Below are 57,435 nucleotides of genomic sequence, written 5' to 3'. Positions count from 1 at the left end.
TGACCCATTTCGACCTGGCCAACAACTACGGCCCGCCGTACGGCTCGGCCGAGGCCAACTTCGGGCTCATCTTCGCCCAGGACTTCCGGCCGTACCGCGACGAGCTGATCATCTCGACCAAGGCCGGGTACGACATGTGGCCCGGCCCCTACGGCGAGTGGGGCTCGCGCAAGTACCTGCTGGCCAGCCTCGACCAGTCGCTCTCGCGCATGGGGCTGGACTACGTCGACATCTTCTACAGCCACCGGCCCGACCCCGACACCCCGCTCGAGGAGACGATGGGTGCGCTGGACACGGCCGTGCGCTCCGGGCGGGCCCTGTACGCGGGCATCTCCAATTACACGCCCGAGCAGACCAGGGAGGCGGCCCGCATCCTGCGCGAGATGGGCACCCCGCTGCTGATCCACCAGCCGCGCTACTCGATGCTCGACCGCTGGGTCGAGGACGGCCTGCTCGACACGCTGGAAGCCGAGGGCGTCGGGTGCATCCCGTTCTCGCCGCTGGCGCAGGGCGTGCTGACCGACCGCTACCTGGGCGGCGTCCCTGAGGGGTCGCGCGCCTCGCAGGAGCGGTTCCTGCGGCCGAGCCAGCTCACCGACGAGCTGCTCCAGCGGGTCCGGGCGCTGAACGACGTCGCCGCGGCCCGGGGTCAGTCGCTCGCCCAGATGGCACTGGCGTGGGCGCTGCGCGACCGGCGGATCACCTCGGTGCTGATCGGCGCGAGCAGCGTCCGCCAGCTGGAGGACAACATCGCCGCCGTCGACCGCCTCGACTTCTCCGCCGACGAGCTCGCGGCGATCGAGAAGGAGATCCCGCAGCCGGGAGAGCGCATCGTCTGACCCGCAGGACATCGGCGAGGCCCGGCCCGGGGACACCCGGGGCCGGGCCTTCGTGCGTCACAGCGCGTCGTGGCGCTGGAGCCAGGCGAAGGACGCCCATCCGGGGAGCACCGGCAGCCAGAAGGTCAGCAGCCGGTACAGCAGCACCGCGGACGTCGCGATGGTCGGCGGCAGGCCGGACAGGGTCAGGCCGACGTACAGGGCGCCCTCGACCGCCCCCAGCCCGCCCGGGGTGGGCGCGGCCGAGCCGATGGCCGTGCCGGCCAGCACGACGATGGCCACCGCCGCGAAGCTCAGCGAGCCGCCGAAGGCCTTGACGCAGGCGGCGAGGCACACGATGAAGGTCAGCGTGAGCAGCAGCGTGCCGCTCAGCCCTTCCACGATCTTGCGCGGCGACTGCAGGACGTCCAGCAGGCGCGGCATCACCCCGGAGAACAGCGACCGGATGCGCCCGGTGATCAGGCGCCGAAGCGGCGGCACGGCCAGGACGATCAGCACCAGCACGGCGCCGGACAGCAGGGCGATGACCAGGCCGCGCGACGGGCTGACCGACGGGGCGGCCTTGATGCCGGTGAGGTAGCCGAACAGCAGGAGCAGCGTGACGTGGGAGCCGAGCCCCACGAGTTGCGAGGCGCCCACGCTGGCCACGGCCAGGCCGGGTGAGATGCCGCGCTTCTGCAGGAACCGCGAGTTGATGGCCACCGCGCCGACGGCGGCTGGCGCGACGAGCTTGACGAACGAGGCCGCGAACTGCGCCAGCACCGTCTGCCCGAGGGGCAGCTTCTCGGGCACGAAGCCGCGCACCATGAGCGCGGCGGCGACGTAGCTCATGCCGGCCGCGGCGAGCGCGACCCCGCCCCACCCCCATTCGGCCTTGGTGACCACTTCGGTCAGGTTGACCCGGCTGAGCTGCGACAGCAGGAAGTAGGCGGCCAGCGCGCTCGCGATGATCGTCACCAGGGTGCGCGGCTGGAAGCGCTCCAGGCGCACCTCCTCGACCTCCATCTGGGGGGTGAGGGCCAGGATGTGCTCGCGCAGCGCCGGCAGCAGCCCCTTGTCCCTGCCGACCTCGGCGCGGGTGCCGCGCGTCAGCGCGATGCGCTGGAGCAGGGGCAGGGCGCCGGCGAGCGCGCGCTTGGGGATGACCTCGGCCGCGCACATGACCGAGCGTTCGGGACCGACGCGCAGCGCGAGGTAGGTGAGCAGCTGGGTGACGTCGAGGCGCAGGAGCAGGTCGCCGGCCGCGATCTCTCCGCTGCGGGCGTCGGTCAGCACCACCTCGCCGTCGACGTCGACGTGGATGCTCTCGCCGGTGAGGTGCCGGTGGGCCAGGCGCTGCGCCTGGAGCAGGTCGACCTGCTTCCAGATCTTGACGAGCAGCTCGTCGTCGAGCTCCTCGTCGGGGACGTCGTCCAGCGGGCGGGTCTCCAGGTGCTCGTAGGCGAGCAGCGCGGCGTCGGTGCCGATCTCGCTGGTGCCGACCAGGCAGGGGGTGTTCACGCCGGCGGCCTGGGCGGCGTAGGCCATCAGCGCCTCGCGCTCCAGCTCGGCGCGGAGCGAGCGGATGGCCCTGCGGCGGGTCTCGGAACTGAGCCGGATGCCGCGCCACAGGCGGTACAGGACGCCGGCGACCTGCCGGTCGCGGTCCAGGACCGTGACGTCGAAGCGGCGTCCGTCTGCCATGGTCACGGCGTAGCGGCGGCTGCCCTGGGAGTCGTCGGCCATGCGCCTGGCCTTGGCCGGGGCGAAGCCGAGCCGGCGCAGGGCGGCCATGACGGCGCTGCCGGGCGGCCGGGTGTTGGGACTGCCGACGACGTAGAGGGTGGCGTACCCGACGGCCAGGCCGACCAGGTAGGTGACGAAGACGCCGAGCGCGGTGGCTTCGGCGCTGGTGAACAGGGCGAACACGTCGAGGGCGATCGCCATCCACATCAGCGCCCGCCAGGTGGGGCGCCGGGAGATGCGCACGGCGGTGACGTAGGCGACGACCGAGGTGAGCAGGGTGTTCAGCGGTTCCACGTCGCGGCGCGCGGTGAGCAGGATGCGCAGGTCGCCGGGGCCGGCCACCGCCAGCCACTCGCCGAGGACGAAGGAGACGAGCATGCCGATGATCGCCGCGATCAGGCCCTCGGCCACGCGCAGCCCGTCGCGGTGGAAGACCCGCTCGACGGCGAAGGCGGCGGGCACGGCGAGGACCGCGGTGCCGGCCAGGAAGCTGGCGATGCCGATGAGCAGCTCGGGGGCCCGGCTGGTGCCGTCGGTGACGTCGGCCTCCAGGCCGTTGAGCGTCTGCTTGGCGACCAGGGCCAGCAGGACGGCCGCGGTGAGCGCGAGGAGGGTGACGAAGAAGCGCAGGGCGTCGGACGGCCTGCGGATGCGCTGGGGCAGCAGCGGCTCGACGACGGGCACGACCGGTTCGCCGGGGACGGAACGGGGGGCCTTCCCCCTGCCGGGGGCTGAGCGCCCTTCGTCCAGCCCGGTATCGGGAGCGGAGGCCGGCGACGGGCCGGCCGGAGCGGTGGAGACGTCTGAGGGGAGGTCAGAGGCGCCCGGGGCGTGCGTGGCCGTGGAGGAACCGGCCACGGAGATGCCGTCCTCCGCCGCCTCCTCTGCCTCGTCGCGCTCCCTGATGTCGGTCACCGCTGGCGTCTGCGCACGTCTCGGGGCATATGATCTTTCCCTAGGGTCTGTTCACCGGTGTGGCGGGAGCCCACCGGCGTTCGGGCGGCCCCGTCGGCTCACGCCTCGGCGGTCGTCGGCGAACTGGTGCACCCCGGCCATTCGCTGACACTCTACGGCGCGCTCGACCGTGAGGGATCAGTCAGACGGGTCGTCCTTAATGGTGACGCTGTACCGACCCTTGGCGCATCGCCCGTAAGTATGGGCTGATCGCACTACCTGGGGCGGATGCCGGGAATGGTCCGTCGGTGACACCACGGGCGCCCTAGGCCGCCTCATGACGCTTATGTACCGTTCTGTTCATGAGTCGTGAGCTGAATGTTCTTGGCGCCTGCCCCCTCGACTGCCCGGACACCTGCTCGTGGGTCGTGACCGTGAAGGACGGCGAGGCGGTGCGCCTGCGCGGCAACCACGACCAGCCCTACACGCGGGGCGCGCTGTGCGTGAAGGTCAACCGCTATCTGGAGCACACCAAGGCGCCCGACCGGATCCTGTACCCGATGCGCCGGGTCGGGCCGAAGGGGTCGGGGCGGTTCGAGCGCATCACCTGGGACGAGGCGCTGGACGAGATCGCCCGGCGGCTGACCGCCATCATCGGCGAGCACGGTGGCGAGGCGATCTGGCCGTACCAGGGCACCGGGACGCTCGGCTACATCCAGGGCGAGAGCGGCCAGGCCGGCCGGCGGCTGTGGAACGCGCTGGGGGCGTCCTACCACGACCTGAACATCTGCGCGCGGGCCGGCAACCGCGGGCTCACGCTGACGAACGGCACCCCGGGCGGCATGGACCCCGAGGCGTTCGCCCATTCCCGGCTGGTCCTGCTGTGGGGGACGAACACGCTGACCAGCGGGCACCATCTGTGGAAGTTCATCCAGCAGGCGCGGGCGGCCGGCGCGCACGTGGTGACCATCGACCCGATCAGGACGCGCACCGCGGACCAGGCCGACGAGCATCTGGCGATCCGGCCGGGCACGGACGCCGCGCTGGCGCTGTCGCTGATGCACGTGGTGCTCGACGAGGGCGCCGAGGACCGGGAGTTCCTGGAGAGCCACACGGACGGCTGGCCGGACTTCGAGCGAGAAATCCGGAAATACCCGCCAAGCGTGGCGGCCGAGATCACCGGGATCCCGGAGAAGGACATCCGCGCCCTCGGCGCCCGGCTGGCGCACACCCGCCCGACCGGCATCCGGGCCACGATGGGCATCCAGCGCCACCAGGGCGGCGGCACGGCCATGCGGACGATCGCCTGCATCCCCGCCGTGACCGGCGACTGGCGCCACCAGGGCGGCGGCGTCGCCTACTCCACCAGCGGGCACGTGCCCATCCAGGCCGACGTCCGCCCCGACCTGCTCCCCCATCCGGTCAGGACGCTGACGATGACCCGGCTCGCCGAGGGGCTGGCGGACACGGCCCGTCCGGTGAAGTGCCTGTGGGTCTACGCCGCCAACCCGATGGGCAGCACGTCCGACCAGAACCGCGTTCGCGCGGGTCTGATGCGCGAGGACCTGTTCACCGTGGTGATGGAGCAGTTCCCGACCGACACCGTCGACTACGCCGACATCGTCCTGCCCGCGACCATGCAGACCGAGCACGCCGACCTGCACGCCGGGTACGGGCACATGTACCTGATGTGGAACGAGCCCGCGGTGGCGCCGCCGGGCGAGTGCCTGTCCACCACCGAGACCTTCCGCCGGGTGGCCCGCCGCCTCGGGCTGACCGACCCCTCGCTCTACGATTCCGACCTGGAGATCGCCGAACAGCTGCTGTCCGGCGGCCACCCGGCGCTGGAGGGGATCACCGTCGAGCGGCTCCGCGAGGAAGGCTGGGCCCGCATGAACTACCCCGACCCGTTCCTGCCCTTCGCCGACGGCTTCCCGACCGCCTCGGGGAGGCTTTCGTTCCCGGCCGAGGGCGAGGGGTACGTGCCGCCCTTCTCCGCGACGCCCGACGGGCCGTACCCGCTGGCGTTGGTCACCCCGGCGGCGCACACCTTCCTCAACACGGTGTTCGGCAACAACCCCGAGCTGGCCCGCCGCGCCGGCACCCCGCAGATCCTGGTCAGCGAGAAGGACGCCGCCGAGCGCGGGCTGGGCGACGGACAACGCGTCCGGGTGTTCAACGGCAACGGCGAGATGACCCTCGAGCTGCGCGTCAGCGACCGCGTGGCCCAAGGGGTGGTGGCGACCACGAAGGGCAACTGGCCCAAGCTCAGCCCCGGCGGGGTCAACGTCAACGTCCTGGTCGACGAGCGGGACGCGGACATGGGCAGGGGCGCCGTCTACCACGACAACCTCGTGGAGATCGCGCCGCTCCCCTGAGGCCCTGGTGGCGGCCCCGCGTGTCAGAGGGCGAGCTTGAAGCCCACGTGGGAGTCGACGAAGCCGAGCGAGGTGTAGAAGCGGTGGGCGTCGGCGCGGGCCTTGTCGCTGGTGAGCTGGACCATCCGGCAGCCGCGGGCGCGGGCCCGGTCGACCGCCCACCGGATCATCGTGCCGCCGAGGCCCTGGCCCCGCATGGCGGCACTCACCCTGACGGCCTCGATCAGGGCCCGCTCCCCGCCCCTACGGGACAGCCCCGGGATGTAGGTGATCTGCATCGTGCCGGCGACCTGGCCGCCGGACTCGGCGACGATCAGCTCCTGCCGCGGATCGGCGTCGATGGCCGCGAAGGCGTCCAGGTAGACCTGGTCGGACGGATCGCCCTCCCGCGCCGCCGCGATCGGGTCGTCCGCGAGCATGGCCACGATCGACGGGACATCTTCCTGGCGTGCGGCACGAAAGGTCACAGACATTCGCACAGGGTACCGAGCCCGCGTGGGGCGTCCTCCGTCCGGCCACGGGGTCAGGGGCGGATCAGGGTTGCTCCCCGATGTGCCTAGGCCGTCACACCGGGCAATCTGTGAGACATGAACGAACTGACTCGACGCGACGAGATGTCGCTCGCCGGCGCGGCCCTGCGGGGCGCGCCGTGGAAGGCCGCGGCGATCACCGGTGGTGCGGGCGCGGCGATCAGCTATCTCATGGGGGTCATCTTCCCAGGTCCCGCCGATCTGACCTGGGCCCTGTGCCTGGGCGTCAGCCTGTTCAGCGTCGTGGCGGCCATCGGCGCGGTGAGCAAGCCGAACGTGGGCGACCGCGTGACGCGCCAGGCCCGGCTGTGGTCACTGGCGCACCCGTGGCGGTTCGCGCTCTACCCCGGCATCGCGGCGGCCGTGCTGATGTACCCGGTGCAGCTCGTCTTCGACCACGCGGGCGTGTTCGGCGCCGCCTGGGACGCGGCGTGGGGCGGCGCGCTGGTCTACCTGATCGCGGCGATCGGCACCCTGTCGCTCAAGGGACGGGCCCAGTCGGCCCGCTGACCCCTCCGCCCTATCCAGGGCGCCCCTCTCCCCCTTCCCAGGGCCGCGCTGCGCGTCCTGGGAAGGTTCCGGGCCGCGAAGGCCCGCCACAGCATCACGGGCCGTCACCCAGTGGCGGCCCGTTCGGCGTTGTCGCGGCGGACGCGGAACTACTCGTCGCCCTCCGGGTCCGGCAAGGCGACCAGCAGGAGCCGTCGTCCTGGCGGTGCTCCTCTCTCACCGCATTGGGGTGAAACGTCTGCCCGTAGCCGGACATGTGTGGTGACGAGTGGCTCCTCCGGCCAGGCCGAGAGGAGCAGTCCCCCATCGGAAGGACGGCGGCGTGGGACCACCGGACCCAAGGCAGCGCTTCGAGGAGATCTACATGGCGCACTACGCGGATCTGCTCGGGTACGTCCGCCGGCGCACCGAGTGCGCCGACGACGCCGCCGACGCCCTCTCGGAGACCTTCACCACCGCCTGGCGGCGCGTACGCGACATCCCCGAGGGGGAGCAGGCGCGGCTGTGGCTGTACGGCGTGGCCCGGCTCGTCCTGGCCAACCAGCGCCGGGGTCAGGCCCGGCGCGGCGCCCTCGCCGCCCGCCTGCGCGAGGAACTGGCCACCTGGGACCAGGGACAGCGGCCTCACCAGGACTCCCGGGCGATCCGCGAGGCGTTCCGGCGGCTCAGCCCGGACGACCGTGAGCTGTTGTCGCTGGTGAGCTGGGAGGGCCTGGACACCGCGCAGATCGCGACGGTGCTCGGCTGTTCGCGGGGCGCCGTCCGTCTGCGCCTGCACCGCGCCCGCAAACGGCTCGCACGCGAGTTGGACGCCGCCGACCTGGACCTGGTCGCCTACGGCCCCCGCGCGGTCGCGCTCCTGAAAGGACAATCATGAACGCGGACCTCGACCGCCTGCTCGCGTCCATCGCTCCCGATCCGGGGCCTGGCGTGACCCCCGGCGCCCGTGAGCTGCTCGAGGAGATCAGGACCGCGACAGCGGACGGTGCGGAGACACCACGGCGCATTCGGGACAGGGCGGTACGGCTCTGGTGGCGCCGGCACGGCGCACGGGGGCCCAGGCCGCGATCACGCTGGTCCCTGGCCCTACCCCTGGCGGCTCTGGCCGTCATGCTGAGCTGGATCGTGCCGGACACGCTCGGCATCGGCGCGCGACCGGCTTCGGCCACACTCGACATCAGGCAGACGGGAGACTTCTACGTCGTCACCGTCAAGGACCTGTACGCCGACCCGAAGCGCTACCAGCACGAACTGGCGTCTCGCGGCCTGAAGGTCACCATCAAGTTGATAGCGACCGACGATCTGCGGGCCGGCAGTCTGCTCTTCGTCACCGCCACTGACGACAATGCGCCAAAGGACCAGGGCACGCACGTCATCAAGGAGAGCGACGACATATTCGCGCTGAATGACGACACTTCGTGCGACCGTCGGTTCGAATGCACGATCGGCGTGAAGATCCGGGTCGGCTACACGGGGCCGGGAACCATCTTGCTCGGCCGCAGGGCCCGGCCCGGGGAGCTCTACCAGGCGCCGCCGTCGCTCATCTCACGTGGCCAGCCGCTTCACTGCATCGACTTCATCAACGACAGGGTCCCGCAGGTGCTGCGACTGCTGAAGGAACACGGCGTCGACAAGGTCGACTTCGCCACGTATCACGGCCCGCGGTCCTTCGTGCCCGACTCGTGGTACGTCCACGACGGCGTGATGAGCGCCGAGGGGCGCGCCCTGATCCTCGCCGACCCCGCTCCCCACCCCAGGCCCATGAACGTCAAGGAAGCCTGCCGCCGGTAGGTCCGCACGTCGCCGAGCTCCGGACGCGATGTCGACGGGGCTCAGCGTGAGCGTGCGCGTCAGGCGGTGCAGCACGCCGGGCCGCCCCGCACCTCGCTCACTTCACCCCTGTGCGGCAGCGGTTTCACGCGCCCATCGCCTGTCACCGCACGCGCACGGTTCATGACGCGAAGCCATCTACTGAGACTCCGGAGCCGCCATGCTCACCGAAACCCTCCACCCGTCCACAGCCCGGGCCGGCCGGGTGAAGCGAGCGATGCTCGGGCATCGGCTCTTCACCGTGGTCCTCTGCCTCGCGACGGCCGTGCGACTGGTCACGATGCTGGGGTATCGGCCGGGGCAGCTCTATTGGTACGACTCGTTCACTTATCTGGATGTGGCGTCGCATCCGCGGCCGTCGCTGGGGTTCCACCCGAGCGGGTATCCGCTGCTGTTGTGGCTGCTGCGGCCGTTCCACAGCGTGACGGTGGTGGTCGGCGTGCAGCACGCGATGGGGCTCGGCATCGGGGCGATGATCTACGCGGTGCTGCGCCGGCGGGGGCTGCCTGCCTGGGGCGCGTCCCTGGCGGCCCTGCCGGGGCTCTTCGACGCCTCGTTCCTGCGCCTGGAGCACGGCGTGCTGTCGGACACGATGTTCATCCTGCTGATCGTCGCCGCGCTGACGGTCCTCACATGGTCGCCGAGGCCGACGGCGCGCGCCTGTGCGGTCGCGGGGACGCTGCTCGCCCTGGCCACGCTGACGCGGACGATCGCGTTACCCCTGCTCGTGCTCGTCCTGCTCTGGTCGGCCGTGCGGCGGGTGGGGACTCGCGGCCTGGTGGCCGGGATGCTGGCGGGGGCGCTGCCGCTGGTCGCGTACGCGGGCTGGAACGCGCACGTCAACGGGAGGTTCACCCTGACCGGCGGGGAGGGGGTGGTGCTGTGGGCACGGACCATGACCTTCGCGGACTGCGCGGTGATCAGGCCGCCGGCGGCCGAGCGCGGGCTGTGCCCCAACGGCGCCCACCAGGACGCGGCCTCGGAGTACGTGTGGGACCCCGCCGCCTCGCTGAACCGGTTGCCCGGCGGGCGGGACGGCAACAACGACCTCGCCCGATCGTTCGCCCTGCGCGCCATCATGGCGCAGCCGCTGGACTACCTCGCCGACGTGGCCCGCGACACCGCGCTCGCCTTCGCCTGGACCCCGGTGCGGCACCCGGAGCGGGTCACCCCGGCCTTCGGTTTCGCGCGGGGCGAGTGGTCGCTGCCCGCCTACCCGCTGGTGGCCAAGGTGCGCCAGGAGTACGACCCGGCCATCCGCGGGCTGCGCTCGGCCGAGCCCTGGGCGGGCTTCCTGATCGCCTACCAGTACCCGGCGTACACACGCGGGCCGGTGATCGCGCTGCTCCTGCTGGCGGGCGGTCTAGGCGCGGCCGTCGGGCGGCGACGGGCGGCGCTCCCGTGGGCCACCGCGGTGTTCCTGCTGGCCGGGCCGGTGGCGGTGCTGGACTTCGACCACCGCTACGTGCTGCCGGTGATCCCGGTCGCCTGCCTGGCGGCCGCTCTCGGCGTGGCCGACCTGGGTAGCAGGTGTAGCCGCGGGTGGCCGTCCCGTTCGTCCGGTTTTCTAGGGGTTACTCGCGGGTAGCATATGCGGTAAGGTTACTCACCAGTAGCACACCGCCCGCATGCCTGGACGAGGGGACGCGCAGCCATGGGTCATTACAAGAGCAACGTCCGTGACCTTGAGTTCAACCTGTTCGAGGTGCTCGGCCGTCGCGAGATCCTCGGCACCGGGCGCTTCGCCGAGGTGGACGAGGACACCGTGCGCAGCGTGATCGAAGAGGTCCGGCGCCTGGCCACCGGCGTGCTCGCCGACTCCTTCGAGGAGGGCGACCGGACGCCGCCGGTCTTCGACCCCGCGACCGGCACGGTGACGATGCCTCCGCGCTTCAGGAAGTCCTTCGAGACCTTCCGGGACGCCGGGTGGACCAACCTGGACCTGCCGGAGGCGCTCGGCGGGCCCGGCCTGCCGCGCAGCGTGAGCTGGGCGGTGGCCGACATGATCCTCGGCTCCAACCCCGCCATCTGGATGTACTCCAGCGGACCGGCCTTCGCCCACGTGCTGCACACCATCGGCACCGAGGAGCAGAAGAGGTTCGCCATGCTGGCCATCGAGCGGCAGTGGGGCGCCACGATGGTGCTGACCGAGCCGGACGCCGGTTCCGACGTCGGCGCGGGCCGCACCAGGGCCGTCCGGCAGCCCGACGGCACCTGGCACATCGAGGGCGTCAAGCGCTTCATCACCAGCGCCGAGCACGACATGACCGACAACATCTTCCACCTGGTGCTCGCCCGCCCCGAGGGCGCCGGTCCCGGCACCAAGGGCCTGTCCATGTTCCTGGTGCCCAAGTTCCACGTGGACATGGAGACCGGCGAGCTCGGCGAGCGCAACGGCGTGTACGTCACCAACGTCGAGCACAAGATGGGCCTGAAGGCCTCGACGACCTGCGAGCTGACCTTCGGCGAGAAGCACCCCGCCGTCGGCACGCTGATCGGCGACGTGCACGAGGGCATCCGCCAGATGTTCATGATCATCGAGCACGCGCGCATGATGGTCGGCACCAAGGCCATCGCCACCCTGTCCACCGGTTACCTGAACGCGCTGGAGTACGCCAAGCAGCGGGTGCAGGGCGCCGACATGACCAAGATGACCGACAAGACCGCTCCGCGGGTCACCATCACCCACCACCCGGACGTCCGCCGCGAGCTCATGCTGCAGAAGTCCTACGCCGAGGGCCTGCGCGCGCTGGTGCTCTACACCGCGACCTTCCAGGACGCCGTCCAGATCGCCGAGTTCGAGGGCATCAGGAACGCCGACGCCGAGGCGATGAACGACCTGCTGCTCCCCCTGGTCAAGGGCGTCGGCTCCGAGCGCTCCTACGAGATGCTGGCCCGCTCGCTGCAGACCCTCGGCGGCTCGGGGTACCTGCAGGACTACCCGATCGAGCAGTACATCAGGGACGCCAAGATCGACTCGCTGTACGAGGGCACCACGGCCATCCAGGGCCAGGACCTGTTCTTCCGCAAGGTCCTGCGCAACCAGGGCGCCGCGCTCGGCTCGCTGCTGGCCGAGATCACCGGCTTCGCCGCCTCCGAGGCCGGCAACGGCAGGCTCAAGCAGGAGCGCAAGCTGCTCGACGAGGCGGCCGGCGAGGTCAGGGCGATGGCCGACACCATGGCCGGATGGGCGATCGGATCGCTGGAGAACCCGGCGGAGGTCTACAAGGTCGGCCTCAACACCACCCGGTTCCTGCTGGGCCTCGGCGACCTGGTGATCGGCTGGCTGCTGCTCCGGCAGGCCGAGGTGGCGCTCAAGGCTCTCGACTCCGCGGACCACGACAAGGCGTTCTACACCGGCAAGGTGGCCGCCGCGTCGTTCTTCGCCCAGACCGTCCTTCCGCGCCTGGCCGCCGAGCGCCGCACGCTCGCCGCGACCGACCAGAGCCTGATGGAGCTGCCGGAAGAGGCCTTCTGACCCAGGGAATCGGCACCGCGCCGACGGCATGCCCGCGCCCGCGGGGCGGCGATCGCCCGGCGGGCGCGAGGCTTCCCGTGCCGGAAGGGTGCTGAGATCGGTAGTGTTACCGCGCGCGGCTGGGTATTACCCTGCCGCTTAGCGTTCTTTACCGAACACGAGTCCCGGAGGTCTGGATGGGCATCGGGGTCAGTATCTTCTTTCTGACCATCGGGGCGATTCTGAAGTTCGCGATCGAGCCCGACGTGCTGGGCAGTTCGGTCCACATCGACGTCATCGGCGTGATCTTCATGATCGTCGGCGCTGTGGGGCTGCTGCTCAGCTTCTTCCTCATCTCCCGCCGGGGCACGGTCGTCGAGACCGAGCTCCCGCATCGCGAGAACCACCCGCCCACCGTCTGACCCCTGGCCGCGGGACGCCGCCGGAAGCCGTCCGGCCGTTCGTCAGAGGCTGTACTGCACCGCGGCCCGGCCGGCGAGGATCGGCCTGATCACGTCGGCGATGAACGCCCGGTGCACCGGGTGGTCGCGGTACACCAGGTAGTCCTCCTCGGAGTCGAAGTCGGCGACGACGGCGAACTCGTAATTGCCCGGGTTGATGCCCGCGTCCTGGCCGATCTCGTAGCGGCGGATCTCCGGGATCGCGTCGGGCAGCTTCTTCAGCCCGGTCTCCACCTCGGCCTTCTGCTCCTCGGTGGCGCCCGCGACCCAGGTGAACATCACGACGTGGCGGAACATGATCTCTCCTTCAGCGATGGCAGACCGCCAGCGTACGGCCCGGCGCGGCGCGGCACGCCGTCGGCCCGCGGCCATCCCGGCCGATCCCCGTGGCCCCCCCCGGAGGTAGGGAACTTCCGGGGGTGGGCGCGCTCGCGGGGTGCGGGGTCAGCTCCAGGCGAGCATGTGGAGAGGGTCGTGGAGCATCGCGCCGACGTCGCGCAGGACGTAGGAGCCGAGTTCGCCGTCCACGAGGCGGTGGTCGAACGACAGCGCCAGCGTGGTGACCTTGCGGGGGACGATCTGGCCGTCCACCACCCAGGGCAGGTCGCGGATCTGGCCGACGGCGAGGATCGCCGCCTCCCCGGGGTTGAGGATGGGGGTGCCGGCGTCCACGCCGAACACGCCCACGTTGGTGATCGTGATGGTGCCGCCGGACAGGTCGGCCGGGGTGCACCGCCCCGCCCTGGCCTTGTCGGTCAGCTCGCCCAGCGCCCCGGCCAGCTCGGGCAGCGACAGCGCCTGCGCCTCCTTGACGTTCGGCACGATGAGCCCGCGCTGCGTGGCCGCGGCGATGCCGAGGTTCACGTAGCGCTTCACCACGATCTCGTCCCCCGTCCAGGAGGAGTTGACCATCGGATACCGGCGGACGGCCGTGAGCAGCGCCTTGGCGACCAGCAGCAGCGGCGAGACCTTGACCTCGGCGAAGTCCGGCATCGCGCGCAGCCGCTTGACGGCGTCCATGGTGGCGGTCACGTCCACCTGCAGCCACTCGGTGACGTGCGGAGCGGTGAAGGCCGAGGCCACCATGGCGGCGGCCGTGGCCTTGCGCACACCCTTCACCAGGATGCGCTCCTCCCGTTCGCCCTCGGGCAGGACGGCGCGCGCGGAGGGCGCGACGGCGGGGACGGCGGAGGCGGCGGTGGCGCCCTCGGCGGCGGCGTGCACGTCGTCACGGGTGATCGACCCGTTCGGACCGGTGCCGGTGAGGGCGGCGAGGTCCACGCCGAGGTCCCGGGCCAGCTTGCGCACGGGGGGCTTGGCCAGCACCGCGACCGCGCCCGCCTCCGGCGTGACCGGCGTGACGGCCCGCGCCTGCGGGGCCGGACGGACGGGCGCGACCGGCTGGGCGGCAGCGGCGGACTGAACAGGCTGGACGGCCTGGGCGGGAGCAGGCTGCTGGACGGGCGGGGCCGCCGCGCCCGTGGCGGGGGACGGGTGGGCCGGGGACTTGCGGGGACGGCGGGTCGTGGCGCCGGGCTTGACGCCGTACCCGACGAGCACCGGCGTCCGCGCCGGCGTGCCCTCGGTCCCGCCGGCGGGCGGCGAGGGGACCATGTCGTCGGCGAGCGCGGCCGCGCGCGGCACCGGGCCGCCTCCGGCCGGGGCCTGCGGCGTGCCGGCGCCCGCGACCGCCGCGGCGCCGGTGAAGGCGCCGCCCGTGGGCGCGGGGCCGCCCTCGCCGTCGTCCACGGCGATGATCGGGACGCCGACGTCGACGGTCTCGCCCTCGGCGGCCATGAGCGCGCTGACCACGCCCTCGAAGGGACAGGGCAGCTCGACGACGGCCTTGGCCGTCTCGATCTCCACGATCGTCTGGTTGATCTCGACCTTGTCGCCGGCGGCGACGTGCCACTTGACGATCTCGGCCTCGGTCAGCCCTTCACCGACGTCGGGGAGCTTGAACTCGCGAAGCACAGGCCCCTCCTAGAAGGCGAAGGTACGGTCGACGGCGTCCAGCACCCGGTCCAGGTCGGGCAGGTAGTCGTCCTCGAGCCGGGAAGGCGGGTAGGGCGTGGAGAAGCCGCCGACGCGCAGCACGGGCGCCTCCAGGTTGTAGAAGCACGCCTCGGTCACCCGCGCGGCCAGCTCGGCGCCGAGACCGGAGAAGATGGGCGCCTCGTGGGCGACCACGCACCGGCCGGTGCGCCGTACCGACTCGAAGATCATGCCGGTGTCCAGGGGGTTGAGCGAGCGCAGGTCGACGACCTCCAGCGAGCGGCCCTCCTCCTCGACGGCCGCGGCGGCCTCCAGGCAGGTCTTGAGCATCGGGCCGTAGGCCAGCACGGTCACGTCGGTGCCCGGGCGCACGATCTGGGCGCGGTCGAAGGGCATGGGGTCGGCGCCCCGGTCGACCTCGGCCTTGTCCCAGTAGCGGCGCTTGGGCTCGAAGAAGATGACCGGGTCGTCGCACCGGATGGCCTGCTGGATCATGTGGTAGCCGTCCACGGGGTTGGAGCACGCCACCACGCGCAGGCCACCGGTGTGGGTGAAGTACGCCTCGGGCGACTCGCTGTGGTGCTCCACGGCGCCGATGCCGCCGCCGCAGGGGATGCGCACGACGACCGGCAGCTTGATCTTGCCGAGCGAGCGCAGCGGCATCTTGGCCAGCTGGGTGATGATCTGGTCGGCGGCCGGGAACACGAACCCGTCGAACTGGATCTCGCACACCGGACGGTAACCGCGCAGCGCGAGGCCGATGGCGGTGCCGATGATGCCGGACTCCGCGAGCGGGGTGTCGATGACCCGGCTCTCGCCGAAGTCCTTCTGCAGGCCGTCGGTGACCCGGAAGACCCCGCCGAGCTTGCCGACGTCCTCGCCCATGATGAGGACCTTGGGGTCGTCCTCCATGGCGGTGCGCAGGCCCTCGTTGATCGCCTTGGCGAGCGTCAGCGTGGTCATCGCTCGCCTCCCTCGAAGCTCGCCAGGTACGCGGCGTACTGCTCGCGCTCCTCGGCCAGCAGTGCGTGCGGCTCTCTGTACACGTGCTCGAAGATCTCCAGCGGGTGCGGGTCGGGCATCTCCAGGCAGCGCTTGCGCACGTCCCGGCCGAGGTCGGCGGCCTCGGCGTCGATGGAGTCGAAGAAGTCCTGGTCGGCGAGCTGGTTCTTGAACAGGTACGCCTTGACGCGCTCGATCGGGTCCTTCAGCTTCCACGCCTCGAGCTCCCCCGCCACGCGGTAGCGCGTCGGGTCGTCGGAGGTGGTGTGGGCGCCCATGCGGTAGGTGAACGCCTCGATCATCATGGGGCCCTGACCCTCGCGGGCGTTCTTCAGCGCCTGCCGGGTGACGGCGAGGCAGGCGAAGACGTCGTTGCCGTCCACGCGGATGCCGGGGAAGCCGAACCCGCTGGCGCGGCGGTACAGGGGGATGCGCGACTGCTTCTCCAGCGGCTCGGAGATGGCCCACTGGTTGTTCTGGCAGAAGAAGACGACGGGGGCGTTGAACACCGAGGCCCAGATGAACGACTCGTTGACGTCGCCCTGGGAGGTGGCGCCGTCGCCGAAGTAGACGATCGTGGCGGCGTCGGCGCCGTCGCGCTGGACGCCCATCGCGTAGCCGACGGCGTGCAGGGTCTGGCTGCCGATGACGATCGTGTAGAGGTGGAAGTTGTGCTCGGCGGGGTCCCAGCCTCCGTGGTTGACGCCGCGGAAGAGCCCGAGCAGGTTCACCGGGTCGACCCCGCGGCACCAGGCCACGCCGTGCTCGCGGTAGGTCGGGAAGGCCATGTCGGTGTCGGTCAGCGCGCGCCCGGATCCGATCTGGGCGGCTTCCTGGCCGAGCAGTGAGGCCCAGATGCCGAGCTCGCCCTGCCGCTGGAGTGCGACGGCCTCCATGTCGACGCGTCGCACCAGCACCAGGTCGCGGTAGAGGCCGCGCACCTCCTCGGGCGTCAGGTCGATGTCATAGACGGGATGCTCGACGCGCTCACCTTCCGGGGTGAGAAGCTGGACGAGCTCAGGGGGTGCGTCAGCACCACCAGAGGCGTCGAAAGTCACGTGCCGCTCCTGTGCGCTCAGGGCCGTGCTGATGGGATCACCATCGCCGTTCGACCAGTTGACACGCGTCCATACCTACTGGTGGCGGTACGTCCGCGTTTGGGGACATGGTGGCAGACACCACAGGCCCTTGCGCAAGACCAGCCACCCCGTCTTCCACACTTCTCCCGTTCCCGGTGAACCCTGGCGCACACTCGTCCGGACCCCAGTGTGCAGGGAGGGGCACCCCTGGCGCGCCGCCGGGGCGGGGGCTGTGAGACGAGGCCGCCACCGTTAGGCTGGTGCGCCGGACCAGGCCGGACCCGACCAGGGGGCCGGCGGCACGAACTGGAGGGACACGTGGCACGCGTCATCGTCGACGTCATGCTCAAGCCGGAGATCCTCGATCCGCAGGGGCAGGCGATCGCCCGGGCGCTCCCGCGGCTCGGCTTCTCCGGGGTCAGCGAAGTGCGGCAGGGCAAGAGGTTCGAGGTCGAGATCGACGGCCCGGCGGACGAGGCGGCGCTGGCCGAGGTCCGCAAGATGGCCGAAACCCTCCTCGCGAACACCGTCATCGAGGACTACTCTGTGCGGGTCGAGGCCGAATAGCAGCCTCTCCGCCGCGCCAAGGGGCCGCAAAGCACGCGAAACGGAAATTTGGTCAGATCAGAAAGCAAGCGTCTGACCAACACTAAATAACAACAGCGTGATTCTGCGGTTAGCCCTGATTCTCCGGGGAACCTCCCCAACGTGACTTTCGGCGCCGTGGAGGAGTCCGGTGGATATTGAGTTCTCGTTGGCCTTGCCGAGGGACGCCATGGGCATCCCGATGGTCCGGCGAGTACTGGGTGACACCCTTCGCTGCATCGGCGTCACCGAAGACTGCGTGTCGGACGTGCTGCTGGCCACCTCCGAGGCCTGCGCCAACGCCGTGCGTCACGGCGGGCCCTCCAAGCGCTACGCGGTGATGGCCGCCATCGGCCAGGGCCGCTGCGAGTTGCGCGTCGTCGACAACGGGCTCGGACTCGGGGCCATCCCCCGGCAGTATCCGGCCGGAGACGCCGAGCACGGGCGCGGCATCCTCATCATGCAGTCGGTCGTCGACGAGATCTCCTTCGACATCACCCCCGGCAACGGCACCACCGTCTGCCTCCGCAAGGAACTCGACTGGGACGAGGAGTGGCTGGCCACCCACGACCGGGCCCTCGCCTCCGTCTGACCCTCCCCCGTTCCTCCCGGACCACGGCTTCCTTTCGGACCTCGGCTTCCTTTTCGGACCCCCGCTTCTGCGACGGCGTCGTGCGCCGGCAGGAGATCATGCGGAGAAACGGCATGACGGAACGTCACCATATGATTACCTGGAGCTGACACTCGTCGAACGTCGATTCGTCCGATCAAGAGAAGGTCCTGGCCTGTGGTGAAGCGTCTGCGGCGCCTGTTCGGGCGCGGTCGTGGCAAGCGAGTCGGCCGGCACGCCCTCGGGCGGCCGTACGTCGAGATCGAGCCCGCCGATCACGGTGATCCCGACCTGGCCGACCGTGCCGCCGCCGTCCTGTTGAACCGCATGGAGCGGTTCTGGACGGTCATGTACGGGCCGTGGAGCCGCCGCTTCTACGCGCTGGCGCTGTACCCGACCCCGGAGCCACTGGTGGTGGAGGCCCGCACCGCTCAGGACCTTCTCACCGCGATGCGTCACGCCGAGCGAGGATGGGCGCTCAACGGCCCGTCGGAGCCGATCGCAGCCCATCACTGATGGCGGGCCGACGCTCCGCCCGGCCCCGCCGACGACCTGATGGTGCCCTGCGTCGGTCGCTCAGGGGCAGCAGGTAGCCTGTGGTGTACCGCCGCAGGCCGCCGTCGCTGAGTGAGACGCCGGCGCGGCGCTCTCATGTGGAGGGGTACGAGACCATGGGTGCTGCCCGTGTGGGCGTGGTCACTTTTCCCGGAACTCTGGACGACCAGGACGCGGCGCGCGCCGTCAGGCACGCGGGCGGGGAGGCGGTGCCGCTGTGGCACGCCGACCGGGACCTCAAGGGCGTGGACGCCGTCTTCCTGCCCGGCGGGTTCTCCTACGGTGACTACCTGCGCTGCGGGGCCATCTCCCGCTTCGCGCCGCTGATGGAGGAGCTGATCCCCGCGGCCCGGGCGGGGCTGCCGGTCCTCGGCACCTGCAACGGCTTCCAGATCCTGTGCGAGGCGCACCTGCTGCCCGGCGCGCTCACCCGCAACGAGGGCCTGCACTACATCTGCCGCGACCAGCGCGTCCGCGTGGAGAACGCCGCCACGGCCTGGACCGGCGACTACGCCTCCGGTCAGGAGATCCTGCTGCCGGTCAAGCACGGCGAGGGCCGCTACGTCGCCGACGCCGCGACGATCGGCGCCCTGGAGGCCGGCGGCCAGGTCGTGTTCCGCTATCTCGGCGGCAACCCGAACGGCTCGATGAACGACATCGCCGGCATCAGCAACGAGGCGGGCAACATCGTCGGCCTCATGCCCCACCCGGAGCACGCCGTCGAGGACTTGACCGGCGCTCCCAGCGTCGACGGACGCGGCTTCTTCACCTCGATCCTGAAGAAGTTCGTGAACCTGTGAGGCGACGACCACGGCGTGCGCGGGTGACGCGCGAGGAGAACACATGATCGACTCTGTCAAGCGGGCCAACGAGACCCCCGACGAGCCGCAGCCCTACGCCGAGCTCGGCATGAAGGCCGAGGAGTACGAGCGCGTGCGCGCCATCCTCGGACGCCGGCCGACCTCCTCCGAGCTGGCCATCTACTCGGTCATGTGGAGCGAGCACTGCTCCTACAAGTCCTCCAAGGTGCACCTGCGCCAGTTCGGCACCAAGGCCCCCGAGTCCGAGGCGCTGCTGGTCGGCATGGGCGAGAACGCCGGCGTGGTGGACATCGGCGACGGCTGGGCGGCCACCTTCAAGATCGAGTCGCACAACCACCCGTCGTACGTCGAGCCGCACCAGGGCGCGGCCACCGGCGTCGGCGGCATCGTCCGCGACATCATGTCGATGGGCGCGCGGCCGGTCGCGGTCATGGACGCCCTGCGCTTCGGCGCCCTGGACGCCCCCGACACCCGGCGCGTGCTGCCGGGCGTCGTCGAGGGCGTCGGCTCCTACGGCAACTGCCTCGGCCTGCCCAACATCGGCGGCGAGCTGGCCTTCGACCCGTGCTACATCGGCAACCCGCTGGTCAACGCCCTGTGCGTCGGCCTGCTGCGCAAGGACCAGATCAAGCTGGCCACGGCGCCCGGGCCGGGCAACCAGGTCGTGCTGTTCGGCGCGCGCACCGGCCCCGACGGCATCGGCGGCGCGTCGGTGCTCGCCTCGGCCACCTTCGAGGACGAGTCGCACGCCAAGCGGCCCGCCGTCCAGGTCGGCGACCCGTTCATGGAGAAGCTCCTCATCGAGTGCTGCCTGGAGCTGTTCGAGGCCGACGTCGTCGTCGGCATCCAGGACCTCGGCGCCGCCGGGGTGTCCTGCGCCACGACCGAGCTGGCCGCCAAGGGCACCGGCGGCATGTCGGTGGACCTCGGCCTGGTGCCGCTGCGCGACCCCTCGCTCCTCCCCGAGGAGATCCTGATGAGCGAGTCGCAAGAGCGCATGATGGCCGTGGTGACCCCCGAGGACATCGACGCGTTCATGGCGATCTGCGCCAGGTGGGACGTCCCCGCCACGGTGATCGGCGAGGTGACCGACACCGGCAGGCTGGTGATGACCTGGAAGGACGAGGTCATCGTCGACATCCCGCCGGGCACCGCCGCCGACGACGGCCCGGTGTACGAGCGCCCGTTCCACGAGCCGGCGGGCCAGGCGGCGCTCAACGCCGACGACCCGGCGCGGCTGGAGCGTCCCGGCGACCTGCGGGCGGCCCTGCTGACGCTGCTCGGCTCCTCCAACCTCGCCTCCAAAGAGTGGGTGACCTCCCAGTACGACCGCTACGTGCGGGGCAACACCGTGCTGGCCATGCCGGCCGACGCGGGCGTGCTGCGCATCGGCGAGGTCATGCCCGGCGCCGAGGAGACCGACCGCGGCATCGCCCTGGCCACCGACGGCAACGGCCGCTACGCCAAGCTCGACCCCTACGCCGGCGCCCAGCTCGCGCTGGCCGAGGCGTACCGCAACGTGGCGGTCACCGGGGCGCGCCCGCTCGCGGTCACCAACTGCCTCAACTTCGGCTCGCCGGAGGACCCCGAGGTGATGTGGCAGTTCGCCGAGGCCGTGCGCGGCCTCGCCGACGCCTGCAAGACCCTGGGTGTGCCGGTGACCGGCGGCAACGTCTCGTTCTACAACCAGACCGGTTCCACGCCGATCCACCCGACCCCGGTCGTGGGGGTGCTCGGCGTGCTGGACGACGTCCGCGCCCGCGTCCGTCACGGGTTCACCGCCCCCGGCCTGAAGATCGTGCTGCTCGGCGACACCCGGGACGAGTTCGGCGGCTCCGAGTGGGCGCACGTCGCGCACGGTCACCTGGGCGGGCTGCCCCCGGCGGTCCACCTGGAGGCCGAGCGCGCCCTGGCCGGCGTCCTGGTCGAGGCCGCGGGACGCGGGCTGGTCGACGGCTCGCACGACGTGTCGGACGGCGGCCTGGCCATCGCGCTGGCCGAGGCGTGCATGGCCCGCGGTGTGGGAGCCGCCGTGCAGCTCCCCGGCGGCGACGCCTTCACCGATCTGTTCAGCGAGTCCACGGCACGGGTTCTGCTCGCGGTGCGGCCCGAGTCCTACGACGAGCTCGCCGACCTGTGCGCCCGGCGCGAGGTGCCCGCGTACTGCCTGGGCACGACCGGCGGCTCCGCGCTCACCGTCGAGGGCGTCCTTTCGATCCCGGTGGAGGAGCTTCGCGCGGTCCACGAGGCGACGCTCCCGGCCGTGTTCTCCTCCTGACGAGACGGTCACGGCAAGGCGGTGGATCCCCCACAGAAGATCCACCGCCTTGGTGAGCTGAACCGGTCACCCATTAACGGGACTAATGGCACCAGGCATCGCCAAAGTAACCGAAGTTTCGGTCATACCCCCCAAAGCCGCAGCTCAGTTCCGTCTCGATATACCTCCGGCTGAACCCTTCGTTCGCCCACAACGTGGACTGACGGGATAATCGGCACGTTCGGGGGGACTCGACTGGCTGATGCGGAGGCAACCGTGCCGTCGAATGATCACACACGCGCGACCACCGACTCCGAGGCGGAGGCGGACACCGTGCCCCGCCACGACGTGACGCCGACCGGGGGTGCGGCCTCGAAGCAGGCCGAAGGGCACGCGGAGGGGCGGCCGGAAGGGCAGGCCGAGATACAGGCCGAGGGGCAGGCGGAGGTGCGGCCCGACGGGCGGCTCGCCGCGGAAAAGACCGCGGGGAAGTCCTCCGGCGAGGGCGCCGGCGAGACCGGCGGCGCTGCGACTCCGGCGGCCGGGACGGGCCCTGACCACCCGGGCACGGGTGACGCGGCGAAGACGGTGCAGTTCGAGAGGGTCGTCCCGGCGAAGACCCCGATGCCTCGCACCTCCACGGTGAGCCGGCCGTCCCGGACGCCCGCCGGCGCCTCCGGCACGAGCACCGCCGAGAAGGACGCGGCCCCCGTCCCGGAAAGCGCCCCTGTCACGGAAAGCGCGACCCCCGGCGCGGAGAGCGCGATCTCCGTCCCGGAGAGCGGGACCGCCGTCCCGGAGAGCGGGACCGCCGGCATGAAGGCCGGGACCGCTGATGCGGGGGCCGAAGGCGCCTGGGGGGACGTCCAGGTGGCCGGTGCCGAACACGAGGGCGCCCGCGCGGACGACGGGCCTGCCGGTGCGGAGGACCGCACGGCCATCGCCGGGAGCGAGGCCGCCGGCGGGGAGGACGGGCTCGCGTTCTCGCCTTATCTGCCGCCCGCCACGCACCCGGTGCGCGGCATCGTGTGGGCCATGCACCTGGCCGTGCCGCTGCTCGGCCTGTGGCTGCTGCTCGCCTTCCCCGCCCGGCTCAACGCGCGCTGGGAGCATCCGCCGAGCCACTTCTGGCTGATCGTGCTGGTGGCCGGCGTCAACGTCGTGCTCGGCGCGATGATCAGCCAGGCCGCCACCCGGCACAAGGACGCCCGACTGCTGCTGGTGTCGCTGGTCTTCCTGAGCAGCGCCGGCTTCTTCCTGCTCCACGGTCTGTCGACGCCGCGGATCATCTTGGAGACCGGCAGCTACGGCTTCGACATCGGGCAGCCGGTCGGGCTGATGGTGGCGTCGGTGCTGGCGTTCGCCTCCTCCCTGCCGCTCGGCGAACGCGCCGCCGCCGCCGTGCTGAGGAGCGGCGACCTGCTGCGGGCCGCCCTGGTGGTGGTCCTGGTGGTGTGGGGCGCGGCCTCGCTCATCGAGGGCCTGACCCCGCTCAGCGCGCCGCCGCCGCCCGGCGGAGCCACCATCGGCGCGTTCTCCTGGATCGGCGCCGCGCTGTTCGCCCTGTCGGCGGTGCAGATGTTCCGCATCCACCGCCGCAGGCCCTCGGCGATGCTCGTGAGCCTGATGACCGCGTACGCGCTGCTCAGCGAGGCGATGGTCGCCGGGTTCTTCCGGCCCAACTGGCTGCTGTCGTGGTGGGAGTGGCACCTGCTGCTGGTGGGCGCCTTCGCGTTCGTCGCCTACAGCTCCTACATCCAGTTCCGCCGCGAGGGCTCCAGCCAGGGCCTGTTCGACTCGGTGACGCTCGCGGCGACGATCCGCCGCATCCAGGGGCAGTACGACCAGGCGCTGGAGGAGCTCGTCGGCCACCTGCGGCGCATGGGCGAAAGCGGCACGGCGTCCCGGACGCCCGTCGCGCTGCGCCTGGCGGGCAAGTTCCGGCTGAACGAGGGCCAGGCGGCCGTGCTCGACCGCGCCGGACAGGCGCTCGCGGCCGAGCGCGAACTGTCGCTGCGCCTCGGCGCGCTGGTCGACGTGGGCCGGCAGGCGCGCGTCGGCCTGGGCGAGGACACCTTGCTCGCCGAGGCGCTGGGCCGCGTCCGCCAGGCCTACGGGGACGTGCGCATCGGCCTGGTGTCGCACGGCGCGATCACGCTGGGCGAGCGCGCGTACGGCGTGGACGAGTTCAAGGCCACCGAGACGATCAGCGGCGACGGCCGGGTCATCCACCCGCTCACCGTCAAGGGCGTGGTGGCCGGCGCGCTGGAGGTCCCCGTGGGCACCACGCGCCAGGACGAGGCGCTCGCCGCCACCCTGGCCAGCCAGCTCTCGATCGCGCTGGAGAACGCCCGCCTGTACCGCGAACTGGAGACGCTGTTCCGGCAGTACATGTCGCCGGACGTGGCGGCATCCCTGCTCGCCGACCCCGACCAGGCGGCGCTCGGCGGCTCGCTGGTGGAGCTGACCGCGCTGTTCGCCGACCTGAAGGGCTTCACCTCCTTCTCCGAGCGGGTGGCGCCCGGCGAGATCGTGGAGATGCTGAACCGCTACCACGCCGCCGCGGTGCCCTGCGTCCTGCGGCACGGCGGAACCATCGTGCAGTTCGTGGGCGACGCGCTGCTCGCGCTGTTCAACGCCCCGGCGGCGCAGGCCGACCACGCCGCGCACGCCGCCCGCGCGGCTCTTGAGATGCAGGCCGCCGCCGAGGAGATCGCCGCGGGCAACCCCGGCTATCCGCGGTTCCGCATCGGCATCAACACCGGCCTGGCGCTGGTGGGCAACATCGGCAGCCCCGAGTTGCGCGGGTTCAACGCGATGGGCGACGCGGTGAACGTGGCGGCGCGACTGGAGGGGATGGCCGAGCCGGGGACGGTGGTCATCGGGGCCACGACCCGTGAGCAGATCGGCGCGGGCGCCGAGGTACGGTCGTTGGGCGAGCTGAGCCTCAAGGGCAAGGAGCAGAGCGTCGAGGCGTTCGTCCTGTCCTCGCTCGACTGACCACCGTGCGCCGCGAGACGGTAGAAGTACGCGAACCGCGGGCCCCCGCACCGGGAAAACGACCGTGACCGCACCGCAGGGGCGCGGCATGATTCGAGCGTTGCCCCTCACCCTGGAGGAACGATGACGTCCACGCCGACCGAGCCTGGAGAGTTCCTGTCCCTGCTCACCAAGGAGGAGGCCGACGACCTGTGCGCCGCCGGCCGCAAGAGGCGGTGGGACCGCGGCACGACCGTCATGAGCGAGGGTGACACCTCCGACTGGGCGCTCGTGCTGACCTCCGGGCGGGTCAAGGTGTCCTCCTACACCGCGGGAGGCACCGAGGTCGTGCTGGCGATCCGCGGCCCTGGAGCGCTGCTGGGCGACATGTCGGTCATCAGCGGTGAGCCGCGCTCGGGCACGGTGACCGCCCTGGAGCCCGTCGAGGGCGTCGTCGTCCGCGACTTCTCCGGCTTCCTGAACGACCACGGCCGGGTGGCGGTGCTGCTGCTACAGCTGGTCGTGGGCCGGCTGCGCGACTCCGACCGCAAGCGGGTCGAGTACGGCGCGTTCGACACCACCGGCCGGGTGGCCACCCGGCTCGTGGAGCTGGCCGAGCGGTTCGGCGAGCCCGCCAACGGCGGCGTGCGGGTCGCCCTGCCGCTGTCGCAGGACGAGCTGGCCGGCTGGACCGGCGCCTCCCGCGAGGCCGTCAGCAAGGCGCTGCGCTCGCTGCGCGACCGCGGCCTGATCGAGACGGGCCGGCGCCGCGTGGTCATCTACGACCTCGAAGGCCTCCGCAAGCGCGCCCGTTGAGGGGGATTAATGGGTTAATCGGGACGTACGGCGTACGTCAGACTGGGGGGCATGGTCGCCCACCCGCTTGATCGGACCGCGGACCTGCTTCCCGGCACCCCCGAGTACGCGCGCAGGCTCCGTTACGCGTGGCGGGTCTGCTCGGTGACCAGCCTCGGGCTGGCCCTCATCGGCGTCAACGCCAGCACCCTCAATGTGGCCCTGCCCGCGGTGGTGCGACACTTCGAGGCCGGGGCGTTCGCCTCCTCCTGGATCCTGCTGTCGTACCTGCTGGTCAGCACCGCGACGCTGGTCTTCTTCGGCCGGGTGGCCGACCTGCTCGGGCGGCGCGAGGTCTACCTGGTCGGGTTCGCGCTGTTCACCCTGTGCTCGTTGCTGGCCGGGCTGTCGCCGAACGTCGGCTTCCTGATCGCCATGCGGGGGCTCCAGGCGCTCGGCGCGGCGATGATCCTCGCCAACGGCACGGTGATCATCACCGACGCCTTCCCGCCCGACCGGCTCAGCCAGGGCATGGGCGTCTACATCGGGACCCTGTCGGTCGCCCAGCTCGCCGGGCCCACCCTGGGCGGGCTGATCGCCGACACCGCCGGCTGGCAGTGGGTCTTCTGGGCGAACGTCCCGCCCGGGGTGATCGCGCTGGTCTGGGGGTGGGCGACGCTGCGCAGGGTGCCCACCGGCGCCCGCACGCCGGTGGACGCGGCCGGCAACCTCATCGTCTTCGCGGCCCTGTCGGCCGCCCTGATCGCCCTGTCGGAGGCCGGGTCGCGCGGACTGTCCAGCCCCGTCGTGCTGGTCGGCGGGCTGGTCTTCCTGGTGCTGGCGCCGCTGCTGGTCCTGGTCGAGCGGCGCGCGTCGCACCCGGTGCTGGACCTGCGGCTGTTCGGCGAGCGCATGCTGACCTTCGCCAACCTGGCCTCGTTCTGCACCGCCCTGTCGCGCTCGGCCCTGGTGCTGCTGGTCGCGCTGTACTTCCAGGCCGCCCGCGGCCTTGACGCCTTCACCGCGGCGCTCGCGGTGCTGCCCGTGCCGGTCGGCATGGCGGTCGCCTCGCCCATCGCGGGCGCCCTGGGCCGCCGGATCTCGCCCTACCTGCTGTCGGTCGGCGGCTGCGTGCTCAACTTCGCCGGGCTGGCGTGCCTGATGCTCACGACCGGCGGCGCGAGTCCGTACTGGATCATCGCCATCGGCCTGTTCCTCGCCGGGGGCGGCAACGGGACCTTCCTCACCGGCAACACGACCCAGGTCATGAGGGCCCTGCCGCCGGGGAGCCTCGGCGTGGTGAACGGCTTCCGCCTGATGATCATGAACGTCGGCATCGTGCTCAGCGTGGCGACGACACTGACCGTGCTCAGCAGCGCGCTGTCGCCCGAGCTGCGCGGCCTGGTCTACGCCGGCACCCTCTCGCGCCTGTCCCCGGTGGCGGTGGCGCAGCTGATGTCCGGCTTCCAGCGGACCTACCTGGTGCTCGCGTGCGTCGCGCTCGCCGGCGTCGTCACCGCCGCCTGCGCCCGCCCCCGGCGCCCGGCACTGCCCTGACCAGGGGCCCGCCGGCCGGACCGGACCCGCCGGACCTCGGTTCGCTGGACCCGGTTCGCTAGGCCGGCCCGGGGCGCCGCGCGGCCATGGCCTCGACGCCGCGCAGGAGCAGGTCGACGCCGAAGCCGTAGTAGCCGTCGATGTCCGGCGGCTCGCTCAGCGTGCCGCCGTACTGGATCATGCGCGGGTAGCGGTCGCCGGGCATCGACTCCAGCTTGAGCCGGCGCAGCCGGCGCTCCTCGGCCTCTCTGGGCTCCCCGGTCCACAGCGGGCACCCCTTCACCAGGGCCGTCACGCCGTTGAGCAGGTAGGAGGAGACGGCGAACGCCTCGCGCGAGGTGAACCCGGCCTCCGCGAGCACGTCCAGCGTCGCCTCGGTCGCGCGGTTGAAGCTCTCGAGCTCGTGCTTGTCCTTCACCGCGCCGAGCAGGTCGGGCACGCACGGGTTGTCGCGCATCGCCCGCACGACGGCCTCGACGATCACGCGCAGGCGTCTCTGCCACGGGTCGCCGGGGGAGACGTCGGCGGTCACGCCGGACAGGACGTGCTCGGCGAGCGCCGCCATCAGCTCTTCCTTGTTCTTGAAGTGCCAGTAGAGGGCCATCGGGGTGACCGCCAGCAGGCTCGCGAGCCGGCGGATCGTCACCGCGTCCACGCCCTCCTGGTCGGCGAGCGCCAATGCCTGCTCGACGACCGTCTCGCGGGTCAGTTTCTCCTGGGCCACTTGACAACTATACAACGTACAAGGTCTGCTGTACGACGTACATGTACGCCGTACAAGTACGTCGTAGAGGAGAAGCTGTGCAACGTCGTTGGTGGGCGCTGGTGGCGGTCTCGCTGGCCACCTTCATGACTTATCTGGACAACAACGTGGTGAACGTGGCGCTCCCCACCATCCAGAGGGAGCTGGGGCTGACCATCTCCGGGCTGGAGTGGATCGTCAGCGGATACATTCTGGTCTTCGCCGGACTGCTCATGGCCGGGGGCCGGCTCGCGGACGTCTTCGGCCGGCGGCGGGTGTTCCTCGCCGGCGTGGCGCTGTTCACGCTGGCCTCGGCGGCGGCCGGCCTGTCCGGGGACGGGACCGCGCTCATCCTGAGCAGGGCCGCCCAGGGCGTCGGAGCGGCGCTGCTGGCCCCGTCGGCGCTGGCGCTGCTCTCGCTCACCTTCCCCGACGCCCGCGAACGCGGGATCGCGGTGGGCGTGTGGAGCGCGATCGGCGGCCTGGCCCTCGCGCTCGGCCCGGTGACCGGCGGGTTCGTCAGCGAGAACTGGCACTGGGGCTGGATCTTCCTGATCAACGTGCCCATCGGGGTCATCACCATGGCCCTCGCCGCCTGGTCCATCGGCCGGACCGGCACGCCGGCGCGGCGCCGGCTGGACCTGCCGGGCCTCGCGACGTCGTCGGCCGCGCTGTTCGCGCTGACGTACGCGCTGATCGAGGGGGACGGCGAGGGATGGACCTCCGCCCCCATCCTGGGCGCCTTCGCGCTCGCCGCGGTGGCCGCCGCGACGTTCGTGCTGCTGGAGTCCCGCTCGCGCGAGCCCATGATGGACCTGTCGCTGTTCCGCGACCGGGTCTTCAGCGGCGGCACGCTGGCCATGGGCCTGTGGGCGTTCGGCGTCTTCGGCATCTACTTCTTCACCGCCCTGTGGCTGCAGAACGTCCTGGGCTTCTCCCCCACCGAGGCGGGGGCGGCCTTCGTCCCCATGGCCCTGCTCATGGCGGCCCTCGCCACCGTCGCCCCGCGCATCGCCGCGCGCCTCGGGACGGCCGTCACGGTCGCCGCCGGGCTCGGCGCGATGGCCGTGGCGATCGCCGCGATGTCGACCATCGGCCGGCACGGGACCTACATGAGCCTGTTCCCCTGGCTGATGCTGTACGGGCTCGGGGCGGGGATGCTCGTCCCGCTCACCAGCGCCATCCTCGGCGCGCTGCCCGCCGAGCGCGCCGGCCTGGCCTCCGGCGTGCTGAACGTCTCCCGCGAGGTGTTCGGCCTGCTCGGGGTCACGGTCCTCGGGGCGGTCCTGAGCGCGCGGGCCAGCGCGAGCGCCGCCGCCGGCGCCGCGCCGCTGACGGCGTTCCTGGACGGGTACCGGCTCTCGCTCATCGTCGCGGCGGCGATCGTGGCGGTCGGGGTGCCGGTCAGCCTGGTGTCGCTGCGCACGCGGCGGGCGGACGCCGTTCCGGCCTCCGCCGGCGCCGCCCGCGAGCCCGCCGGACCGGCCCCCGAGCCCGTCCCCGAGCCGGTGGCCTGACGGTCCGGGCGCCCCGGTCGCGAGGACGATCCGGCCTGCTCCGCCCGGCGTTTCGCGCGGCCGGACGGGGCGCCGGAACCGGCGGCCAAACGCCGACGCCGCCCATCGTTACGTGATCGTGATTGGTCGTTGGCGCACATAACGCGCTTTCCGGGTGTCTCACATAAGAGACGCAATGGATGACATCCGGAGCGAAGCGCGTATATGAGGAGTAGAGAGTGAACCCCCTGAAGCGGACGGCCCCCGCGTTGCTGGCCATCGCCGCCCTGGTCACCGCGGCGGCCTGCTCGGCGGACGTGCGCACCGCACAACCCGCGCCGGGCAGGGGCACGACCGAGACCAGCGTCCATCCCCGGGCGACGGACGACCCGTCCCCCGCCGCGACGGGCGGCGCCGGGCAGGCCAGGGCCGCCGGCGTCTCCCTGCGGCGGTTGCAGGCGCAGCCCCTGCGCATCACCGACATCACCCCGATGGGCGAGAAGACCGAGAAGATCGGCGTCGGCTCCCCGATCATCGTGACCTTCGACAGGAACGTGAAGAACAAGGCGGCCGTCGAGACGGTGCTGCAGGTCCAGGCCGAGAAGCCCGTCGAGGGCGCCTGGCGCTGGGTCTCCGACCGCCAGGTGGTGTACCGCACCCGGACGTACTGGAAGCCGCACCAGAAGGTGCTCTTCAGCGCCCGCCTCTCGCAGATCGCCGGGAACCAGGCCGTCAAGGACGTCAGCCGCCGCTTCGCCATCGGCACCGCCAACGTCTCGGTGGTCGACACCAAGAAGCACGTGATGAAGGTGCGCCGCGACGGCAAAACGGTCAAGACCATCCCGATCAGCGCCGGGCGCGGCGGGCTGGTCAGGAACGGCGTGGACGTCTACCTCACCACCAGCGGCGTCCACCTGACCATGGGCAAAAAGCCCGTGGAGACGATGACGTCCGCCTGGATGGGCGTCACCGACCCCAAGGACCCGCTGTACTACAAGCTGGAGATCCCCTGGGCGGTGCGCATCTCCAGCAGCGGCGAGTACGTCCACCAGAGCGCGGGCGACTACCAGTTCCTCGGCAGGTCCAACCAGAGCCACGGCTGCGTGCGGGCCACCCCCGCGGGCGCCAGGTGGTTCTACGGCATCGCCCAGCGCGGCGACGTCGTCACCGTCACCGGCACCAAGCGCAAGCTCGACTGGCGCAACGGCTGGAGCTACTGGCAGCTCACCTGGACCCAGTGGAAGAAGGGCAGCGCCCTGCCGAACGGCGTGCCCACCCCCACCCCCACCCCCTCGGCCCCGCAGGACGAGATGAGCTGATCCGGGTGACCATGGCGGCGGCGGCCGCCGACGAGGTGCTTCTAGAGTGGGACCCGGGCGGGCCAGGACCGCGCCCGCGGCGACGGCCGCGGGACCCTGCCGCCCCGCCCGGTCACATCCCTCCCGACCCCCTGGAGGACGTCCCCATGCCCTCGCACGCCGGACCGGCCCACCCCGCCGACCCCTCGATCACCGAGCACCGCACCGCCGACGCCACCCTCACGGTCACCGTGGACGGGTCCCCGCTGGCAGGCCAGGAGGTGGTCGTGGCACAGCGCGGCCACAAGTTCCTGTTCGGATGCATCGGGTTCGACTTCATCCCGCTCGCCAACGGCGAGTTGTCCGCCGAGGAGCAGGCCGGCCCCGGCGGCGTCACCGGGTCGCTGGGCGAGGCCTCCGCCGCCCAGGCCGAGCACCTGGCCGAGCTGTGGTTCGACGTGTTCAACTTCGCCACGCTCCCGTTCTACTGGGGGCGCTTCGAGACCGTCCGGGGCCGTCCCGACACCGAGCGGCTGCGCAAGACGGCGCGGTGGTTCGCCGACCGCGGCGTCCCGGTCAAGGGCCACCCGCTGGCCTGGCACACCGTGACGGCCGACTGGCTGATGGACCTGCCGAACGCCGAGATCGCCCGCGAACAGGCGGCGCGCATCCGGCGGGAGGTGGGCGGGTTCGCCGGCCTGGTCGACATGTGGGACGTCATCAACGAGGTCGTCATCATGCCGATCTTCGACAAGTACGACAACGGCATCACCCGCGTCTGCCGCGAGATCGGCCGCATCCCCATGGTGCGCATGGTCTTCGACGCGGCGCGCGAGGCCAACCCGAACGCCACGCTGCTGCTCAACGACTTCGACATGTCCGCCGCCTACGAGTGCCTGATCGAGGGCGTGCTGGAGGCCGGCATCAAGATCGACGCGCTGGGCCTGCAGAGCCACATGCACCAGGGCTACTGGGGCGAGGAGAGGACCCTCGCCACCATCGACCGCTTCGCCCGCTACGGCCTGCCGATCCACTTCACCGAGACGACGCTGGTGTCGGGCCACATCATGCCCGCCGACATCGAGGACCTGAACGACTACCAGATCCCCGAGTGGCCCTCCACTCCCGAGGGCGAGGCCCGCCAGGCCGACGAGATCGTGCGCCACTACAAGACCCTCCTGTCCCACCCGTCGGTCGAGGCGATGACGTACTGGGGCATGTCGGACGGCGGCTGGCTGGGCGCGCCGGGCGGCTTCGTCCGGCTCGACGGCACCCGCAAGCCCTCCTACGACGCGCTGCACTCGCTGGTCAAGGGCGAGTGGTGGCTCCCGCCCACCACGATGGCCACCGACGACCAGGGCCGGGTGCGGTTCAACGGCTTCCTCGGCGAGTACGAGGTGACCGCGGCCGGCCGGACGGCGGCCTTCCGCCTCGACGCGCCCGGCGAGGCGGCGGCCGCCGTCGCCCTGTGACGGCCGCCTGAGGACGCACGCCCGTCCCGCACGGGCAGGCCGCCCGTGCGGGACGATCCGGCGCCCGGAGCCGCCATGATGGAAGGCGTGGCCGCTCGCAAGGTAGACGTGGAGAAGGTGCGGGCCGCGCTCGACGCGCAGCTCGCCGAGCTCGGGGAGCATCCCTACGACGGGCCCGCGCAGGGCGCGCCCGACGCCGCCGTGCAGGTCGTGCTGCGGGTCTACGACCAGGGCCTGCGGCCCGAGCGCGACGTCGCGCGCCTGGCCGTCCGGCACCTGCTGGAGCGCCTGGCCGAGCGGGCCCCGGGCCGGACGGTCGAGGTGCGCGTGCCGCCGTACGCGGCGGTGCAGTGCGTGGCGGGCCCCCGGCACACCCGCGGCACCCCGCCCAACGTCGTCGAGACCGACCCGCTCACCTGGCTCGAACTGGCCACCGGCCGCGTCGCCTGGCACGAGGCCATGGACGCGGGCAGGATCAGCGCCAGCGGCGCCCGGGCCGACCTGTCGGAGCACCTGCCCCTGCCCTGAGCCCCGCCGCTCCCACCGAGGCCCGCCCAGGGGGCACGCGGGTCACCGGGGCTCTCCCCGGGGGTCACTGGGACGGGTTCTCCACGTTCACGCCCAGCTTGCGCTCCACGCACTGCTGCACCTCCACCTGCGTCGGCAGGTTGAAGCACTCGCTGAAATTGCCGAGGAACCACACAAAGCCGATGATCGCCAGCACGATCGTGAGCGCGCTCAGCACGATCCCGGCGATCGCGCGGCCCCGGTTGCTGTTCTTCGCCACCGCGACGATCCCGACGATCAGGCCGGCGATCGCCGTCAGCACACCCAGGCCGCAGATGAGCAGCAAGAACAGGCTGATGATGCCGAGCACGAGCGCCGCCGTGCCGAGCCCGCCGCCTCCGGGCGGGCGCTCTCCGTAGGGGCCCTGGTAGGGCGGCGTCCCGTACGGCGGCGTCCCTCCGGGCGGCGTCCCCGGAGGCGGTCCGCCGTACGGAGGCTGACCACCGTAAGGAGGCTGACCGCCGGTGGGCGGTCCACCCGGGTACGCCCCGCCGTGCTCGCCGCCGTACGGAGGCTGTGCGCCTCCGGGCGGCGTGCCGCCCCGAGATTCGCCCCAGGGCTGGGAGGTGTTCGGGTCGCCAGGTGTCGTCACAGTGCGCTCTTTCGACCTGTATGGGCATGCCGGGTGCCACCACTCTCCCCCGGCGTGGTGCGCCCGGTCCGGCCGACACGGCAAAATGGCGGAGATCTTTCCCCAAAGCGCCACGCGAAGGCCCCATTCCGCACGGACGCCGCGCCTTGCCCGGACCCGGATTACCGGCAGCGGACAGGGCCAACTTAGACTGAAGCACGTGCTAAAAGGCGACGGCCGGCTCGGCCATGACCTTGACCCCCGTGACCGCGCGCCGCAAGACGCCTGTGGTGTCTTCGGCGTATGGGCCCCCGGGGAGGACGTCTCCAAACTCACCTACTACGGCTTGTACGCGTTGCAGCACCGCGGGCAGGAGTCCGCGGGCATCGCGGTGAGCGAGGGCAGCAGGATCCTCGTCTACAAGGACATGGGCCTGGTGGCCCAGGTCTTCGACGAGTCGGTCCTCGGAACCCTGCGCGGACACCTGGCGATCGGGCACTGCCGCTACTCCACGACCGGTTCCAGCGTGTGGGAGAACGCCCAGCCGACGCTCAGCTCCACCGAAGGCGGCGGTCTCGCGCTCGCCCACAACGGCAACCTGATCAACACTCCCGATCTGGCCCTGCGGCTGCCGACCGGGGCGATCAGGGCCACCACCGACACCGAGGTGCTGACCACACTGCTCGCGCACGACCGCTCCAAGTCCATCGAGGACGCCGCGGCCGAGCTGCTCCCGCAGGTCAAGGGCGCCTACTCCCTGGTCTTCATGGACGAGAAGACCCTGTACGCCGCCCGCGACCCGCAGGGGATCCGCCCGATGGTGCTCGGCCGCCTCGAACGCGGCTGGGTGGTGGCCTCCGAGACCGCCGCGCTCGACATCGTGGGCGCGAGCCTGGTCCGCGAGATCGAGCCGGGCGAGCTGCTCACCATCGACGAGCAGGGCGTGCGCTCGCGCCGGTTCGCGCTGGCCGAGCCCAAGGGCTGCCTGTTCGAGTACGTCTACCTGGCCCGTCCCGACACGACCATCGCCGGGCGCGGCGTGCAGGCCACCCGGGTCGAGGTGGGCCGCCGGCTCGCCAGGGAGCACCCGGTCGAGGCCGACCTGGTCATCCCGACCCCCGAGTCGGGCACCCCGGCCGCCATCGGGTACGCCGAAGAGAGCGGCATCCCCTACGGCCAGGGCCTGGTCAAGAACTCCTACGTCGGCCGCACCTTCATCCAGCCGTCGCAGACCATCCGCCAGCTCGGCATCCGGCTCAAGCTGAACCCGCTGCGCGAGGTCATCGCCGGCAAGCGCCTGGTGGTCGTGGACGACTCGATCGTGCGCGGCAACACCCAGCGGGCGATCGTCAAGATGCTGCGCGAGGCCGGCGCCACCGAGGTCCACGTGCGCATCTCCTCGCCGCCGGTGTCCTGGCCGTGCTTCTACGGCATCGACTTTGCCACCAAGGCCGAACTGATCGCCGGGTCCAAGTCCGTGGAGGAGATCCGCGCGTCCCTGGGCGCCGACTCGCTGGGGTACATCTCCCTGGAGGGCCTCACCGAGGCCACGACGCTGCCGACCGAGCGGCTGTGCCGGGCGTGCTTCGACGGCAACTATCCGATCCCGATCGACCGCGACAACGTCGGCAAGTTCGTTCTCGAGGCCAAGGCGTGAGCGCGCGACGCGCCACCATGCCCGAAGCGCCCCCTGTGCTCCCAGTGTTCCGCGTGTCCCCGGTCCTGCCGACCGGTGAGGAGGTCCGGTGACCAGCTACGCCGCGGCGGGCGTCGACATCGAGGCGGGCGACCGCGCCGTCGAGCTGATGAAGTCCCGGGTCGCCCGGTCGCGGCGGCCGGAGGTCGTGGACGACGCCAGCGGCTTCGCCGGGCTGTTCGACGTCTCGGCGCTGCTGCGGTTCAAGCGTCCGCTGCTGGCGACCTCGACCGACGGCGTGGGCACCAAGGTGATGATCGCCCAGGCGCTCGGCAAGCACGACACGATCGGCGTCGACCTGGTCGGCATGGTCGTGGACGACCTGGTGGTCTGCGGCGCCGAGCCGCTGTTCATGACCGACTACATCGCCTGCGGCAAGGTGGTCCCCGAGCGCATCGCCGACATCGTCGGCGGGGTGGCCGAGGGTTGCCGGCTGGCGGGGTGCGCCCTGGTGGGCGGCGAGACCGCCGAGCACCCCGGCGCGATGGGCCCGGACGAGTACGACCTGGCCGGCGCCGGCACCGGCGTCGTGGACGCCGACCGGCTCCTCGGCCCCGACCGCGTGCGGGTCGGCGACGTGGTGCTGGGCCTGGCCTCCTCGGGCGTCCACTCCAACGGCTACTCGTTGGTGCGGCACGTCCTGCGCACGTCCGGCCTGGATCTCGCCTCCTCGCCGCCGGAGCTCGGCCGCACGCTGGGCGAGGAGCTGCTGGAACCCACCCGCATCTACTCGCTGAACTGCCTCGCGCTCACCCGGGCCGTGGAGGTCCACGCCTTCGCCCACATCACCGGGGGCGGGCTGGCGGCGAACCTGGCCCGCTCGCTGCCCGCCGGCGTCGACGCCGTGCTCGACCGCTCGTCGTGGACGCCACAGCCGATCTTCGAGGTGATCGCCGGGTACGGCGGGGTGCCCCGCGAGGAGATGGACCGCACCTTCAACCTGGGCGTCGGCATGTGCGCGATCGTGCCCGCCGACGCGGCCGACCTCGCGCTGACCACCCTGCGCGACGCCGGCCAGGACGCCTGGGTGCTCGGCGAGATCGTCCAGGGCACCGGCTCGGCCCGCTTCACCGCCTGAGGCGCCGGGGCTCCGCGGCCGCCGGGCCACCGCCGGCGGCCGCCGGGCGGCATCGCGTGACGCAAGGTCACCGTGGCGATCATGAGGCTGACGTCACATGGCGGCGAAAGGCTCGAACACGACGAAGAGCTCCTTGCCGCTTGCGGCGGCAAGGAGCTCATTTCGGTGCGCGAATGAGGCACTCGGCGAGCCACTGCTCGCCGGGTGCCCTGCCGGCGTCAACCCGAAAATCGCCTAACGGCGACGGGACCTGTCGTCCTCGTCATCGTCGTCGACGTCACCGGCGTAATCGGCGTACCGATCGGCCAGCTCATCATCGACGACGTCATCATCGTGTCGGTTGGAGTCGTGATTGACTCCGAGCTCCTCGCGAAGACGGTCAAGATCGGTGCCGCCGCTGTTGTACTTGAGCTGGCGTGCAACCTTCACCTGCTTGGCCTTGGCTCGGCCGCGCCCCATCGGCTCGACCCCCTCATGCGGGGTCGTGCCCGACCCCTCGTCGCTAACGCTCCACGCGCTGACGCCGCCTGACTTCCGGCCCCAGCTCTCGTTCGACTACAACCGTACCTGTTTTGCGCGCTGCTCGGTACGCCGTATGGGCGTCCGCGGTCAGCGGCCCAGCCAAATACCCCTAAGCCGACCGACTTCCGACATTCTGCGCTCGGCCAGCCTATCGGCCGCGGCCGCCGGAGGTACCCCTTCCTCCTCAGCGATCGAAAAGATCTTCAACGTCGTATCGAAGATCTGCGTCGCCTTTACCCGGGCGCGGTCCATGTTGAACCCCTCGATCTCGTCGGCCACCTGGATCACGCCGCCGGAGTTCACGACGTAGTCCGGAGCGTAAAGGACTCCCCGCTCCGCGAGCTGCTTCTCCACGCCGGGATGCGCGAGCTGGTTGTTGGCCCCGCCGCACACGATCTTGGCGCGCAGCCCGGCGACGGTGTCGTCGTCCAGGGCCCCGCCGAGCGCGCACGGGGAGTACACGTCGATGTCGGCGAGCCTCATCGCGGCGGCGTCGGCCACCACCTCGACCTGGGGGTGACGGGCGAGGACCCGCTCGACGGCATGCTCGCTGACGTCGCAGACCACGACCTCGGCGCCGTCCTCCAGCAGGTGCTCCACCAGCCGGTGGCCGACCTTGCCGACCCCCTCGACGCCCACGCGCCTGCCGCGCAGGGTGGAGGCTCCGTAGACGTACTGGGCGGCGGCGCGCATGCCCTGGAAGACGCCGTACGCCGTCAGGATCGAGGAGTCGCCCGCGCCGCCGTGGGCGACGGTGCGCCCGGTGACGAAGCCGGACTCCCTGGCGACGATGTCCATGTCCTCGCTGTAGGTGCCCACGTCGCAGGCGGTGTAGTAGCGCCCGCCGAGCGACTGGATGAAGCGCCCGTAGGCCCGCAGCAACTGCTCGCTCTTGTCCCTGGCCGGATCGCCGATGATCACGGCCTTGGCCCCGCCGAGGTCGAGCCCCGCCAGGGCGTTCTTGTACGCCATCGCCCGCGAGAGGTTGAGCACGTCGGCGAGGGCCGCCTGCTCGCTCTCGTACGGGTAGAACCGCGTGCCCCCGAGCCCGGGGCCCAGCGCGGTGCTGTAGATGGCGATGATGGCGTGCAGGCCGCTGCGGTCGTCGGAGCAGAAGACGACCTGCTCGTGTCGCGGCGCCTGTCCGCTGGCTGGGCTCGGGTCCTTGTGGGACAGCCCGAAGACGTCGGTCACTTTGGTGACTCCCGGTCATTTCCGTCCGCCGCCTCATCGCGGCGGATCTGAGGAAACCACCCTATCCAGCCCGCCTCGAGGCTCACCATGATCGTCCATATCGCGACACGTCAGAGCCGCGGAGCGCACGCCACTCCCGCCGCGGCGGGGTTCTCACTCGCGTCCGCTCGCCGCTACGTGGCACCATTCGAGATGTGCTGCCCTACGCCGCCTATCTCCGCGTCTACGAGCCGTTGTCCGCGTTCACCGAACGCGAGCGCGCCTTCTGGGCGGCCTACGCCGACTCCAAGGACCGGCCGCGCCGCGCGTTCGCCCTTGAGGCCGAGCACGCGGAGGCCGTCCGGCGGCTGCTGGGCGTCTCGGCGCTGCCGGCGCCCGGCGGCGAAAGCCTGAACGCCTACCTTCGCCGCATCGAGGAGACGCTGTACGTCTGCCCGTGGCAGAGCAGGCTGCGCTCCTGGCTGGCCTTCGCCCGCTTCCGCGGCGCCACCCCCGTCAAGCTGGCCGACCGCTTCGTCCCCCGCGCCATCGCCGAGCAGACGGCCGACGACTTCGACCGCTACAAGCAGCAGGGCGGTTCCTCCTCGCTGAGGACGCACATCCGCACCAGCACCTGGCACATCCCCGCCCCGTGGTTCGTGCCGTTCGACTCGGCCGAGCGCTGGCTCGTCCTCGGCCGCCAGGAGGAGCCGGCCACCGAGCCGGCGGCGCCGACCACGACCGCCCCGGCGCGCAACCTGCTCTACGTCACCTCCATGGCCCAGGCCCGGCGCAGGGTCGCGCGGGCGCTGGTGGTCATCCGGCGGCACGTGGGCGAGGTGAGCACGCTCACCGAGGTGGAGGAGGTCGGGCGCTGGCTGGAGGAGTTCCACCCGCACTCGCTGGTGGAGCTCGACTACGGCGGCCTGGTGCACCTCATGGACGACGCCACGCTGCAGTCCGACCAGTCCGCCGCCGAGCTGGCGGCCGCACTCACCGGACTGGACACGGGTCAAGAAGAACTGGCCTTCGCCATGTATCAGCGCGTGATCGTGCGCTGGAAGTCAATACAAGCCCTCGAATCGGCGAACTGAACCGCAAATCATGCACGTGACCTGCAAAAGTAGGTAACGGGAGTCACCAGCTCGCTTCTGCGAACTGAGTAGTTTGCCGTTTTCACTGCGATACCACGAAACGTGTCGCTAGAATCACCGAGCGTGACATCAACCCGTGGACAAGGCGTTGTGCTTACAGGGCTCGCCAATCGCTCTACGTGGCTGTATGGTCACATCGGGTGATACCACATATGGTCCAGAAAAATCCGTACTAATGGATCATTGAGGGACATCCGTGACAAGCGCCAACACAAGTCGCAGGATCGCTGTCGCCGGTCCACGGAGGAGAGGCCGCACAAATGTCAGCTCGTACACCCGAGGCCGAGCCACTGCTCACCCCGGCGGAGGTCGCCACCATGTTCCGCGTCGACCCCAAGACCGTTACTCGGTGGGCGAAGGCGGGCAAGTTGACGTCCATCCGCACCCTTGGCGGTCACCGGCGCTACCGGGAGACCGAGGTCCGTGCGCTGCTCGCGGGCATCCCGCAGCAGCGGTCGGAGTGAGGCGGAAGCCGCCAAGGTCCTAGGGGGGAGAACCGGCGCGCTCGCGTCATACATGTGAGTGAGCGCGTCCACAGAACCCATGATCGCGTCAGGCGGCCCGGGCCACCGGGGGAGGAGATGCCCCCGACTGCGCGTCCGGGCGACCACGATCGCGGCCATGGATCCGGTGTGAGCGGCGCCGCCCGCCCGGCGCCACCTCACCCGGTCATGCGGGTGCGTCCCGGTGGGAAACGGATTTAGGGCCTCCACCGCACGGAAGCCCTATCACCGTTCCCCGCGCGCGCTCCGCCCTCGAACGGCCCCGCACCCCGCGGCCGGACAATGCCGACAGGGCTTCCTGCCCGTGCCTCCGCGGACGCCGGGCCCGCCGGCGAACCACCGGCCCATTCCTCTACCCTTCCGCCTCCCGGCCCCCGTCCTCACCCGGGAAGTCCGCGAGCGACACGCCGGTCCGGCCGTCGTGACGGGCGGCGACCTCCAGCAGCGCCACCATCTGCTCGACGAGCAGGCGCTCCAGCTCGGGCCGCTCGATGTCGCGGTTCTCCAGCCAGTCGAGCCCCGCCGTCTCCACCGAGGCGATCCACGCCCGCAGCGTCGCGCGCAACGCCGGGCTCGGCTCGCTCACCCGTAACTGGTTGGTGATCATCTTGAACAGGCGCTGGCGGACCCCCTCGACGATCTCGCCCACCTCGCCCGCCCGGTTGGCCGGCCCGCCGCGCAGCAACGCCGCGAACCCGGCCGCGTGGTCCTCCACGAAGTCGAAGTAGCGGGTGAGCCCCGCGGCCAGCTCCTCGAAGGCGGTGCCGCCGTGCACGGGCCGCAGCCGTTCCTCCAGCTCCAGCGCCGCACTGCGCAACGCGGCGACGTACAGCTCCTGCTTGCCCCCGAAGTAGTGGTAGACCAGCGCCCGGGAGGCTCCGGCGGCGCTGGCCACGTCGTCGATCGAGACATCTTCGGCATCGCGCTTGCTGAACAGCTCCAGCGCGGCGGCCATGAGCTCCTCGCGGCGACGGTCCACGCTCAGTCGTCGCCGGACCGGGCGTCCGTCACCAGGATCGGCGCTGTCTCGCTCACCTGGGGCCCTTGATGTCGCACCCACAATGCGCACACTATCGAAGGCGGTGCCGGATAACGCGGCCCAAATGACCATCTGCCGAGCCGCGCAACACACCCGTACCCTCAACGCGACTCGATCGTTTGGTCTGACAGGTGCACATCCACTCAGCGTGGGGAGAACCATGTCAGGACCGTCCATGCAGGCGACCGATCGGTACCGTCCCGATCTCGGCACGGCCGAAGGAGGGCTGGGCGACGCCCAAGGGCCCCGTCCCCGGCCGACGATCCGGAACGTTGCAGAACGCGCGGGCGTCTCGAAGTCGCTGGTCTCCCTGGTGCTGCGGGGCTCGCCTCATGTCAGCGAGCACCGGCGCGAGGCGGTGCTGCAAGCGGCGCGGGAGCTCGGCTACCGGCCCAACGCGGTCGCGCGCAGCCTCGTCGAAGGACGCACCCACCTGGTCGGCGCGCTCGTCGCCGATCTGCACAACCCGTTCTACGCGGAGTTCCTCGACGGGTTGCAGGAGAGCCTGCACGGCGACGGGCTCCGGCTGCTGATCGGCAGCGGCCGCTGGGACCCGGCCTTCGAGGAGGAGGCCGTCGAGGCGTTCCTCGAGCTGCGGGTGGACGGCCTGGTGCTGCTCGGCGTCGCGCCGTCCAGCGAGACCCTGGCCGAGGCCGCCGCCTACACCCCGACGGTCGTCGTCGGCGAGCGCGACGTGGACCTCGACGGCGTGGACATCGTCGTGGACGACGACCAGCTCGGCGCGCGGCTCGCCGTCGACCACCTGGTCGAGCTGGGCCACCGGCGCATCGCGCACATCGAGGGCACCCCTTCCTCCTCGGCCCGCTTCCGCTGCGAGGGCTACCTGGTCGCGATGCGCAGGCACGGGCTCGCGCCGCACATCATGGTCGAGCACGGCGACTTCACCGAGGAGGGCGGCCGTCGCGCGGCTCGCGCTCTTCTGGAACGTACCCCCCGGCCCACGGCGATCTTCGCGGCCAACGACATCGTCGCCCTCGGGGTGCTGGTCGCGGCGAGCGAGCTCGGCCTGCGCGTCCCGGAGGACCTGTCGGTGGTCGGGTATGACAACACCCACTTGGCCGCGGTGCACCACATCTCGCTCACCTCGCTCGACCAGCCGAGACGGGCGATGGGCAGGTCGGCGGCCGCTCTGCTGAGCGACCGCATCACCGACCCGGGCAAGACCGCGCGGCTGCGCCAGGTGACGCCGCGCCTGGTGGTGCGGCACAGCACCGGCCCGGCTCCAAGTGATCCCCAAGGCTAGGTCAACATCCGAGGGATCGGCACCGTCCCCGTGTTGACTCGTAGCATGGCGCCGGCCCCGGCGCGCCGGACCGGTCCATCGGCCCGCGGCTGTCACGGGGGCAGCGGGCGGCCGGCGTCCGAGCGGGGGTAGACATGCGTGATCCTGAACTGGTCTCCTGCGCCCAGCGGGCGGCGGCCGAACTCGAACGTGCGTGGGCCCACTGGCGGGCCGCCCGCGGCAAGGACCAGGAGGGCGCCACCGAGTCGGTCGCCAGCTACGTCGCCCATTCCATCGACCATCCGTGGGGCCGGCCGCGCGTCGTCCTCGGCCTGGACGCCGAGGACGCGAGAGAGCTGGCCGCGCTGCTTCAGAGGCAGAACCTGGGCGAGCCCGCCTGGTGATCCTCCGGCGATCCCCGGGCGATCGCGCCGGTTGCCGCATACCGGCCGGTCCATCGCGGCGTTGCGCGTAAGTTGGAGGCGGACGGTCGTCGGCGAAGGGGATCAACGTGACCGGTCGAGCAATGGCCATATCGCTCCTGGCCCTGTGCGGGCTGGGCGTCACGGCGTGCGGCGCCACCGGCGCCGCGGCCACCGGGGCCGACGCGCGAAGCTCCGGCGCGCAGAGCTCCGGAGCGCCCGCGACCGCGCGGTTGAAGAGCGTGTCGGCCGAGCCGGGCGCGTCCTCGGCGCGGGCCGCGACCGACACCGCGACGCCCGCCCGTCCCCTCGCGGGCAAGGTCGTCGTCATCGACCCCGGGCACAACGGCGGCAACTACCGCCACCCCGAGGTCATCAACAAGAAGGTCAACGTCCTCACCCAGTGGAAGCCCTGCGACACCACGGGCACCGCCACCAACGACGGCTACTCCGAGGCCGCCTTCACCTGGGACGTCGCGAGTCGCATGGTCAAGCTGCTGAAGGCCAAGGGCGCCACCGTCCGGCTGACCCGCGACGGCAACTCCGGCGTCGGGCCGTGCATCACCCAGCGCGCGGCCATCGGCAACAAGGCCCACGCGAACGCCGCCATCTCGGTGCACGCCGACGGCGCGCCCGCGTCCGGCCACGGCTTCCACGTCATCATGCCGAAGAAGATCAACGGGCCGGTCGACCCGGTCGTGGCCCGGTCCAGAAAGCTCGGCCTCGCGCTCCGGGCGGCCTACCACGAGGGCACCGGCATGCCGTACTCCACCTACATCGGCAAGAGCGCGCTCGACTTCCGCAGTGACCTCGGCGGGCTCAACCTGTCCACCGTGCCGAAGGTCTTCATCGAGACGGGCAACATGCGCAACGCGAGTGACGCCGCCAAGTTCAGAGACCCGCGCTTCCGCCAGCGCGTCGCCGCCTCCCTGGTCGACGGCCTCGAGCGCTACCTCGGCTGAGGTCCTTCCGGCGCCGCGGCGAGCGGCGCCCGCCCACCTCGGCCCGATCATGAGCGGAATGGCATGATCTGAGAGTGGTCGATCTGATTCCTGGCCCTCGTCTGGTGCGCCCCGCTCCCGGCTCGTTCGCGTTCACGCCCGGCGGCCTGGTGTCAGGCCCGGCGGAGCTGACCGGCGCCGTACGGCGGGCGCTGGCCGTGCTCGACCTCGCCGGGGCGGCCGGAGGCGCTGAGACGGCGCCTGGGGCCGCTATCACCGTAGAGCGGGACGAACACCTCGCCGCCGAGGCGTACGCCGTCACAGTGACGCCTGAGGCCGTGCGCATCGTCGCCGGGGACGCCGCGGGCGCGCTGTACGCCGGGCAGACGCTGCGCCAACTGCTCCCCGCGGCGGCGTTCCGGTCGGCGGCCGTGCCGGGCACGGCGTGGACGGCGCCCTGCGTGCACATCGAGGACGCACCGCGGTTCTCCTGGCGGGGCGCGCATCTGGACGTGTCCCGGCACTTCCTGCCCAAGCGCGAAGTGCTCCGCATGATCGACCTGCTGGCCGTCCACAAACTGAACCGCCTGCACCTGCACCTGGCGGACGACCAGGGCTGGCGCGTCGAGAGCCGGGCCTACCCGCTGCTGCACGAGATCGGCTCGCACCGCGCGCGCACGACCACGGCGCACTTCCACGGCGAGCAGCGGTTCGACGGCACCCCGCACGGCGGGTACCACACCCTGGCCGACCTGGCCGAGATCGGCGCCTACGCGCGGGCCAGGGGCGTCACCGTCGTCCCCGAGATCGACGTGCCCGGCCACGCCTCGGCCATCCTCGCGGCCTACCCGCACCTCGGCGCCGACCCCGCCGCCTCCCACGAGGTGCTCGACCGCTGGGGCATCTCCCCGGCGATCCTTTCGCCGCTGCCCGGCACCGTGGACTTCCTGGCGGCGGTCTTCGCCGAGATCGTCCAAGCCCTCGGCGAGGTGCCGTACTTCCACATCGGCGGCGACGAGTGCGTTCTGGACGACTGGGCGTCCTCCGCCGAGATCACGGCGTACCGCCAGTCCCTGGGGCTGGACACCCCCGCCGAGCTGCACGCCCGTTTCCTGCGCGAGCTGGCCGACGTGCTGGCCGGGCTCGGCTGCCGCGCGGTGGTGTGGGACGAGGCGTTCGTCAGCGGCGAGCTGCGGGCGGACACGATCGTCATGCCCTGGCGCGGCATGGGCGTCGGGCGGCGCGCCGCAGCGGCCGGTCACGACATCGTGGCGACCCCCGTGTTCCCGCTGTACTTCGACTACGCCGAGGCGGCCTCGCCGGAGGAGCCCGTGGCCATCGGCGACACGGTCACCGTGGCCGACGTCGCGGCGTTCGAGCCGGTGCCGCCGTCGTGGACGCCGCAGGAGGCCGGCCGGGTGCTGGGCGCGCAGTTCCAGCTGTGGACCGAGCGCATCCCCGACGGCCGCACGCTGGACTACCGGGCCTGGCCGCGCGGCTGCGCGCTGGCCCAGATCACCTGGTCGGGCCAGGCCGCCGGTTTCGCGGCGGCGCTGCCCGCGCACCTTTCCCGGCTGGACGCCTACGGCGTGGAGTACCGGCCCGTGGAGGGTCCGAGGCCGTGGCAGCGCGGCGGCACGGGCGATCGGCGGCACCGTCCCGGGGCGGTGCCGGTGGCGGAGGTCATGCGGCGCCTCGAGGAGATGACCCACGAGGCCGACTCCACCCGCCCCAGCCTGGGCTGACCGCCGCCCCTCACCGGCAGGGCGTCAGGCGGCCCGCTCGCGGCCGACGCGGCCGACCAGCTCACCGACGGCGGAGTAGCCGTGGCGGCGCATCCGGCGGGCGAGCCCCCGGTTGATCCGCCAGGCCCACAACGGCCCCTCGTAGATCATCGCGGTGTAGCCCTGGACGAGGGTGGCGCCGGCCAGCAGACGCTCCCACACGTCGTCGACGCTCTCCACGCCGCCCACCGACACCAGCGCCAGCCGGTCGCCGACGCGGGCGTACAGCCTGCGCAGCACCTCCAGCGAGCGCGCCTTGAGCGGACGCCCGGACAGGCCGCCCGCCTGCGCCGCGCCGGCCGCCTCGGCGTCGGACAGCCCTTCGCGGCCGATGGTGGTGTTGGTGGCGATGATGCCCGCGAGCCCCAGCTCGACGGCGAGGTCGGCGACGGCGTCGATGTCGTCGTCGGCCAGGTCGGGGGCGATCTTGACCAGGAGCGGCGTGCGCCCCGCGGCCCGCCGCACCTGCGTCAGCAGCGGGCGCAGCACCTCGACGGCCTGCAGGTCGCGAAGGCCGGGGGTGTTGGGCGAGCTGACGTTCACCACCAGGTAGTCGGCGAGCGGGGCGAGCCTGCGGGCGCTCGCGACGTAGTCGCGCACGGCGAGCTCCGGGGGGATGACCTTGGTCTTGCCGATGTTCACCCCCACCACGACCGGCAGGCTCCGCGGGCGGCCCAGCCGGCGCGCGGCGTGCTCGGCGCCCCGGTTGTTGAACCCCATGCGGTTGACGACGGCCCGGTCTGCGACCAGCCGGAACAGCCGCGGACGCGGGTTGCCCGGCTGGGCGTGGGCGGTGATCGTGCCGACCTCGACGTGGCCGAAGCCGAAGGCGGCCAGCCCCTCGACGCACGCGGCGTCCTTGTCGAACCCGGCCGCGAGCCCGAAGGGGCTGGGGAAGTGCACGCCGAACGCCTGGACGCGCAGCGCCTTGTCGCGCGGCGCCAGCCTTCGGTGGAGCCGGCGCTTCACGACGGGGGCGAGCGAGAGGACCCGGAGCGCGCGGATGGTCAGGTGGTGCGCCTTCTCGGCGTCGAGCCTGCGGAGCACCAGCGCGAAGAGCAGTCGATACATCACCGCCCAGGGTATCCGGGTTCGGCCCGGCCGGCGTCCGGCCGGGGCCGGCCGGACGCTCAGCCTCCCGGAGGCGTCTGCTCGCCCAGGATCTCGGCGGCCAGGTCGGCGACGCGGCGGCGGCTGTCGCGGGCGCGCTTGCGCAGGCCGGTGAACGCCTGGGCCGCCGTCAGGTCGTGCTTGCCCATGAGGTAGCCGATCGCCCGTTCGATGACGATGCGGTAGTCCAGCGCGTATTGCAGCTGATCGGCCAGCGCGCTCTTCTCCTCGGCCTTGACCGCGGCGGCCAGCACCTCCTCTATGACGTGGGCGTAGGCGAGCAACGCCTGGGTGTCGGACTCCTCCCAGTCATGCGGTTCGGCCTGGTACACGTTGAGCGTGCCCACCGGGCCGTCCCCGAGCCGCACGGGCACGCCCGCGACCGCGCGCACGCTGGGATGCAACAACTCGGCGAGGTCGGGCCATCGCTCGTCCTTCTGGACGTCATAGGTGGTCACGGCGGCGTTGGTGAAGAACGCCGACACGCACGGCCCGTGGCCCACGGCGGCCTGGGCATGCTCCAGGCTTTTGCCGGCCTCGTCCGTGGTCACCAGGTAACGCAGCGCCTTGCCCTCGTCGGCGAACATCAGACCCGCTCCGGCGTAGCCGAACAGCCGGTCCACCACGCGCACGATGCGTTCCAAGTGGTGCACGACCCCGGTCGCCTCCGAGGCCTTCTGCACCCCTCTGAGGCTTGCGACCAGAGCCTCCGGATCTATACGTGTCATTTCCCATCCTCTTGTTACCTTCGCCCCTGCGCCGGCGCGGTCATGGAGAGGCATGCGTTTTCGCATTGCTTCTGCCCGAAATCGGGCACAACAGTCCAGCTTTCGCGGACGCCGAAGAGCGACAACCCGAAATACCCGGACGGCGTGGCGGTCCGGAGCGGGAATCAGGTACGCCGAACACACCGTCTGACGGACGGGAGTGATCGACGAGCGCGGCCGACGGCATGCGGAGCCTCAGCGCGCTTGACATGGTCAACGCCGGTGCCAATGGCGGTGCCACCTCCATATGAGGAAGCTCCGCGGACACAGGGCGGAATGATCTGCGGCAAAGCGTAGTGCGGCACGATGACTAGAGCCAAGTGGTTCGCACACCTGGTGGAAAGAATCATCGTGGCCGATGCGCCCCGTCGCGGCTCGTGCGGCTCGCGCCGCCCGCGCACCGCGACGCGGGGCTCCTGTTCAGCCTACGCAATACAGGGCACCCCCTCGTCCACGTCGCGGAGGAGGTGGTGCCCTGTATTGGGGCGGCCGGGCCCGCCGACCGGCCCATGAACCGTCAGGGGCCGCGGATCTCGCCGGGGGGCGTGTTGGACCGTTACCGGACGGACGCCTCGTGGACGCGGCCCTCGCGACCGGCCTCGGGCGCCGTCCGCCCCGGCGTGCCGGGCCACCAGAACCGCTCGCCCAGCAGGGTCACCAGGGCCGGGACGAGCACGCTGCGCACCAGCAGCGTGTCCAGCAGGACGCCGAAGCCGACGATGACCCCGATCTGGGTGAGGGTGATCAACGGGAGCACGCCCAGCACGGCGAACACCGAGGCGAGCAGGATCCCGGCGCTGGTGATCACGCCGCCGGTCACCGCGAGCGCCGCGACGATGCCGCCCCTGGTGCCGAGCTCCGGCGTCTCCTCCCTGGCCCGCGTGGTCAGGAAGATGTTGTAGTCGACGCCGAGCGCCACGAGGAACAGGAAGCTCAGCAGCGGCACGCTGAGGTCGAGCGCGGGGAAGCCGAAGAAGTGGGTGAAGGCGAACCATCCCGCGCCGAAGGCCGCGGCGAAGCTGGCGACGACCGTCAGCACCAGCGTCACCGCCGCCACCACCGACCGCAGCAGGGCCAGCAGCACCAGCAGCACCACGGCCAGCACCAGCGGGATGACCAGCCGCTGGTCACGGGCGGCGGCGTCGCGGTCGTCGAGGTCGGAGGCCTCGGGGCCGCCGACCACCGCCTGTGCTCCGGGCACGGCGTGGACGGCCGCGCGCATGGCCCTGATCGCCGCGAAGCTCTGCTCGGTGCCCGGCTCGGCGGCGAGCACCGCCTCAGCCCGCGTGTACTGAGGCGTTCTCTCCACGATCGTGACGCGGGGACTCCCCGGGATGCCGGCGGCCGCGGCCCGCACCTGCTCGGCGGCGGCCGTCCGGGAGATGATCACCACGGGCTGCGCGCTGCCCGCGGGGAAGCCGCGGGTCAGGGTCTCCTGGCCGGCGATGGCCTCCACCCGGTCGCGGAAGCGCTCGGTCTGCGCCAGGCCGCTGCGCACGCCGAACGTCCCGGCCGCGAGCACGGCGAGCAGGCCCAGGCTGACGGCGGCCATCAGGGCCGGGCGCCGGGCGACCGCGCCGCCGACGCGCGCCCACGGCCCGGTGCGCGCCGGGTCGTCCTGCCCGGCCTTCGGCGCGAACGGCCAGAACAGCCCGCGGCCGAAGCACACCATGGCGGCGGGCAGCACCAGCAGGGCGTAGGCCACGGCGGTGACGATGCCGATCGCCCCTGCCGCGCCGATGCCCCTGTTGAACGGCGAGAGCGCGAAGGCGAGCGTGCCGAGGGCGAGGGTCACGGTGGCGGAGCTGGCCAGGATGGCGGGGGCGGCCGAGCGGACGGCGCCGGTCATGGCCGCGTGCCGGTCACCGTGCAGGCGGAGCTGCTCGCGGTAGCGGGCGATGAGCAGCAGGGCGTAGTTGGTGCCCGCGCCGAACACCAGCACCGAGGTGATGCCGAGGGTGGAGTCGTCCACGGTCAGCCCGGTGGTGCGGGTCAGGACGGCGACGACCTTGGCCGCGACCTGGTCGGCCACGCCGATCACGCTCAGCGGCACCAGCCACAGCCAGGGGCTGCGGTAGGTCAGCAGGAGCAGCAGCGCGACCACCGCCGCCGTGACGGCGAGCAGGGTGATGTCGGCGCCCTGGAAGACCGCGGCCAGGTCGACCTGGAAGCCCGCCCCTCCGGTCACCTCGACGCGCGCCCCCGCGGGCAGCCCGTCCCGGCCCACGGCCCGGATCTTGCCGACCACCTCGGCCAGCCGGGCGTTCGACAGGTCCCCGGCCAGCGGCACGGTGAGCAGCGCGACGTCGCCCTTGCCGGAGTAGACGGGCGGCGGCGTCCGCCCGCCGACGGCCAACGCCGCCAGCTCGCGGGCGTCGGAGCCGACGGCGGCCCGGTCCTGGCCGGTCAGCGCGCCATCGCGGCTGTAGACGACGAGGGCGGGCAGCACCTGGCCGCTGGGCAGCTCCTGCCGCAGGCGGACCACGGTCGCCGACTCGGCTCCCTTGGGCAGGGCGGCGGCCGGGTCTGTGTCGACCTCGGCCGCGCCGCCGAACGCGAGCGCCAGTCCCGACAACAGCAGGGCCACCGCCAGCGTCGCCCACTTGCCACGGGCACCCCACAGCGCCGTCCAGCCCATATGCTCTGGTCGTCTCATCGCGGTCGTCCCATCGCAATCGTTTAAGTGGTGGAATATTTCTACGATGGAAAGATTAGGTCGCGAGGAGTTCCCCGGCAACCGCCCGCGCACGCGACGACAAGGAGGCCACCGTGAGGGCAGACCAGCCCGGCGGCGACGCCGCGAGCCCTCTTGAGCTGATCACCATGATGCGGCGGCTCAACGTGGAGCTGGACCGGTTCGTCGAGCGGTTCGCCGTGGACCACGGCCTGCACCGCACCGACCTGAACGCCGTCGTGGTCATCATGGACGCGGCCCGCGACGGACGGCCCCTCACCCCCGGCGCCCTCGGCGCCGCGCTCAACCTCAGCGCCCCCGCGACCACCGCGCTGCTGAACCGGCTGGAGCAGGCCGGCCACGTCCAGCGCACACGCAGCGAGACCGACCGCCGCAAGGTCGAGCTGGCCCTGCAGGCCCAGGCCATCGCCCTGGCCAAGGAGTTCTTCACCCCGCTCGCCCGGCACCTGTCGGCCTCGCTGGAGGAGTTCGGCGACGCGGAGCGCCAGGTGATCCACCGCTTCCTCACCTGCAGCATCCGGGCCTCCGTCGCCGCCCGCGGCGCGTCCGCCGTCGACTGAGGTCCCCCCACGCGGCCGCGTCGCCCAGGTTCTCGCGCGGGGACGGTAATCGGGGGCCGTCTGGAGGGACTACTGGTCGTGGACGATCCCGAAGAACGATTCACCGCCCTCTACGACCGGCACTACCGGAGCGTCCTGGGCTACGCCCTGCTGCGCGCCGAGCACGCCGTCGCCGAGGACGTCTCCAGCGAGACCTTCCTGATCGCCTGGAGACGGCTGGACGAGCTGCCCGAGCCGTCGCTGCCCTGGCTGCTCGGCGTCGCACGCAACCTTCTGGCCAAGCAGCGCGACTCCGGCCACCGGCGCCGGGCGCTGGTCGAGCGCGTCGCGGCCCTCACGACCGCGCAGGACCACCAGAGCTGGGACGTCGCCGAGCACGTCGTGGACAGGGAGGCCGCGCTCGCCGTGCTGGCCTCGCTGCCCGAGCAGGACGTGGAGGCGCTGGCGCTCGCCACCTGGCACGGGCTGCCGCCCGACCAGGCCGCGGCCGTCATGGGCTGCTCGACCCGCACCTACAACGTCCGGCTCCACCGCGCGCGCAAGCGCCTGCGCAAGGCACTGCGCGCCGAGCCGCCCGCGCGTCCGCACCCGCGCGCCCCCCATGGCCGGTTCCTGGAAGAGGCCTGATGCCGCACCCCTCAGCACGCCCGCACAAGGAGCACGACGTGACCGACCAGATGTTCGCCCGGCTCAAGCCCTCCGTGATCGACGAGCTGACCGAGGAGACCTACCACCGCCGCCGCGCCGCCGACCTGGCCCGCGCGCTCGCCGCTCCCCGCGCGGCCGGCGCCCCGCCCGCCCGGCGGCCGTTCCGCCGCGTGCCGGCGCCCGGCCGCCCGGTCCTGCTGGTCGCCGGCGCCACCGCCGCCGGGCTCGCCGCCGCGGCGATCGTCGTCCCGGGCCTGGCCGCGCCGCCCGCCCGTCCGGGCACGCCGTCCGTGTCCGCGACGGCCGGCGCCACCGCCCCGCCCACCCTGGACGCGCGCTCGGTCCTGCTGGCCGCCGCCGCGACCGCGGAGCGCGCGCCCGCCGCGTCCGGCCGGTACTGGTACACCCGTGAACACGTCGCCCAGAAGGTCCGGGAGATCCCCGGCCGGTACGAGACCGCGATCAAGGCGCTGGCGGCCGAGCTGCAGGCCAAGCAGCGCGAACTGGCCGGCGACCCCGGACGACTGAAGGCCTACACCGAGGACTTCGAGCGCAGGGTCACCGAACTGAAGCGGACCGCCGCCTCGTCCACGGCCGTGCCGTTCGCCGCCCTCACCGAGGAGACACAGGAGTCCTGGCGGGCCCGCGAGAAAGGCGACCACAACCGCACCGTGCGTGACGAGCAGGGCAGGGTCGTCTTCGCCTCCCCGGCCGACGAGGCGAAGTGGAAGCGGATGGGATCGCCCAGGCTCACGCAGGACAGACCGCGGAGCCAGGACGACGACCTCGATCTGGTGCTGTCCATCGGCAACCCGCAGCTGACCATCCGCAACGTGTCGCGGCTGCCGGCCGACGCCGGCGGGCTGGCCGGCCGGCTGCGCGAGCTGTACCGGCGGAACGCCGCCGACCGGCCCGAGGACACCACCTACGCCCTGTACCTGTGGCAGACCGGCCTGGACCTGCTGACGGCGCCGATCACCCCGGGGACGCGGTCGGCCCTGTTCCTCGTGCTCGCCGGAGAGCGGGGCCTGGTGTCCGAGGGCCGGGTCACCGACGCCCTGGGGCGCGCCGGTGTCGCGCTCTCGGTGAGCGGGCCGGGGGACGACGGTGAGGATGACGCGATCGGCTACCGGCTGGTCCTCGACGCCGCGACGTCGCAGGTTCTGCAGTACGAGGTCACCGAGAAGGGGAGCGGCACGCCGCTCCTGCGCGTCGCCTACGAGGACATGGCCTGGGTGGACCGCCTCGGCGAGCGTCCGCGCCGCTGAGAACACCGGCACGTCCAGGGGTGCTATTCGATTGCAGCGCGGGATCAAGGGAGGTGCAAGCGACCCCGAGCACACTGCGGTCATCACGAACAGAAAGGACCGCCTCCGATGAGGATCACCCGCACCCTGACCGGCCTGGCCATCGCCTCCGCTTTCGTCGCGCTCGCTCCCCTCGCCGCCGACGCCGAGGCCGGCTCGTCGGACGCGGTCGCCGCCCACACCCGAACCTGGGGCTCCTACTACGCTCCCTCGCACGCGGCCAAGGCCCTCGGCTCCCTCACCGCCACGGGCGAGGACCACGCGGACCTCCCGGTCGCCGCGACCGTGAAGATCTCCGGCAAGGTCACCGACCTCACCCGCAAGGCGGCGTGCGGCTGGGCGGTCTTCCGCATCACCTACCGCGACGGGACGAACCTGCCCTTCAAGGAGCAGAGCGTCCGCGACTGCTCCTACGGCTCCCCCAAGCCCTTCTCCCTGCGCTACCGGAACGTCTACCAGGTCGAGCTGAAGGTCTGCTCGGAGCGCAAGGCCGCCAAGCCCTCGCTCAACTGCCTGTACGCGGGGACGTGGAAGACGCTGTACCTGTCGAAGTGAGCGCGGCGAGCGACTCCATCTGGCGGAGCTGCTCGTCCACCGAGGAGGCGGCGACGCGGCACACCACGTGCCGCGCCCCCGCCTCCGCGTAACGCGCCAGCGTCGCGGCCACCCGCTCGACCGGCCCGGCGACCATGAGCTGGATGGTCCGCACCAGCTCGTACGGCCGGCCGTAGGTCGCCTGGCAGTAGGCGGAGAGCTCCCGCTCACCCCTCTCGGGGTCGTCGGTGACCAGCACGGTGACGAACAGCGCCGGAGTGACGGCGCCGGGGTCCCGGCCCGCCGCCTCGGCGGCCCGCCGGACCGCCGCCAGGCCCGTCCGGTAGCCGCCGACCTCGGGCGGGTAGGGCAGCCAGCCGTCGTAGAGCCCTCCCGTGCGCTCCAGCGCCGACGGGCTCCCCCCGGCCAGCCAGATCGGCGGCCCGCCCGGCCGGTACGACGGCGTGGACTCCGGCAGCTCCGCGAGGCGCAGCACCCGGCCGTGGAAGCTCCGCCCACCCGACCACAGGGTCCGCCAGAGGGCCACCGTGTCGTCCAGGCGGGCGAAGCGGCGCTGCCAGGGCACCTCCGACACGGCGTACTCCGGCTCGGAGCGGCCGGGGAAGCCCGCGCCGACGGCCACGACCAGCCGGCCGGCCGACAGGTGGTCGACCGAGGCCAGCTCCTGCGCGGCGGTGACCGGACGGCGGAAGGCGGGCAGCAGCGCCGCCGTGCCGAGCGTCACCCGTTCCGTCACCGGGGCGAGGGCGGCCAGCATGGCCAGCGGCTCGATCCGCGCGCCGAGCAGGGTGTCGTTGACCCACACCGAGTCGAAGCCGAGCCGCTCGGCGTGGACGCCGACCTCCACCAGCCGCCGGGCGTCGGCCCACTGGCTCGCATTGGTGGGCAGCAGCACGCCGAGGCGCGTGCCGGCGAGCCCGGTCATGCGCCCGGGAACTGGTAGTCGGCGGCGATGCGGCCCTCCTCGTCGAGCCGGAGGAACTCAAGGCCACCGCCCACCGCCTCGCCGCCGCCGACCGTCACCATCTCCCAGGAGAAGGTGACGACGTCCCGCAGGCGGACGGCCGCGTCCCTCGCGCGGAAGGTGTACTCCCCCGGCGCGACGAACTCCTCGTAGGCCCGCGCCACCCGCCATTCGATCGCGTCGTGCCCGTGGGCCTCCAGGGCGCTGGAGGCGAAGCCCAGGCCGGCGGCGGCCTCCCGCATCTCCTGGGGCGGCTGGAGGATGTGGGCGCCCCCTTCGGCCCACAGCTCTCGCACGGCCTTGCGGCGCGCCTTCGGGTCCGGCTCGTTCCACATGGCGACGTATCGTCCGGCCAGGTCGCGCACATCGATGTCGATCACTTCTGCTCCTTGTCCAATGCTGTTCACGGCCCCCGGGAACCCGGCGCCGTCCGCGGATCCGGAACCGTGCGGCACCCGGGAACCCCGGGAACTCGCGGCACCCGGGAAGCCCGCGGGCCGTTCGGCGGTACCCGGGAGGCACAGGGCGTTCGCGGTACCCGGGAATCGTCGGAGAGGGGGCCGGGGCCCGGCAATTCCGTCCGGGGAATGACCGGGCGGCCGGCGGCGCCGCCCGGGACGCGCCGGGGGACCGCCGGGAAATGTCGGTGGGGACTGCCACGATCGGGGGCATGAGTGAGAGCTTGAGCGGGAAGGTGGCCCTGGTCGCGGGGGCGACGCGCGGGGCGGGGCGGGCCATCGCGGTCGAACTCGGCGCCGCCGGGGCCACGGTGTACGTGACCGGCCGCAGCACGCGCGGCCGGCGGTCCGAGATCGACCGGTCCGAGACCATCGAAGAGACCGCCGAGCTGGTCGCGGCCGCCGGCGGCGAGGCGATACCGGTGCAGGTCGACCACCTGGAGTCCGACCAGGTGAAGGCCCTGGTCGAACGCATCGACCGCGAGCGGGGCCGGCTCGATGTGCTGGTCAACAACATCTGGGGCGGCGAGAAGCTGTTCAGCTGGGATCAGAGGCTGTGGGAGCACTCGCTGGACACCGGCCTGCACATCCTGCGGCTGGCGATCGACACCCATATCGTCACCAGCCACCACGCCCTGCCCCTGATGATCAGGAACCCCGGCGGCCTGGTCGTCGAGATCACCGACGGCACCGCCGAGTACAACGCCGAGAACTACCGCGTCTCCTTCTTCTACGACCTCGCCAAGACCTCGGTGATCCGCATGGCGTTCGCGCAGGCCAAAGAGCTGGCCCCCCACGGCGCGACCGCCGTGGCGCTCACCCCCGGGTGGATGCGTTCCGAGATCATGCTGGACAACTTCGGCGTCGCCGAGGCGAACTGGCGTGACGCGCTGTCGGTCGAGCCGCACTTCGCCATCTCCGAGACGCCCGCCTACACCGGCCGGGCGGTCGTGGCGCTGGCCGCCGACCCCGACGTCGCGCGCTGGAACGGCGCCTCGCTGTCCAGCGGCGGGCTGGCCCAGGTCTACGGCTTCACCGACCTGGACGGCAGCCGTCCCGACGCCTGGCGCTATCTGGTGGAGGTCCAGGACCAGGGCCGAGCAGCCGACCCCACCGGCTACCGCTGACCCCTCCCGGCCGTCAGACCCCTTAGCGCTTTGCGCAGGTAGGGTGGCTTTCTGGTCGCCGGGTGGGCTCGGGGGACACCGCGCGCCGGTTCGATGGCGCGGTCGAGATCGGGGGAGAATCCGGCGGACATCGAACTTTCCGGCGGGGCGCCGCATCCGGTGGGCGGGGCGTCCGGGGCCACGGAAAGGAGAGCGGTGTGCTGCCCGAGGCGGAGTCAGACGTCGAACTCGTGCTCGCCGCGCGGTCGGGGGACGCGGCGGCGCTCGGCCTGCTGGTCTCCCGGCACCTGGCCGGCATGAAGGCGGTCGCGCTGAGCGTGCTCGGCTACGGGCCGGACGCCGAGGACGTCGTCCAGGACGCCGCGCTGGTGGCGATGCGCCGCATCGGCGAGTTGCGCGACCCGGCGGCCGTCGGCCCGTGGCTGCGGGCGATCGTCCGCAACGGCTGTCGCATGCGCCTGCGGGAGACCCGCGCCGTGCCGGTGGACGACATGGAGACCCTGGGCCTGCCGTCGGCCGAGCCGACGCCGGAGGATCTTCTGCAGGACCGCGCGCTGCGCGACTGGATCTGGCACGCGCTGGACGAGCTGTCCGAACCGGTGCGCCTGGTGGCACTGTTGCGCCACTTCAGCGACGTGTCGTCCTACGAGCAGATCGCCGCGCTGTGCGGCGTGCCCGTCGGCACCGTCCGCAGCCGGCTCAGCCAGGCCAGGGCCAAACTGACCGAGGCGCTGCGGCGCACGGCCGACCTGGCGCACGACGACTCCGCCGCCTTCGCCAGGGCGCGCCGGCGGGAGGCCGAGGAGATGCTGGCGGCGGCGCAGCGGGGCGGGTTCGCCGGGGTCATCAGGGAGCACTGGCGGCCCGACGTCGAGTTCATCGGCCCCAACGGCGAACGCGCGAGGGACGATCGCGCGTTCGCGCTGCGCGGCATGGAGACCGACCTCGCGCACGGCGTCCGCCAGCGCATCGCCAACGTGGTGGCCGGCCGGGACCTGACGATCTGGGAGGCCGACCTGATCAGCCCGCCGGACGACCCCGCCCACTGCCCGCCCGGCGTGGTGTGGCTGCACGTGCTGCGCGGCGGCCGGGTCCAGCGCCTGCGCCTGTTCCACCCCCGCCCGGCCGATCCAACGCCTGGCTCCGGCCCTTCGGCCGCCTGAACCCGCCCTTCGTGAAAAAGACGACGGGAGACCGAACTTCTCCCCCGGTCGGCGCATCCGGTCGGTGTTGGCACGGGCCGGCCGGGAGGCCGGGTCCGTGATCTCGCTGAGGCCCGGGTCCGCCGGGCCATGATCGTGGGGAGAAGAAGGATGGTTTCCACCGCTACCGGCGCGCTCGCGCGGGGGACGCATGAGATCGTCATCGACGGGGTGCGGCAGGTGTTCCACGTCGCCGGCTCCGGGCCCGTGTGCGTGGCGCACTCGGGCGGGCCGGGCATCGCCTGGGAGTACCTGCGCGTCCCGGCCCTGGAACGGCATCTGACCATGGTCTACCTCGAACCGGTCGGCACCGGCGACTCCGGCCGCCTCGCCGATCCGCGCGACTACCGGCTGGAGGTCTACGCGCGGTTCCTGCACGGGGTGATCGAGTACCTCGGCGCGCCGCGGGTCTTCGTGCTCGGGCACTCGCACGGCGGGTTCGTCGCGCAGCGGTACGCGCTGGACCACCCCGACCGGGTCGCCGGCCTGATCCTGTTCGGCACATCGCCGGTCACCGGGGAGGAGTTCTGGGGCGCCGCGATGGCGGAGGTCGGCCGGTTCCCCGAACGCCACCCCGGCCGGCCGGAGGCGTCCGGCGTTCCCGGCGCCTTCCAGGAGGCGCTGGCCGCCGCCACCGACGAGGACTACACGACCTCGCTCCGCCGGATCCTGCCGCTCTACTTCGCCGACTACTGGACCCACGCGGAGGCGCTCGCGCCGATGCGGGACGGTCTGCGCGCGTGGATCGACCCGATGCGCGGGGAGGAGCCGGCGCCGTTCGACGTGCGGGACACGCTCGGCTCGATCGCGATCCCCACGCTGGTCGTCGCCGGAGCCCATGACTTCATCTGCGGCACCCGCTGGGCCAGGCTGCTGCACGACGGCATCCCCGGCTCGCGCCTCACCGTCCTGCCCGACAGCGGCCATATGGGCCACCTGGAAGAACCCGAGGCGTTCACCCGCGCGGTCGCCGGCTTCGTCCGGGAATCGGCACAGGCCGAACGCTGACCGTCCACCGGCGGCGGGCCGATCGCCAGGCGGCGGGCGCCCGCGCGACCGGCCCGTCGTGGGACGCCGCGCATCAGGCGGCGGCGTGGCGTCCAGGTCGGCGGCACTCCGGCATGCGGGTGGACCCCCGGCGCGTGGGGCGCCGGGGGTCCACGGTGGGATCACCCGATCCGGAGTGTCCGGCCGCGCTCACCGGCTCTGGCCTGCCGCGGGACGGTGGCCGCCGGTCTCGGAAGAGCCGCGGTGGGTGGCCGGGAGGAAGTGGCTTAGAAGAAGTCGCGGTACTGGCCCCAGTCGTAGTGGCCGCGGTAGCCCTCGCCGACGCGGATGCGGAAGTCGTCGAAGCTTCCCTTGCGGAACTTGCCGGTGAAGTGGGAGTCGCCGTAGCGGTTGCCGCGGTAGATGCGCGAGTGCCAGCCGTTGTCGTCGTGCCACTGGAAGTCGATGTAGGAGTAGTCGCGGTCGCGGTCGCGG

Annotated in this window: 52 protein-coding genes (1 of these 52 only partly in view); 35 read left to right on the top strand and 17 right to left on the bottom strand. The window is 72.1% G+C overall.

Annotated elements, in window-relative coordinates; genetic code table 11:
• Positions 1–839, top strand: the 3' portion of a protein-coding gene (gene mgrA, locus ABZU32_RS34915; protein WP_354853106.1) for an L-glyceraldehyde 3-phosphate reductase. It extends 169 nt beyond the left edge of the window; the window shows 839 of its 1,008 coding nt (coding positions 170–1,008); the start codon falls outside the window, past its left edge; its stop codon occupies positions 837–839.
• 57 nt (positions 840–896) lie between these two features.
• Here mgrA and ABZU32_RS34910 read toward each other — a convergent pair whose 3' ends face one another.
• Positions 897–3,479 (bottom strand): lysylphosphatidylglycerol synthase transmembrane domain-containing protein, encoded by a 2,583-nt coding sequence (locus ABZU32_RS34910; RefSeq protein ID WP_354929333.1) that lies wholly within the window; start codon positions 3,477–3,479, stop codon positions 897–899.
• 341 nt (positions 3,480–3,820) lie between these two features.
• Here ABZU32_RS34910 and ABZU32_RS34905 point away from each other — a divergent pair, with 341 nt between their 5' ends.
• Positions 3,821–5,836, top strand: coding sequence for a molybdopterin oxidoreductase family protein (locus ABZU32_RS34905; RefSeq protein WP_354929330.1), 2,016 nt, complete (start codon positions 3,821–3,823; stop codon positions 5,834–5,836).
• Between the two features lie 23 nt (positions 5,837–5,859).
• On the opposite strand, the gene ABZU32_RS34900 is transcribed toward ABZU32_RS34905, so the two are convergent.
• Positions 5,860–6,309, bottom strand: a complete 450-nt coding sequence (locus ABZU32_RS34900) for a GNAT family N-acetyltransferase (protein WP_354929327.1) — start codon at positions 6,307–6,309, stop codon at positions 5,860–5,862.
• 114 nt (positions 6,310–6,423) lie between these two features.
• Between ABZU32_RS34900 and ABZU32_RS34895 the strand changes: the two genes are divergently transcribed.
• The 6 genes from ABZU32_RS34895 to ABZU32_RS34870 all read left to right on the top strand — a co-directional run bounded on the left by ABZU32_RS34895 (position 6,424) and on the right by ABZU32_RS34870 (position 12,585).
• Positions 6,424–6,876: a hypothetical protein gene (locus ABZU32_RS34895; RefSeq protein WP_354853098.1), complete on the top strand. Its 453-nt coding sequence runs from the start codon at positions 6,424–6,426 to the stop codon at positions 6,874–6,876.
• A 322-nt stretch (positions 6,877–7,198) separates the two neighbouring features.
• Entirely contained in the window at positions 7,199–7,753 is a 555-nt protein-coding gene (locus ABZU32_RS34890; RefSeq protein WP_354853096.1) for an RNA polymerase sigma factor, read from the top strand.
• Positions 7,750–8,667 carry a hypothetical protein gene (locus ABZU32_RS34885; RefSeq protein WP_354929324.1) on the top strand — a complete coding sequence of 306 codons (918 nt, stop codon included), beginning with the start codon at positions 7,750–7,752 and terminating at the stop codon, positions 8,665–8,667. Before ABZU32_RS34890 ends, ABZU32_RS34885 begins: the two co-directional genes overlap by 4 nt.
• Positions 8,668–8,866: 199 nt before the next feature.
• On the top strand, positions 8,867–10,294 hold the full coding sequence (locus ABZU32_RS34880) for a hypothetical protein (protein WP_354929321.1): 1,428 nt from the start codon (positions 8,867–8,869) through the stop codon (positions 10,292–10,294).
• Between the two features lie 66 nt (positions 10,295–10,360).
• Positions 10,361–12,184, top strand: coding sequence for an acyl-CoA dehydrogenase (locus ABZU32_RS34875; protein ID WP_354929319.1), 1,824 nt, complete (start codon positions 10,361–10,363; stop codon positions 12,182–12,184).
• Between the two features lie 176 nt (positions 12,185–12,360).
• Complete coding sequence (locus ABZU32_RS34870) at positions 12,361–12,585, top strand: hypothetical protein (RefSeq protein ID WP_354853088.1); 225 nt, start codon at positions 12,361–12,363, stop codon at positions 12,583–12,585.
• Between the two features lie 42 nt (positions 12,586–12,627).
• Here the strand turns inward: ABZU32_RS34870 and ABZU32_RS34865 are convergent, their stop codons facing one another.
• The 4 genes from ABZU32_RS34865 to pdhA all read right to left on the bottom strand — a co-directional run bounded on the left by ABZU32_RS34865 (position 12,628) and on the right by pdhA (position 16,679).
• Positions 12,628–12,921 carry a Dabb family protein gene (locus tag ABZU32_RS34865; RefSeq protein WP_354929316.1) on the bottom strand — a complete coding sequence of 98 codons (294 nt, stop codon included), beginning with the start codon at positions 12,919–12,921 and terminating at the stop codon, positions 12,628–12,630.
• A gap of 147 nt (positions 12,922–13,068) precedes the next feature.
• Positions 13,069–14,598 (bottom strand): 2-oxo acid dehydrogenase subunit E2, encoded by a 1,530-nt coding sequence (locus ABZU32_RS34860; RefSeq protein WP_354929313.1) that lies wholly within the window; start codon positions 14,596–14,598, stop codon positions 13,069–13,071.
• A gap of 9 nt (positions 14,599–14,607) precedes the next feature.
• Entirely contained in the window at positions 14,608–15,582 is a 975-nt protein-coding gene (locus ABZU32_RS34855; protein ID WP_354929310.1) for an alpha-ketoacid dehydrogenase subunit beta, read from the bottom strand.
• On the bottom strand, positions 15,579–16,679 hold the full coding sequence (pdhA, locus tag ABZU32_RS34850; RefSeq protein ID WP_354929307.1) for a pyruvate dehydrogenase (acetyl-transferring) E1 component subunit alpha: 1,101 nt from the start codon (positions 16,677–16,679) through the stop codon (positions 15,579–15,581). Before pdhA ends, ABZU32_RS34855 begins: the two co-directional genes overlap by 4 nt.
• A 339-nt stretch (positions 16,680–17,018) precedes the next feature.
• Here pdhA and purS point away from each other — a divergent pair, with 339 nt between their 5' ends.
• From purS to ABZU32_RS34810, 8 genes are all read left to right on the top strand, one after another.
• Positions 17,019–17,267 carry a phosphoribosylformylglycinamidine synthase subunit PurS gene (gene purS, locus ABZU32_RS34845; protein WP_354853070.1) on the top strand — a complete coding sequence of 83 codons (249 nt, stop codon included), beginning with the start codon at positions 17,019–17,021 and terminating at the stop codon, positions 17,265–17,267.
• A 169-nt stretch (positions 17,268–17,436) separates the two neighbouring features.
• Entirely contained in the window at positions 17,437–17,877 is a 441-nt protein-coding gene (locus tag ABZU32_RS34840) for an ATP-binding protein (protein ID WP_354929304.1), read from the top strand.
• A 195-nt stretch (positions 17,878–18,072) separates the two neighbouring features.
• On the top strand, positions 18,073–18,411 hold the full coding sequence (locus ABZU32_RS34835; protein ID WP_354929301.1) for a hypothetical protein: 339 nt from the start codon (positions 18,073–18,075) through the stop codon (positions 18,409–18,411).
• Between the two features lie 155 nt (positions 18,412–18,566).
• Entirely contained in the window at positions 18,567–19,250 is a 684-nt protein-coding gene (purQ, locus tag ABZU32_RS34830; RefSeq protein WP_354929298.1) for a phosphoribosylformylglycinamidine synthase subunit PurQ, read from the top strand.
• 43 nt (positions 19,251–19,293) lie between these two features.
• Positions 19,294–21,549 carry a phosphoribosylformylglycinamidine synthase subunit PurL gene (gene purL / locus ABZU32_RS34825; protein WP_354929295.1) on the top strand — a complete coding sequence of 752 codons (2,256 nt, stop codon included), beginning with the start codon at positions 19,294–19,296 and terminating at the stop codon, positions 21,547–21,549.
• A 255-nt stretch (positions 21,550–21,804) separates the two neighbouring features.
• Positions 21,805–24,528 (top strand): adenylate/guanylate cyclase domain-containing protein, encoded by a 2,724-nt coding sequence (locus tag ABZU32_RS34820; protein ID WP_354929292.1) that lies wholly within the window; start codon positions 21,805–21,807, stop codon positions 24,526–24,528.
• Positions 24,529–24,651: 123 nt separating this feature from the next.
• A complete protein-coding gene (locus ABZU32_RS34815) occupies positions 24,652–25,323 on the top strand; it encodes a Crp/Fnr family transcriptional regulator (protein WP_354929289.1) in 672 nt (223 codons plus the stop codon).
• Positions 25,324–25,374: 51 nt separating this feature from the next.
• Entirely contained in the window at positions 25,375–26,859 is a 1,485-nt protein-coding gene (locus tag ABZU32_RS34810; protein WP_354929286.1) for an MFS transporter, read from the top strand.
• Positions 26,860–26,917: 58 nt separating this feature from the next.
• On the opposite strand, the gene ABZU32_RS34805 is transcribed toward ABZU32_RS34810, so the two are convergent.
• A complete protein-coding gene (locus tag ABZU32_RS34805) occupies positions 26,918–27,583 on the bottom strand; it encodes a TetR family transcriptional regulator (protein ID WP_354929283.1) in 666 nt (221 codons plus the stop codon).
• Between the two features lie 77 nt (positions 27,584–27,660).
• Between ABZU32_RS34805 and ABZU32_RS34800 the strand changes: the two genes are divergently transcribed.
• From ABZU32_RS34800 to ABZU32_RS34785, 4 genes are all read left to right on the top strand, one after another.
• Positions 27,661–29,118, top strand: coding sequence for an MFS transporter (locus ABZU32_RS34800; RefSeq protein WP_354929280.1), 1,458 nt, complete (start codon positions 27,661–27,663; stop codon positions 29,116–29,118).
• A 218-nt stretch (positions 29,119–29,336) separates the two neighbouring features.
• The gene (locus ABZU32_RS34795; protein WP_354929277.1) at positions 29,337–30,416 is read left to right on the top strand and encodes a L,D-transpeptidase; all 1,080 of its coding nucleotides are present in this window, start codon (positions 29,337–29,339) and stop codon (positions 30,414–30,416) included.
• Positions 30,417–30,562: 146 nt separating this feature from the next.
• Positions 30,563–31,867 (top strand): endo-1,4-beta-xylanase, encoded by a 1,305-nt coding sequence (locus ABZU32_RS34790; protein WP_354929274.1) that lies wholly within the window; start codon positions 30,563–30,565, stop codon positions 31,865–31,867.
• 87 nt (positions 31,868–31,954) lie between these two features.
• Positions 31,955–32,395, top strand: a complete 441-nt coding sequence (locus ABZU32_RS34785; protein ID WP_354853047.1) for a sterol carrier family protein — start codon at positions 31,955–31,957, stop codon at positions 32,393–32,395.
• Positions 32,396–32,459: 64 nt separating this feature from the next.
• Here ABZU32_RS34785 and ABZU32_RS34780 read toward each other — a convergent pair whose 3' ends face one another.
• On the bottom strand, positions 32,460–33,026 hold the full coding sequence (locus tag ABZU32_RS34780; RefSeq protein WP_354929271.1) for a DUF4190 domain-containing protein: 567 nt from the start codon (positions 33,024–33,026) through the stop codon (positions 32,460–32,462).
• Positions 33,027–33,225: 199 nt separating this feature from the next.
• Here ABZU32_RS34780 and purF point away from each other — a divergent pair, with 199 nt between their 5' ends.
• Together purF and purM are read left to right on the top strand one after the other, a co-directional pair.
• Complete coding sequence (gene purF, locus ABZU32_RS34775) at positions 33,226–34,662, top strand: amidophosphoribosyltransferase (RefSeq protein WP_354853043.1); 1,437 nt, start codon at positions 33,226–33,228, stop codon at positions 34,660–34,662.
• A gap of 88 nt (positions 34,663–34,750) precedes the next feature.
• On the top strand, positions 34,751–35,779 hold the full coding sequence (gene purM, locus ABZU32_RS34770; RefSeq protein WP_354929268.1) for a phosphoribosylformylglycinamidine cyclo-ligase: 1,029 nt from the start codon (positions 34,751–34,753) through the stop codon (positions 35,777–35,779).
• Between the two features lie 234 nt (positions 35,780–36,013).
• Here the strand turns inward: purM and ABZU32_RS34765 are convergent, their stop codons facing one another.
• Entirely contained in the window at positions 36,014–36,238 is a 225-nt protein-coding gene (locus tag ABZU32_RS34765) for a DUF3073 domain-containing protein (RefSeq protein WP_354853039.1), read from the bottom strand.
• Between the two features lie 150 nt (positions 36,239–36,388).
• Entirely contained in the window at positions 36,389–37,495 is a 1,107-nt protein-coding gene (locus ABZU32_RS34760; RefSeq protein ID WP_354929265.1) for a Glu/Leu/Phe/Val dehydrogenase dimerization domain-containing protein, read from the bottom strand.
• 194 nt (positions 37,496–37,689) lie between these two features.
• Here ABZU32_RS34760 and ABZU32_RS34755 point away from each other — a divergent pair, with 194 nt between their 5' ends.
• Together ABZU32_RS34755 and bldC are read left to right on the top strand one after the other, a co-directional pair.
• Positions 37,690–38,568, top strand: a complete 879-nt coding sequence (locus ABZU32_RS34755) for a hypothetical protein (protein ID WP_354853035.1) — start codon at positions 37,690–37,692, stop codon at positions 38,566–38,568.
• Between the two features lie 320 nt (positions 38,569–38,888).
• On the top strand, positions 38,889–39,092 hold the full coding sequence (gene bldC / locus ABZU32_RS34750) for a developmental transcriptional regulator BldC (protein ID WP_013133571.1): 204 nt from the start codon (positions 38,889–38,891) through the stop codon (positions 39,090–39,092).
• A gap of 391 nt (positions 39,093–39,483) precedes the next feature.
• Here bldC and ABZU32_RS34745 read toward each other — a convergent pair whose 3' ends face one another.
• Positions 39,484–40,110: a TetR/AcrR family transcriptional regulator gene (locus ABZU32_RS34745; RefSeq protein WP_354929262.1), complete on the bottom strand. Its 627-nt coding sequence runs from the start codon at positions 40,108–40,110 to the stop codon at positions 39,484–39,486.
• Positions 40,111–40,345: 235 nt separating this feature from the next.
• On the opposite strand from ABZU32_RS34745, the gene ABZU32_RS34740 reads away from it, so the two are divergent.
• The 4 genes from ABZU32_RS34740 to ABZU32_RS34725 all read left to right on the top strand — a co-directional run bounded on the left by ABZU32_RS34740 (position 40,346) and on the right by ABZU32_RS34725 (position 44,521).
• Positions 40,346–41,434 carry a LacI family DNA-binding transcriptional regulator gene (locus ABZU32_RS34740; RefSeq protein WP_354929259.1) on the top strand — a complete coding sequence of 363 codons (1,089 nt, stop codon included), beginning with the start codon at positions 40,346–40,348 and terminating at the stop codon, positions 41,432–41,434.
• 134 nt (positions 41,435–41,568) lie between these two features.
• Positions 41,569–41,817, top strand: coding sequence for a hypothetical protein (locus ABZU32_RS34735; protein WP_354853027.1), 249 nt, complete (start codon positions 41,569–41,571; stop codon positions 41,815–41,817).
• 107 nt (positions 41,818–41,924) lie between these two features.
• Positions 41,925–42,797, top strand: coding sequence for an N-acetylmuramoyl-L-alanine amidase (locus ABZU32_RS34730; RefSeq protein ID WP_354929256.1), 873 nt, complete (start codon positions 41,925–41,927; stop codon positions 42,795–42,797).
• A 74-nt stretch (positions 42,798–42,871) separates the two neighbouring features.
• On the top strand, positions 42,872–44,521 hold the full coding sequence (locus ABZU32_RS34725; RefSeq protein WP_354929253.1) for a beta-N-acetylhexosaminidase: 1,650 nt from the start codon (positions 42,872–42,874) through the stop codon (positions 44,519–44,521).
• Positions 44,522–44,545: 24 nt separating this feature from the next.
• On the opposite strand, the gene ABZU32_RS34720 is transcribed toward ABZU32_RS34725, so the two are convergent.
• From ABZU32_RS34720 to ABZU32_RS34710, 3 genes are all read right to left on the bottom strand, one after another.
• Positions 44,546–45,631, bottom strand: coding sequence for a quinone-dependent dihydroorotate dehydrogenase (locus tag ABZU32_RS34720; protein ID WP_354853021.1), 1,086 nt, complete (start codon positions 45,629–45,631; stop codon positions 44,546–44,548).
• 59 nt (positions 45,632–45,690) lie between these two features.
• A complete protein-coding gene (locus tag ABZU32_RS34715) occupies positions 45,691–46,398 on the bottom strand; it encodes a GAF and ANTAR domain-containing protein (protein ID WP_354853020.1) in 708 nt (235 codons plus the stop codon).
• Between the two features lie 595 nt (positions 46,399–46,993).
• Positions 46,994–49,093, bottom strand: coding sequence for an MMPL family transporter (locus ABZU32_RS34710; RefSeq protein WP_354929250.1), 2,100 nt, complete (start codon positions 49,091–49,093; stop codon positions 46,994–46,996).
• 113 nt (positions 49,094–49,206) lie between these two features.
• On the opposite strand from ABZU32_RS34710, the gene ABZU32_RS34705 reads away from it, so the two are divergent.
• From ABZU32_RS34705 to ABZU32_RS34690, 4 genes are all read left to right on the top strand, one after another.
• Entirely contained in the window at positions 49,207–49,692 is a 486-nt protein-coding gene (locus ABZU32_RS34705) for a MarR family transcriptional regulator (protein WP_354929247.1), read from the top strand.
• Positions 49,693–49,770: 78 nt separating this feature from the next.
• Complete coding sequence (locus tag ABZU32_RS34700; protein ID WP_354853015.1) at positions 49,771–50,319, top strand: RNA polymerase sigma factor; 549 nt, start codon at positions 49,771–49,773, stop codon at positions 50,317–50,319.
• A gap of 38 nt (positions 50,320–50,357) precedes the next feature.
• Positions 50,358–51,608, top strand: coding sequence for a hypothetical protein (locus ABZU32_RS34695; RefSeq protein WP_354929244.1), 1,251 nt, complete (start codon positions 50,358–50,360; stop codon positions 51,606–51,608).
• A gap of 108 nt (positions 51,609–51,716) precedes the next feature.
• Positions 51,717–52,202 carry a hypothetical protein gene (locus tag ABZU32_RS34690; RefSeq protein WP_354929241.1) on the top strand — a complete coding sequence of 162 codons (486 nt, stop codon included), beginning with the start codon at positions 51,717–51,719 and terminating at the stop codon, positions 52,200–52,202.
• On the opposite strand, the gene ABZU32_RS34685 is transcribed toward ABZU32_RS34690, so the two are convergent.
• The gene (locus ABZU32_RS34685) at positions 52,153–53,127 is read right to left on the bottom strand and encodes an LLM class flavin-dependent oxidoreductase (protein WP_354929238.1); all 975 of its coding nucleotides are present in this window, start codon (positions 53,125–53,127) and stop codon (positions 52,153–52,155) included. The genes ABZU32_RS34690 and ABZU32_RS34685 overlap by 50 nt on opposite strands.
• Positions 53,124–53,546: a hypothetical protein gene (locus tag ABZU32_RS34680; protein WP_354929235.1), complete on the bottom strand. Its 423-nt coding sequence runs from the start codon at positions 53,544–53,546 to the stop codon at positions 53,124–53,126. Before ABZU32_RS34680 ends, ABZU32_RS34685 begins: the two co-directional genes overlap by 4 nt.
• 290 nt (positions 53,547–53,836) lie before the next feature.
• On the opposite strand from ABZU32_RS34680, the gene ABZU32_RS34675 reads away from it, so the two are divergent.
• The 3 genes from ABZU32_RS34675 to ABZU32_RS34665 all read left to right on the top strand — a co-directional run bounded on the left by ABZU32_RS34675 (position 53,837) and on the right by ABZU32_RS34665 (position 56,961).
• Entirely contained in the window at positions 53,837–54,751 is a 915-nt protein-coding gene (locus tag ABZU32_RS34675) for an SDR family oxidoreductase (protein ID WP_354929232.1), read from the top strand.
• A 197-nt stretch (positions 54,752–54,948) separates the two neighbouring features.
• Positions 54,949–55,914, top strand: coding sequence for a sigma-70 family RNA polymerase sigma factor (locus tag ABZU32_RS34670; RefSeq protein WP_354929229.1), 966 nt, complete (start codon positions 54,949–54,951; stop codon positions 55,912–55,914).
• Between the two features lie 150 nt (positions 55,915–56,064).
• Complete coding sequence (locus ABZU32_RS34665; RefSeq protein WP_354929226.1) at positions 56,065–56,961, top strand: alpha/beta hydrolase; 897 nt, start codon at positions 56,065–56,067, stop codon at positions 56,959–56,961.
• Positions 56,962–57,227: 266 nt separating this feature from the next.
• On the opposite strand, the gene ABZU32_RS34660 is transcribed toward ABZU32_RS34665, so the two are convergent.
• Positions 57,228–57,435: hypothetical protein (locus tag ABZU32_RS34660; protein WP_354929223.1), on the bottom strand; the 208-nt coding region annotated here is incomplete at its 5' end.

This window comes from Sphaerisporangium sp. NPDC005288 (genome assembly GCF_040607475.1).
In the GTDB taxonomy this organism is placed as follows: domain Bacteria; phylum Actinomycetota; class Actinomycetes; order Streptosporangiales; family Streptosporangiaceae; genus Sphaerisporangium; species Sphaerisporangium rhizosphaerae.
The sequence above is the reverse complement of the archived record's forward strand: the minus strand, read 5'-3'. Positions and strand labels throughout refer to the sequence as shown.

Excerpts from the sequence above, each read along its gene's own strand:
- ABZU32_RS34905 (WP_354929330.1), top strand. The coding sequence starts at position 3,821 with ATGAGTCGTGAGCTGAATGTTCTTGGCGCCTGCCCCCTCGACTGCCCG.
- ABZU32_RS34900 (WP_354929327.1), bottom strand. The coding sequence starts at position 6,309 with ATGTCTGTGACCTTTCGTGCCGCACGCCAGGAAGATGTCCCGTCGATC.
- ABZU32_RS34895 (WP_354853098.1), top strand. The coding sequence starts at position 6,424 with ATGAACGAACTGACTCGACGCGACGAGATGTCGCTCGCCGGCGCGGCC.
- ABZU32_RS34885 (WP_354929324.1), top strand. The coding sequence starts at position 7,750 with ATGAACGCGGACCTCGACCGCCTGCTCGCGTCCATCGCTCCCGATCCG.
- ABZU32_RS34880 (WP_354929321.1), top strand. The coding sequence starts at position 8,867 with ATGCTCACCGAAACCCTCCACCCGTCCACAGCCCGGGCCGGCCGGGTG.
- ABZU32_RS34875 (WP_354929319.1), top strand. The coding sequence starts at position 10,361 with ATGGGTCATTACAAGAGCAACGTCCGTGACCTTGAGTTCAACCTGTTC.
- ABZU32_RS34870 (WP_354853088.1), top strand. The coding sequence starts at position 12,361 with ATGGGCATCGGGGTCAGTATCTTCTTTCTGACCATCGGGGCGATTCTG.
- ABZU32_RS34865 (WP_354929316.1), bottom strand. The coding sequence starts at position 12,921 with ATGTTCCGCCACGTCGTGATGTTCACCTGGGTCGCGGGCGCCACCGAG.
- ABZU32_RS34855 (WP_354929310.1), bottom strand. The coding sequence starts at position 15,582 with ATGACCACGCTGACGCTCGCCAAGGCGATCAACGAGGGCCTGCGCACC.
- purQ (WP_354929298.1), top strand. The coding sequence starts at position 18,567 with ATGGGTGCTGCCCGTGTGGGCGTGGTCACTTTTCCCGGAACTCTGGAC.
- purL (WP_354929295.1), top strand. The coding sequence starts at position 19,294 with ATGATCGACTCTGTCAAGCGGGCCAACGAGACCCCCGACGAGCCGCAG.
- ABZU32_RS34815 (WP_354929289.1), top strand. The coding sequence starts at position 24,652 with ATGACGTCCACGCCGACCGAGCCTGGAGAGTTCCTGTCCCTGCTCACC.
- ABZU32_RS34810 (WP_354929286.1), top strand. The coding sequence starts at position 25,375 with ATGGTCGCCCACCCGCTTGATCGGACCGCGGACCTGCTTCCCGGCACC.
- ABZU32_RS34790 (WP_354929274.1), top strand. The coding sequence starts at position 30,563 with ATGCCCTCGCACGCCGGACCGGCCCACCCCGCCGACCCCTCGATCACC.
- ABZU32_RS34765 (WP_354853039.1), bottom strand. The coding sequence starts at position 36,238 with ATGGGGCGCGGCCGAGCCAAGGCCAAGCAGGTGAAGGTTGCACGCCAG.
- bldC (WP_013133571.1), top strand. The coding sequence starts at position 38,889 with ATGTCAGCTCGTACACCCGAGGCCGAGCCACTGCTCACCCCGGCGGAG.
- ABZU32_RS34740 (WP_354929259.1), top strand. The coding sequence starts at position 40,346 with ATGCAGGCGACCGATCGGTACCGTCCCGATCTCGGCACGGCCGAAGGA.
- ABZU32_RS34735 (WP_354853027.1), top strand. The coding sequence starts at position 41,569 with ATGCGTGATCCTGAACTGGTCTCCTGCGCCCAGCGGGCGGCGGCCGAA.
- ABZU32_RS34720 (WP_354853021.1), bottom strand. The coding sequence starts at position 45,631 with ATGTATCGACTGCTCTTCGCGCTGGTGCTCCGCAGGCTCGACGCCGAG.
- ABZU32_RS34715 (WP_354853020.1), bottom strand. The coding sequence starts at position 46,398 with ATGACACGTATAGATCCGGAGGCTCTGGTCGCAAGCCTCAGAGGGGTG.
- ABZU32_RS34710 (WP_354929250.1), bottom strand. The coding sequence starts at position 49,093 with ATGAGACGACCAGAGCATATGGGCTGGACGGCGCTGTGGGGTGCCCGT.
- ABZU32_RS34690 (WP_354929241.1), top strand. The coding sequence starts at position 51,717 with ATGAGGATCACCCGCACCCTGACCGGCCTGGCCATCGCCTCCGCTTTC.
- ABZU32_RS34685 (WP_354929238.1), bottom strand. The coding sequence starts at position 53,127 with ATGACCGGGCTCGCCGGCACGCGCCTCGGCGTGCTGCTGCCCACCAAT.
- ABZU32_RS34675 (WP_354929232.1), top strand. The coding sequence starts at position 53,837 with ATGAGTGAGAGCTTGAGCGGGAAGGTGGCCCTGGTCGCGGGGGCGACG.
- ABZU32_RS34665 (WP_354929226.1), top strand. The coding sequence starts at position 56,065 with ATGGTTTCCACCGCTACCGGCGCGCTCGCGCGGGGGACGCATGAGATC.